Origin of the sequence: Ottowia flava (assembly GCF_008017535.1) — a bacterium.
GTDB classification, from domain to species: domain Bacteria; phylum Pseudomonadota; class Gammaproteobacteria; order Burkholderiales; family Burkholderiaceae_C; genus Ottowia; species Ottowia flava.
The window spans coordinates 108,409-155,845 of record NZ_VRUA01000009.1; the positions used below are offsets into that span (position 1 = coordinate 108,409).

Below are 47,437 nucleotides of genomic sequence, written 5' to 3' on the forward strand. Positions count from 1 at the left end.
GAAGCCGCTCAGTTGCTGAACAGCAAGGTCGACCCGGCGCAGGCCGCGCAGTACCGCGAATGGGCGCTGGGCGTGGCCGAGAAAGTGGCGATGGCGTCGACCGAAGGCGGTTTTCTGGGCTTTGGCGGCACGCGGCTGAGCGATGCGGAAAAGTCGCTGATCGAGCAGATCCGCCAGGCCCTGGGCGCCTGACACGGCGGCCCGCGCCACGCCATCCGGCGCGGTGCCGCCAAAATCCCATCAGTAGGTGCCCGGGTAGGCGCCGCCGTCCAGCAGGATGTTCTGGCCGGTGAGGTAGCTGGCCTGCTGGCTGCACAGGAAGGCGCACACGGCGCCGAATTCGGCCGCGGTGCCGAAGCGCTTGGCCGGGATCTGGCCGGCCTGCAGGGCGCGGATTTCGTCGATCGACTTGCCCGTCTTCTTGGCCGCGCCGACCATGGTGCCGGCGAGGCGGTCGGTGTCGAACTTGCCGGGCAGCAGGTTGTTGATGGTCACGCCCTTGGCCGCGATCTCCGGGTTGCGCGCCACGCCGGCGACGAAGCCGGTCAGCCCCGAACGCGCGCCGTTGGACAGGCCCAGGATGTCAATGGGCGCCTTCACCGCGCTGGACGTGATGTTGACGATGCGCCCAAAGCCGCGCGCGATCATGCCGTCGATGGTGGTCTTGATCAGATCGATCGGCGTCAGCATGTTGGCGTCCACCGCCTTGATCCAGTCGTCGCGGCTCCAGTCGCGGAACGCGCCGGGCGGCGGCCCACCGGCGTTGGTCACCACGATGTCGAAGTCGGCGTGGTGTGCGAACACCACAGCGCGGCCTTCGGCCGTGGTGATGTCCACGGCCACCATCTGCACCTGCACCTTGGGGTGCGCGGCCTGAATCTCGGCCGTGGTCTTGGCCAGCGCCTCGGCGCCGCGCGCGACCAGCACCACGTTCACGCCTTCGGCCGCCAGCGCTTCGGCGCAGCCGCGCCCCAAACCCTTGCTGGCGCCGCCGACCAACGCCCATTTGCCTGCAATACCCAAGTCCATGCTTGTCGTCCTTTCGTGATGGGAAGTCCGCGGCCGCTGGTGCCGCATGAAGCGATCATGCATCAAATTGATCGCCAGCGCATGGCACATCTGCGCAGACAGCTTCTCTTTTTGTAGCAATGTTAGCGAACTGCCCGCCCGGCGCGGGTGAACAGGTAGATGCCCGCCACCACCAGCGCGGTGCCTGCGACCAGCCAGGGCGTGAAGGGTTCGTCCAGCACCACGATGCCCATGCCGATGGTCGCCAGAGGCCCCACGATGCCGACCTGCGCGGCCATGGCGGGCCCGATGCGCTCGACGGCCATCATCACCATCAGCACCGGCGCCGCGGTGCACAGCGTGCCATTGATCAGCGACAGCCACAACACCTCGGGCGCCACCTGCGCGGCCGACAACGGGCGCAGCAGCAGAAACTGTGCGATGCAGAACAGGCAGGCCACGCCGGTGGCCCAGCCGCCCAGGCGCAGCGCGCCGATGCGCTGCACCAATTCACCGCTGAAGAACAGGTAGACCGAATAGCTGGCCGTCGACAGAAACACCAGCAAGGCACCCCAGGCCGTGGCGCTGCTGGGCACCAGCCGCAGCTCCAGCCCGAACACCAGCAGCGCGCCCGCGTAACTCACGGCCATGGCGAGCAGCTGGGCGCGTGCTACGCGGCGCCCCTTGACCGCCCAGTTCAGCAGCAGCACCAGCGTCGGGCCCAGGTACAGGATCAAGCGCTCCAGACTGGCGCTGATGTACTGCAGGCCGGCGAAATCGAGCATGCTGGACAGGTAGTAGCCAGAAAAGCCGAGCCCCACCACACCGAGCCAGTCCTGCCCCGTCAATGGCGGCTTGCCCCGTCCGGCCCACCAGGCCATGCCAAGGAAGAAGGGCAGTGCAAACACCATGCGGTACATGATCAGCGTGACCGCATCCACGCCGTAGCGGTAGGCCAGCTTGACGATGATCGCCTTGCCGCTGAACGCGATGGCGCCTGCGGCTGCCAGGGCGACGCCGATTGCTACTCTATTGCTAGCTGTTTGCGCAATATCCACCTGCGCTACCGTCGTATTTGACGTCAAACCTGTTGCCAACCTTCCAGCTTTCCGGAGCGAAGTCAGTACCCCGCCACCTGACCGTCGCGGCGCGGGTCGCTGGCGCCGACGTAGCCCGCGGTGTAGGGGACGCCCAGACGCCAGATGAACTGGCCAGCACCGAAGTCCTGGTACACATCGTTGGTGGCGGCGATCTGGTGGCCGCGCGCACGCAGGCCCTCGGCCACGGCGGCGGGCGCGGTGGGCTCCAGGTTAATGCTGAGCCCGGGGTTCACACGCCAGCGCGGCGCGTCGCAGGCGGCCTGGGGATTCTGGTCGAAGTCGACCATGCGCACCAGCGTCTGCACGTGGCCCTGCGGCTGCATGTGCGCACCCATGACGCCAAAGCTCATCACCGGCTGACCGGCGCGGGTCACGAATGCGGGAATGATCGTGTGAAACGCCCGCTTGCCTGGCGCCACCTCGTTCGGACTGCCGGGTTGCAGGCTGAAGCCGTGACCGCGGTTCTGCAGGCTGATGCCGAACTCCGGCTCGACGCAGCCCGAGCCAAAGCCGAGGTAGTTGCTCTGGATGAAGCTGACCATCATGCCGCTATCGTCCGCGGTCGTCAGATAGATCGTGCCGCCAGACGGCTGCAGGCCAGGGCCGAAATCCTGCGCACGGTGCATGTCGATCAGTCTCGCACGGCTTTGGAGGTACGAGGCATCCAGCATTTGCGTAGCCGTCACCGCCATCGACGAAGGCTCGGCGACATGGCGGTACACGTCGGCAAAGGCGAGCTTCATCGCCTCGATCTGCACGTGGTACGCGGCGGCGGTATCGAGCCCCAACGCCCGCACGTCGAAATGCGCCAGCATGCCCAGCGCCATCAACGCGGCGATGCCCTGGGTGCTCGGGCCGATCTCGTGCAGCGTGTAGCCACGGTAGTCCATGGCCAGCGGCTCGACCCACTCCGGCTGGTAGGCCGCTAGGTCGGAGTGGCGCAAGGCCCCACCCTGGGCTGCGATAAAGCGCTCAATGGCTTGCGCGACCTCGCCCTCGTAAAAAGCCTTGCCGTCGGTCTCCCCGATCAGCCGCAAAGCACGCGCCGCCTGCGGGATCCGAAACAGCTCGCCAACCTTGGGTACGCGCCCGCCGGGCATGAAGGCCTGGCTGAAGCCCGGCTGACTCCCCAATTCGGCCGCGGCGGCAGCCCATTTCTGCTGGACGATCACCGGTACGCCATAGCCCCGCTCTGCGATTTCGGCAGCAGGCGCCAGCGCCTGGCTCAGTGCCAGGCGACCAAAGCGCTGGCTCAGCGCCGCCCAGCCACCGATCGCGCCCGGCACGGTCACGCTGTCGATGCCGCGCAACGGCGGGGCAGCCGCTGCCGAACCGTACTTCTTGACGAAATAGCGGCGATCCCAAGCCATTGGTGCGGGTCCCGCGGCGTTCAGCCCGTGCAGACGCTGTCCGTCCCAAAGGATGCAGAAAGCGTCGCTGCCCAGCCCGTTGCCTGTGGGTTCGCACAGCGCCATGGCCGCGGCGGTCGCGATGGCCGCATCGACCGCATTGCCCCCTTGCTGAAGAATGCGCAGACCCGCCTGCGCCGCCAGTGGCTGCGACGTCGCCACCAGGTTGCGCGCAAACACAGGCAGACGCGCACTCGGGTACGGATGGGTGTAGCTGAACATGGGTTTCCCAGAATCGAAAGTCAAAGCTCGCCGTGGTCGCCATTGGCGCGCTCAGCGTGTCCGGCGATGCGATGGTGCAGGCGCCGCAGCGACCACCACACCGCCAACACCACCAGGGGCACCGCCACCGCGATGCTCGCCTCCACGCTGAAGGGCCAGCCGAGCTTCTGCGCGCCCTTGAGCACATAGCCCAGCAGGCCGAGCACGTAATAGGAGATCGCCGCCACCGACAGCCCTTCGACGGTGGACTGCAGCTTGAGCTGCAGGTCCTGCCGCCGCGTCATGCCGGCCAGCAAGGCACGGCTGGATTGCTGCTGCTCCACCTCCACGCGGGTGCGAAGCAAGCCACTGATCCGTTCAATGCGTTGAGACAAAGCCGCCTGCCTGCGGTCCGCCGACGCGCAGGTATGCATGGCAGGCATCAGTCGCCGCTGCATGAAGTCGTGCAGCGATTGCATGCCGGGAAGGCGCTGTTCCGAGATGTCGGCCAGGCGCTGCTCGACCAGCGCAAAATACGCCGCACTGGCCGAAAAGCGGGTGTGCGTGGCGGCATAGCGGCTTTCAAGCTGCGCGGCCAGCCGGGTCAGCCGATCAAGCAAGGCCGTTTCATCGGCTGGCGACGCATCGCGCACCAATTGAGCCAGTTCCGCCAGTTCCTTCTCGCCTTGCGACAACCAACTGCCTGACGCGCGCGCGTCCGGCAACCCCATCAGCGCAGCCGCCCGGTAGGTCTCGATGTCCAGCAGGCGCTGCACGAGCCGGCCCAGCCGGCGGGGAGTCACCGGCCCAGGCCCGACCTCACCCAGCAAGACGAGCATGCGGATGCAACCGTCGGCCTGAACACGCATATCGGTATGCAGATCAGAGCTGTGGCTGATCACCGAGGAGCCAGTCACGCTGCCGGGATCAAACAACGCTCGCAAGGCGCCCGATAGGCCGTCACGTGGGCGCGGTACCGCCCAGACGCACAGGCGCGTCACGCAATCCCCTGGCAAGCCGTCCAGCCACTCGCGGGACAAGCCGAGCGCCGGCACCGGCGGTTGGCCGGCCAACAACGCGTCGACTTCGGCCGATGCCATTGGTTGGAAGAAAGTCCAGCACACGAATTCGGTGTGCTGTTCCCAACGCAGCGTGACGCCGTCCAGGTGCACGCGATGAAAATTCGCGTCCGCCGCCATGGGCGGCAGCCCTCGCCCGATCAACAAGGCCTCCAGGTGCTCACGGCTCAGCTCTCGCGCCCTGGCATCTGACCACAGGACGCAGTGCCAGACGCTCAGCGGAGCGTTCAGCGCTTCCGGAGGGCGCGCGTGCAACTCGTCGTGCAGGACTTGCTTCTGAAGGTGCGCGATGGACATGCGGTGCAGCGGGTAGCGGGCGGGCCGAAAGACGCGATTGTCTCTGAGGGCCAGCACACTGCATCAGTGAAAACGGCACCCGAAGGTGCCGTTTTGGTGAAAGCGCCGGAACGCTATTCTTCGACGAAAGCCTCTTCGCGGCTCTTCTTGACCGCCGGCAGCAGCACGATGATGAGCAGCAGCACCGCCAGGCCCAGCAACGTGGCAGACAGCGGGCGCGTGACCAGCACGCTCCAGTCGCCACGCGACAGCAACAAGGCACGCCGCAGGTTCTCTTCCATCATCGGCCCCAGGATGAAGCCCAGCAGCAGCGGGGCCGGCTCCATGCCGAGCTTGATGAAGATGTAACCGATGATGCCGAACCAGCCCACCATCCACACATCCCAGGTGTTGTTGTTGGTCGAGTACACACCGATCGCGCAGAACAGCACGATCGCCGGGAACAACCAGCGGTAGGGCACCGTCAGCAACTTGATCCACAGGCCGATCAGCGGCAGGTTCAGAATGATCAGCATGGCGTTGCCGATCCACATCGAGGCGATCAGGCCCCAGAACAGTTCGGGGTTGCTGGTCATCACCTGCGGGCCAGGCTGGATGTTGTGGATCGTCATCGCACCCACCATCAGCGCCATCACGGCGTTGGGCGGAATGCCCAGCGTGAGCAGTGGGATGAACGAGGTCTGCGAACCGGCGTTATTGGCAGATTCCGGCGAAGCAACGCCACGGATGTTGCCCTTGCCGAAGGGCACCTCACCGGGCTTCAGCTTGGTCTTCTTCTCGATGGTGTACGCCGCAAATGCCGACAGCATCGCACCACCACCCGGCAGGATGCCCAGGGCAGAGCCCAGTGCTGTCCCACGCAGAATGGCGGGCGCCATGTGCTTCCAGTCTTCCTTGGTCGGGTAGATGTGCTCCACCTTGCCGGTGAACACGTCGCGCTGCTCGGAAGGGTTGGACAGGTTGGCGATGATTTCGCCGTAGCCGAACACACCCATAGCAATCACGATGAAGCCAATGCCGTCGGTCAATTCGGGAATATCAAACGAGTAGCGCGCCACTCCTGAGTTGACGTCCGTCCCGATCAAGCCCAGCAGCAGACCCAGCACGATCATGCCGATCGCCTTGATCAGCGAGCCGGAAGCCAGCACAACGGCACCGATCAGGCCCAGAATCATCAGCGAGAAGTACTCGGCCGGGCCGAACTTGAAGGCGACTTCCGTCAGCGGCGCAGCAAAGCCCGCCAGAATCAGGGTGCCGACGCAGCCGGCGATGAACGAGCCGATGCCCGCCGCCGCCAGTGCTGGCCCCGCGCGCCCTTTTCGAGCCATCTGGTAGCCATCGATCACCGTCACCACGGACGACGATTCACCTGGCAGGTTGACCAGAATGGCCGTGGTGGAGCCCCCGTATTGCGCGCCGTAGTAGATGCCAGCCAGCATGATCAGCGCCGCCACCGGAGGCAGCGCGTAGGTGGCGGGCAGCAACATGGCGATGGTCGCCACCGGGCCGACGCCGGGCAACACGCCGATCAGCGTGCCCAACAGGCAGCCAATGAACGCGTACAACAGGTTCTGCATCGTGAAGGCGACGGAGAACCCGAGCGAGAGGTTGTTGATCAAATCCATGGTGTTGGTCCCCTCGCGCTCAACCGGAGATGAAGCTCGGCCAAACCTGGAACTGCAGGTTCAAGCCCCATACGAACGCAAACCAGCTACCCACAGCGAGGATCGTGGCGAGTATCAGCACTTCGACAAACTTGAACTCGCTGCCGCCCAGGGCCGCAAGGAAGACCAGACCGTAGATCGCGGCAATCAACCCCATCGCTGGAATGCCAAGGCTGGGAATGCCGCCCAGCAAAATGCCGAACACGAAGTTGGCCAGGATGATCATGACCAAAGGTTTCCAGGCCCACCGTCCGATCGGCTCGCCGTCGGCCGTCTCTACCACCAGGGCTCGAAACATCACAATGCCCCCGATCACCGCCAGGACAATGCCTAGCAGCAAGGGAAAGTAGCCAGGTCCCATGCGGGCCCCGTCACCGATCGTGTAATTCGTTGCCCCCCAGGCAAAGGCAACGCCGATGCCCATGTACAAGAGGCCAGCGAAAAAGTCTTTCTGACTTTTTATGCGCACGCGTTATCTCCTCAGATGCCGATTTCAGCGGCCATTGTGACGAGCAGATGAACGCGCCCCGATGTGGATTTCACCTACCTCGGATCGGGATTACCCCTATGGCAAGACGCGCTCACTGGCCGAGCGCGGTGCGCACCTGTCGCGCAGGCGACGCGTGCGCTGCTGTCTGATCAAACAAGCGGTGGCGTCGCAGCGATCACTTCTTCCAGCGTGGTGAGGCCTTCCGCGGCGCGCATGGCGCCGGCAAGGCGCAGGGGGCGCATGCCATCGATCACGGCTTGCTTGCGCAGCGGGGCCATGCCGACGTCCGCATGCACCAAGGCGCGAAATGCCTCGGTCACCGAGAGCAGTTCATAGATGCCCATCCGGCCGCGGTAACCAGTCATGCGGCAATCGACGCATCCAACGGGCTTGTAGGGCCGGTAATTGCCGCTGTTGATCTTCCAGGGCTTGACCGCTTCGGCCAGCAACTCGGTCGTGCCACGTTCGTCCGGTTGCTTGCAGGCCGGGCAAAGCGTCCGAACCAGCCGCTGCGCCAGCACCCCGAGGATGGTGGCGTTGAGCAAATAGGCTGGGACACCCAGCTCCATCAATCTCGTCAGCGCAGATGGTGCATCGTTGGTGTGCAACGTGCTGAATACCAGATGACCCGTCAGCGCTGCCTGGACCGCCATCTCGGCCGTTTCAAGGTCACGAATCTCGCCGATCATGATGATGTCAGGGTCTTGCCGCATCAGGGCACGCACGCCTTCGGCGAAACTGAAATCCAGTTGCGGCTGTACCTGGGTCTGGTTCAGCGCCGGGTCGATCTTCTCGATCGGATCCTCAATGGTGCTGACGTTGACCGACTCCGTCGCCACGCGGCGCAAAGTGGAGTACAGCGTCGTCGTCTTGCCTGACCCGGTCGGACCGGTCACCAGAATGATGCCGTGTGGGCGACCGACCAACGCCTCCCACCGCTCGGCATCGTGCGGCGTGAAACCCAGGGCCGACAAATCCTTGACCGCCGTATCGGGGTCAAAGATGCGCATGACGAGCTTCTCGCCAAACGCCGTGGGCAGCGTGGACAACCGCATCTCGAATTCGTCGCCGCTCGGCCCGCGTGTCTTGATGCGACCGTCCTGCGGTCGCCGACGCTCAACCACGTCCATCCGCCCCAGCAGCTTCACGCGGGCGGTGATGGCGTTCATCACGCCCGGTGGCACTTGGTACACGGGGTGCAGCACGCCATCGATGCGAAAACGGATCACGCCCTGGTCACGGCGCGGCTCCAAATGGATGTCGCTGGCGCGCTGATCGAAGGCGTACTGCCAGAGCCAGTCGACGACCTGGATCACGCCCTGATCGTTCGCGTCGAGTTGCTTGCCGGATTTGCCGAGTTCGACCAGTTGCTCGAAGCTGGTGGCACCGGTAGAGCCGCCGCTCTTGAGCGCTGCGCGAACCGACTTCGCGAGCGCAAAGAACTCAGCGGTATAGCGCTTGATCTCGGCAGGATTGGCGACTACGCGCCGCACCTTGCGCCGGACCTGCCGCTCGACTTCCCCAACCCAGTCATCGACAAACGGCTCGCTGGTCGCAATCACCACTTCCCCGGGGCTGACCATGACGGGAAGCACCTTGTGCCGCTCGGCGTAACTGGCGCTCATCACCTCGCCGACCTTGCCCGCATCCACCTTCAGCGGGTCGACGCGCAGATAGTCCAGTCCTGCCCGGCGCGCCAGAAACTGCGTCAGCGCCTCCACATCGAGCGCTTGCCCATCGGCAACGCGCTGAATGCTCACCGCCGCCAGGCGCACCAGCGCGGGCTGTGCGCTTTCGGCCTGCGAGCACCGAGCGATGGTGCGCTCGGCCTCATCGGGCGAGATGACGCCGTCCTCGCGCAACCATTCGACCAAGTGTCGCCACTGGACGGGGCCATGGTACGTCGGCACTGGGGCCAATGGTGCGGGCCGGGTACTGCGCGTCATTTTTCGAGAGCCTTGAAAACCTTGAGCCACTTGAGCGCCGGCAAGCCCCAGCGCGCTTCGATCACGTCGGCCTGCGCCTCCAGGGCAGCGCGCTTGGGGCGCGTCGGTGTGCGTTGCGCCAGCACGACCGCGTTGCCTTCGCGCGTGGGCTTGAACGCCCACACAGCACTTGCGCCAAACACTTCCGCAATGTGGTTCACGCTGCGGTCGAAGCTGGCGGTGCGGCCAAACAGATTGACCGTCATGCAGCCGTCTTCGGTCAGCAAGCGGCGGCAATCGGCGTAGAAATCGGTGCTGTCCAGCACCGGCGCCGCGGCCTCGTCGTCGTACAGGTCGACGGCAAGGGCATCGACAGCGCCAAGCCACTGCGTATCGCGAATCTCGCGCGCCGCATCACCGATGACGACGCGCAAACGCTCATCTTCCGGCGGCAGACGCATCCAGGCGCGGCACACGTCGGCGACGCGCGGATTGATCTCCACTGCCGTGCAGGTCATGCGCAGCTTCTTGTAGCAAAACTTGGTGATGGCACCCGCGCCCAGACCCAACTGCATGGCGTGCCGCCCCGCCACCGACTCCGCCGGCATGAACAGCAGCCAGGCCATCATCCGCTGCACGTATTCAAGGTCAAGATCGAACGGCGCCTTGATGCGCATCGACCCTTGTACCCACTCGGTGCCCAGGTGCAGATAGCGCACCCCGTCGCTCTCGGAAAGATTGACCTCCATCGAGGCCAGTGCGTCAGATTTCACCGTTTCATTATCCCCGCGCGGTTCGCCTCAGACGCATGCGGCTTGGCTCGCATCGTGACAAAACCCGCTGGTCGCCCCGGTTCGTGGCCCTGCCCGTCACGCGGGCCCCCGCAGCGCCTGCGCCAGCCGTTCAGCACAGGCCTGCGCCTGGGCACCATCACGCGCCTCCACCATGACACGAACCACGGGTTCGGTCCCACTCGGACGGATCAGGACGCGCCCGCTGTCGCCCAGTTCCGCTTCGACGGCCTCTGTGACCGCGGGCAGTTGCGGCGCGGCTTTCCAGTCCTGGCCGGATGACAGCCGCACGTTGACGAGCGTCTGCGGAAAAAGTCGCACCTCACCCATCAGCTCGGCCAACGTGCTGCCGCTCGCCACACAGGCGCGCAGCACCTGCAGTGCGGAGACCAGGCCATCACCCGTGCTGTGCCTATCGAGCGCCAACAGGTGCCCCGAGCCCTCGCCGCCCAAAATCCAGCCGCGCTGTGCCAGCTCTTCCAGGACATAACGGTCGCCCACCTTGGCGCGCACGAACTGGTAGTCCAGCCGCTTGAGCGCCAGTTCCACCGCCATGTTGGTCATCAGCGTGCCCACCACGCCATCGAGTTCCGGGCCGCGCTGGGTGCCTTTGGCGCGCAGGTGAGCCAGCCGATCGGCCGCCAGCAGGTAGAGCAATTCGTCGCCATTGAACAGGCGCCCAGTGCGATCGACCATCTGCAGCCGGTCGGCGTCGCCATCGAGCGCAATCCCATAGTCTGCGCCGTGCGCGAGGACGGCCTTGACCAAATTTTCAGGATGGGTCGCTCCGACACCATCGTTGATGTTCAAGCCATCCGGCGCGCAGCCAATGGCCACGACCTCAGCGCCCAGTTCATGGAACACCTTGGGTGCGATCTGATAGGCCGCGCCATGGGCCGCATCGATCACGAGCTTCAACCCGCGCAGCGACAACCAGTGGCTGAAAGTGCTCTTGCAGAACTCGATGTAGCGGCCCGCCGCATCGTCCAGTCGACGTGCTCGGCCCAGATGGTCGGAGTCGGCCCATTGCGGCTCCTCTGCCAACGCCGCTTCCACGTCCAACTCCCACTGGTCGGGCAGCTTGGTTCCGGCACTGCTGAAGAACTTGATGCCGTTGTCCCCAAAGGGGTTGTGGCTGGCACTGATCACCACACCCAGATGGGCTCGCTGGGCGCGAGTCAGGTAGGCCACGGCCGGTGTCGGCACCGGGCCCAGCAGCACCACGTCCGCACCGGCCGAGTTGAGGCCGGATTCGAGCGCACTTTCCAGCATGTACCCCGAGATGCGCGTGTCCTTGCCGATCAGCACGACCGGCCGGGACTGGCTGCGGCGCAACACACGCCCTACCGCGTGGCCCAGACGCAGCACGAAGTCTGGCGTGATCGGAGGCTGGCCTACCGTACCGCGAATGCCATCGGTTCCAAAGAATTTACGGCCCATGTGCTTATCCCTCTTGCGCAGGCAGCTATTGTTTTGATAGTTTTTGATCGATGTGGCGGATTATCCACTGCGCCGACCGGATGCACACCTACCGCCACATCAGCCAACTCTGATGCGCCTTGGTTTCAATTCGCCAAGACCAGCGCCCTCTGGCCTGCAGCCATGGCACGCCACACGCGCAGCGCCTGAACCGTCTCACGCACATCGTGCACGCGCACCACGCGTGCGCCACGCTCGACGGCCAGCACGGCGGCGGCCACGCTCGCGCCCGTACGGTCCGCGGGCGCTGGCGCCACGCCTTCGTTATCGGCGACCACCGCGCCAAGCGACGATTTGCGCGACCAGCCCACCAGCAGCGGGAAACCGGGCTGCATCAGCTCCGCCTGCCGCACCAGCAGGCTGAAGTTCTGCGCCACCGTCTTGCCAAAGCCAATGCCCGGATCGAACGCGATTCGAGCCTTTTGCACCCCCGCCCCTAGAAGACTCTGCGCCGCCAGCTCTAAAAAAAGGAGCACTTCGGGCACCACATCGCCTTCCATCGGCTGCAGTTGCATGGTCAGCGGATCGCCATGCATGTGCATCAGGCACACGCCACAGGCCGGGTGCGCCGTGACGACTTCGCGTGCGCTCGGACCGCCGTCCGCGCTGTGGCGGCGCAAGGCCCAGATGTCGTTGATGATGTCGGCGCCCAGTTCCAGCACCGCCGCCATGACCTCGGGCTTGGACGTGTCCACCGACACCGGCACGTTGAACTTGACCGCCTCGCGCACCACGGGCAGCACGCGGCGCAGTTCCTCGTCCACGGACACGCCCGCGCTGCCCGGGCGCGTGGATTCGCCGCCGATGTCCAGCATGTCGGCGCCGTCCTTCAGCAACTGTTCGCAATGCCGCAGCGCGCGCTGCGCGTCGTCAAACCGCCCACCGTCCGAGAACGAGTCCGGCGTCAGGTTGACGATGCCCATCACACGCGGCTCGCTCAGGTCCACATCGAATCGGGTGGTCTTCCAGTGCATGGTGAATCGGTCGGATACCAGAAATAAAAAAAGCGGGGCACACGGCCCCGCTCGTTCTGCGCGACGTAGGGCGCAGTTGGCGCTGCGCTCCTTCAGGCCGCGCTGGGCGATGGGTCGGCCGGCTTGGCTTCCGGCGACGGTCCGCCCGTACCACCCGACGAAGGCGTGCGCGGCGTGAAATCCTTGGGCGGACGCGGCGCGCGGCCGGCCATGATGTCGTCCAGCTGCTCGGCGTCGATGGTTTCCCATTCCAGCAGGGCCTTGGCCATGGCGTGCATCTTGTCCTGGTTGTCTTCGATCAGCTTGCGCGCCAGGGCGTACTGCTCGTCGATGATGCGGCGCACCTCGGCGTCGACCTTTTGCATGGTCGCGCCGCTGATGTTCGTGGTCTTGGTCACACTGCGGCCCAGGAACACTTCACCCTCGTTCTCGGCATAGACCATGGGGCCCATGGCTTCGCTCATGCCGTATTTCATGACCATGTCGCGCGCCAAGTTGGTGGCGCGTTCGAAGTCGTTGCTCGCGCCGGTGGTCATCTGATTCATGAACACTTCTTCGGCGATGCGGCCGCCGAACAGCATGCTGATTTGGTTCAGCATGTATTCCTTGTCGTAGCTGTAGCGGTCGTTTTCCGGCAGGCTCATGGTCACGCCCAGCGCACGGCCGCGCGGGATGATGGTGACTTTGTGCACCGGGTCGCACTTGGGCAGCAGCTTGCCGATCAGGGCGTGGCCGGACTCGTGGTAGGCCGTGTTGCGGCGCTCTTCCTCGGGCATGACCATGCTCTTGCGCTCCGGGCCCATGAAGATCTTGTCCTTGGCCTTCTCGAAATCCTGCATCTCGACCACACGCGCGTTGCGGCGTGCGGCCATCAGCGCAGCTTCGTTGCACAGGTTGGCCAAGTCGGCACCGCTCATGCCAGGCGTGCCGCGGGCGATGATGCTCGGGCTGACGTCCTGACCGATCGGGATCTTGCGCATGTGCACGTTCAGGATCTGCTCGCGGCCGCGGATGTCGGGCAGCGTCACGTAGACCTGACGGTCGAAGCGGCCGGGGCGCAGCAAGGCGGCGTCCAGGATGTCGGGGCGGTTGGTGGCGGCCACCACGATCACGCCAAGGTTGGTCTCAAAACCATCCATCTCGACCAGCATCTGGTTCAGCGTCTGCTCGCGCTCGTCGTTGCCACCGCCGAGGCCCGCGCCACGTTGGCGACCAACGGCGTCGATCTCGTCGATGAAGATGATGCAGGGCGCGTTCTTCTTGGCGTTTTCGAACATGTCGCGCACGCGGGCCGCGCCCACGCCAACGAACATTTCCACGAAGTCGGAGCCCGAAATGCTGAAGAACGGCACCTTGGCTTCGCCGGCGATCGACTTGGCCAGCAGCGTCTTGCCGGTGCCGGGCGGGCCAACCAGCAGCAGGCCGCGCGGGATGCGACCGCCCAGTTTCTGGAATTTCTGTGGGTCCTTCAGGAAGTCGACCACTTCCTTGACTTCTTCCTTGGCCTCGTCGCAGCCGGCCACGTCGGCAAACGTAACCTGGTTGTTGTTCTCATCGAGCATGCGGGCCTTGGACTTGCCGAAGCTGAATGCGCCGCCCTTGCCGCCGCCCTGCATCTGCCGCATGAAGTACACCCACACGCCAATCAAGAGCAGCATCGGACCCCAGCTGACCAGCAGGGTCATCAGCAGCGAGCCTTCCTCACGCGGTTTGACGTCAAACTTCACGCCATGCGCAATCAGATCGCCCACCAGCCCGCGGTCCAGGTAGGTGGCCTGCGTGCGCACGCGACGGTCGTCGTTCATCACGGCGACGATGTCGGTCCCGCCCTGGCCTTCCTGGATGGTGGCTTCCTTGACGCGGTTGTTGCGCACCTCGTCGAGGAATTCGGAATAGACCATGTGCTGCGCGCTCGCCAAGCGGCCGCCGTCGAACTGTTTGAACACAGTGAACAGCACCATCGCGATCACCATCCACACGGCAATCTTCGAGAACCATTGATTCTTCAAGGCGTACGCTCCAGTCAGCAAAATGCCGGCAATGCCGGGCACATGCGGGTGATTTTAGGCTTTTCAACCTCTTGCGGCCGCCTGACGGCAGCAGCGTCAGCATGGCAAGAACGGGTTTTTCGAGGGTTTTGGCGCTTTGGCGGCTTTGGGATGCCCCGTGTGGCCCCGCGCCGTTACTTCTGGTATCAAGCCCCGTTTGCCGTCCCGCGGGCGTGCTTCAGACCGATGCCCACCAAAAAGGTTTCCGACGATTTGTCGCGCGACGCTTTCGGCTTGATTGGTTTGACCACCTTGAAGGTCTCCTTGAACAGCTTGACCAGTTGGCTGTAGCCGCTGCCGTGGAACACCTTGACCACCAGCGCGCCGTCGGACTTGAGGTGGTTTTGCGAGAATTCCACCGCCAGTTCCACCAGATGGGCAATGCGCGCAGCGTCGCTCGACTCCACCCCCGACAGGTTGGGCGCCATGTCCGACACCACCACGTCGAGCGGCTGGCCGCCCACCGCGTCGGACAGCTGCGCCAGCACCGCGTCTTCACGAAAGTCGCCCTGCAGGAATTGCACGCCCTCGATCGGCTCCATCGGCAGGATGTCGAGCGCCACGATGGTGCCGTTCAGCGCGCCCACGGCCGCGCCCTCGGGCGACAGGCGACGGCGCACGTACTGGCTCCAGGCGCCGGGCGTGCTGCCCAGGTCCACCACGCGGTGGCCGGGTTGGATCAGTTTCAGCGTTTCGTCGATTTCCTTGAGCTTGTACGCCGCCCGCGCGCGGTAGCCTTCCTTTTGCGCCAGCTTGACGTACGGGTCGTTCAGGTGGTCGCTCAGCCAAGCCTTGTTGACCTTCTTGCTCTTGGTTTTTACCTTCATGCCCCGATTGTCGCCGCGCGCCGCCTTGCCCGCAGGGGATAATCGCGCCCATGCCGCAGATCGAACTCACCCCCATTGAACGCAAGGCCCACCGCGCCGAGGCGCACCACCTCGACCCCGTGGTCATGATCGGCGGCGACGGCCTGACGGACGCCGTGCGCAAGGAGACCGACCTTGCCCTCAACGCCCACGGCCTGATCAAGATCCGCGTGCTGGGCGACGACCGCGCCGCGCGCGACGCCATCTACCAGCAACTGGCCGACGAGCTGAACGCTGCGCCCGTCCAGCACATCGGCAAGCTGCTGGTGCTGTGGCGCCCCAAGCCCAAGAAGGAACGCGGCGCGCCCGACGAAGACCGCATGGCCGGCCCCAAGGACGTGAAGGTGCTGAAGTACAGCAAGCGCGGCGGCCAGCGGCCCGAAGTGCGCGTGGTGCGCGTGCTGGGCAACCAGCGCCTAACCACAGGCGGCAAGGTCAAACGCTCGGACCCCAAGCAGAAGTCGGTCAAGAAAGGCCGCAACGACTGATTCCCCGGCGTGGCGGCACGTCACGCCTTACTCCTGAATTTATAGCTGCCAGCGCATGTCTGATCTGCGTCAACGGCACATTTTGTGCATGAAATGGGGCACCAAGTACGGCCCCGACTACGTCAACCGCCTCTACGGCATGGTGCGCCGGCACCTCAGCGGCGACTTCAATTTCGTCTGCCTGACCGACGACGGCACCGGCGTCCGGCCCGAAGTACAGTGCCTGCCGATTCCGCCGCTCAACCTGAACCTGAAGCCCGGCCAGCGCGACGGCGCCTGGAAGAAGCTGACCACGTTTGAAGGCGATCTGCACGGCCTGCGCGGCACCGCGCTGTTCATGGACCTGGACGTGGTGGTGGTCGGCCCGCTGGACGACTTTTTCACCCAGCCGGGCAACTTCGTCATCATCCGCGACTACCCGCGCTTCTGGCGCTTTGGTGAACGCATCACCGGCAATTCGTCGGTCTACCGGTTCGAACTCGGCGCACACGCCGACGTGCTGGCGTACTTTCGCACCCACATGACGGAAGTGCAGCAAAAGTACCGCAACGAGCAGGACTTCCTCTCGCACTACCTGCACGGCCAGGGCAAGCTGAACTACTGGCCCACCGGCTGGTGCCCCAGCTTCAAGTACCACTGCATCCCCGCCTGGCCCAGCAACTACTGGAAGCCGCCTTTCGTGCCCGCCAACGCACGCATCGTCATCTTCCACGGCGAAGTCAACCCCCCCGACGCCCTGGCCGGCAAGCGCAACAAGCGCTTTGCGCATATTCAGCCGGCGCTGTGGGTGGCGGACGCCTGGAAGGGCTAGACAACTGTTGCGCTCGCCACACAGCTGGCGGGCGAATGCTTGAGCAAATCAAGACAGCCGCCGCCAAGCGACCGGCGGCCTCAGGGGCGTGGCCGACCTCTGCCTAAAATCGTACTAAGTACCGTTTATGACGGTTTCGTTACGTACTTTTTAGCCAGCAGGGAGATCTCAGCTTGAAAACCCGTCTTCTTGTCATGACACCGGTGCGCCGTGCCGCCTTGTTGACGCTTCTGGGCAGCTCCTTCGCCGCGGTGCCGGCGCTGGCCCAGACCTTCACTACAGCCGGCCCGCACGCCGCCTCAATCGACACCACGCAGTACAACGTGATGACCTTCGTGGTCAACGGCGGTGGCGGTGGCGGTGGCGGGAAGGACTCTGCCGTCGGGGGCGCAGGTGCCGCGGGCTCCAGCGTCAGCGGGCTGGTCCAGGTCGGCCCCCCGTATGCCACGGCCGACATCGTCGTCGGCGCCGGCGGCGGCTTTGGCGCCAATGACCCGCGCAGTCCGACCACCACGCCGACGAACGCCAGCATAGGCGCGGGTCAAGGCGGCCCTGGCGGCCTCAACGTCCAAAGTGGCGGCGGCGGTGCGGGCGGCGGCGCATCGGCCCTCAACATCGCGGGAAGCTCGGTTTGGGTGCGTGCGGGCGGCGGCGGCGGTGGCGGCGGCGGTTCCACCGGCGCTTTCATCACGCGAATCGGCTACACCGGCATCGGCATGGCGGGCAACGAAGCCTACAGTGGTCCGGTGGCTCCGCCGCCCAGCACCGCGGCGAACCCCGCCACCACTCTCGTGCCAGTGCCCGCGCTCGCTTCCGCAGCCGCCGCCTGTGCCGCGCCGGGCAACGGCGCGCCAGGCAATACCGACGCCGTCAACGGCGGCGGTGCTGGCGGTGCTGGCGGAACCTTCTCTGGCGCTGACCGCGGCGCTGCGATGGCTGCCCGGGACTCCTACTGGAATGCCGCTGGCGGCCTGACCGGGCCGTCCTGCGACCTGGGGCCTGTTGAGGGCGCGACCCTCAACCCTAACGGTGGCGGCGCCGGTGGCAAAGGCGCAAACGCAACGGCCGCGGCGGCTGGTACCGCGGGCCGCGTGACAGTTACCTTTTCCTTTGACGCGGCACGTGTGCCGACGGTGACCGGCGTCGATGGAACGGGGGCGGTCACGGTCGCGCCGCCTGCGACACTCCCGCCGTCGAATAGCCCCGTTTCCTACACGGTGACTTGCACGCCAACCGGCGGCGGGACGGCGCTGGTGGGCAACGGTGCGGCTCCCGGCCCCATCACGGTGTCGGGCATGGTCGCGGGTCAGGGCTACGACTGCACGGCCGTGGCCCAACTGCAGGACGACGCCACGGGCACGCCAAGCATCAGCACGCTGCCCAGCCCGCCTGTGGCCGTGATGCCGCCGATCACACCAGCCAGCCTGCCCGGCATCACCGCCACGCCGGGCGATACCACCGCGACGGTGACGCTGACGCCGCCGACCACCCTGCCGCTGGGCGCCACGGTGGTCAGCTACGACGTCACCTGCACCGGCCCGGGCGGCTACAGCCAAACGCAGACCGGTATCACCCCCGCGACGCCGACCACGGCCACGTTCAGCGGCATGACCAACGGCCAGACGTACAGCTGCACGACCACGGCCAACCTGTCGGGCACCTTCGGTACCGCCGGTCCGTCGCCCGCTGCCACCGTCGTGCCAAACGGCCCGATCGCGCCCGTCGCCGTGCCGACGCTGAACGAATGGATGCTGCTGCTGACCAGCGCCGCCGTCGCCGGCCTGGCGCTGCGCCGCCGCCGTTCGCGCGGCTGAGCGCGGGGATCACCCCAGGTCTCGGCAACGTCTGCGACCTGACCGCCAACAGGCGCCCTGGGGCGCCTGTTTTTTTGCGTGACCACCGGAGCGCACCCGCAACGGTCGACTACCGGAATTTCAAGGTTTTTCGGCCTCTGGCCCTAGAGCTATCTGCGCGGCCAGCTACGCTATTGGTAGCAATCTGGCACGTGCGACCCGTGCGCCGTGGCGCCGGCGCCCTGCCCCGCTAGCGCGCGGCGCCAGCCCCCACGCCCACCAGCGGACGCTCGAAGATGCGCGTCAGGATCGCCAGCGGGCTGGACTGCGGGTCGACTTCCTTGCCGGGCGGCAGGTACAGCGTCTGCTCCATCATGAACTGCCCGCTCATCACCGCGTGCGTGGCCTGGTCGGAATAGCAGACCCACAGGCAGCCGGGCGGGAACGGCATGGTGACCTGCGTGCCGTTCTTCTGGTAGGCCTCGTCAAACTTCATCAAATCGTGCAGTTGCAGCATGTAGTGGTCGTACTCGCTGCGCAGCGACTTGGTGGCTTTGACGGCGTTCAGCACCTTGGCCTGCCACAGGCTGTAGGGCTTGGCCTTGGGCAGAAACTGCCGCGCCACCGTCTCGAACGAATCGCCCACGCGCCACACCCGCGGCACGCCGGCCGGGTTGACGTTGGCGAACACGCGCAGCAGCCGTTCGCCATAGCTGGGGCGCGACGGGAAGGCATCGACGTGCATGCGCTGGTCGTCGGCGCGCACGGACTGCACCCGCGTTTCGACCTGCTTGGGGCGAAAGCTGGTCGGCGCCACGCGCAGCAGGCCGCGGTATTCGGGGAACAGCACGTCCACCAGCTGCAGCGCTTGCCCACGAAAGCGCCCCACCATGGCCGCCAGCTGCGCCTGGTCGGCCGCGCTGCCACCGGCGCCCTTCAGCACGCCGTCCGCGCCCAGGCTGACGTTGCGCGCCTTCTCGCTCAGCATGTCTTCGCGCAGCAGCGCACGCTCTTCGGGCAGCACCTGAAAGCCCAGGTGCGGGAAGAACAGCACCTTGCCGGCCTCGACCGCTGCCGTCCATTCGGCGTGCGGGCTGAGCTGCGCCATGTCCGACGCATCGGCTTCTACGATTGGTTCACTGTTCATGGCTTGCCTCGCGCGGTGGAGATGCCAGGCGCCACAGCACGGCGGCGGCGCACAGCCATTGCACAGCGTACATCAGCGTGCCGACGCTGTGCCACACGGCCAGGTTCTGGCGCAGCACGATGCGCGGCGCCACACCGTATTCGACGATCATCGCCATCAGCATGCCCAGCACTACCAAAATCGTAGCTGCCCGCGCAGATGCAGACTGCACCGCAGGCGCTTTTGGCTTCAAGGCGACGAGCAACACGATGCCGCAGGCCAGCGACACCCAGGTCTGCGCCGAAAACAGCCGCGCGGCCGTCTGGCCGGCCAGCGCCGCACTGGGCAGCAGGCGAAACAGCATCGGCACCGCCAGAAAGCCGATCGCACTGAGGCTCCCCCACCACAGGGCGGCGGCGAAGAGCGAGCAGCGCGCTTTCATGGGCGGGCTTTCAGACGTAGCTGACGGCGATGATTTCGTAGTGCTTCACGCCACCGGGCGCCTGCACTTCGGCGCTGTCGCCCTCGACCTTGCCGATCAGCGCACGCGCAATCGGGCTGCCGATGTTGATCAGGCCGTGCTTCAGGTCGGCCTCGTCCTCACCGACGATCTGGTAGGTCACCTTTTCGCCAGAGTCTTCCTCTTCCAGCTGCACGGTGGCGCCAAACACCACCTTGCCACCTGCGTCCAGCGAGGTGGGGTCAATGATCTGCGCGGCGGCCAGCTTGCCTTCGACTTCCTTGATGCGCCCTTCGATGAAGCCTTGACGGTCCTTGGCGGCGTCGTACTCGGCGTTCTCGCTCAAATCGCCCTGCGCGCGCGCTTCGGCGATGGCGTTGATGACTTCCGGGCGGTCCTTGGTCTTCAGGCGATGCAGCTCGGCCTTGAGCTTCTCGGCGCCGCGCGTCGTGATGGGAATGGTGGCCATTTGTCTCTAAGTCCAGATAAAAAATGCGAACACCGCCGAGCGTTGCCCCTCGGCGGTGTGTGTCTGACGACATTATGCCTCGGGCGGTCCCAAGGCTCCCGCACCCCGGCACAGGGTTGCTGCGCCAGATCAGGGAAAGCCGCGCCGGCAGGATCAGGCCAGCTGCGCGTGCATCTCCTGCACCGAGATCACGCCCAGCTTGTCCAGGAACTTCATGCCTTCCACCGCGGCTTCGGCGCCGGCGATGGTGGTGAAGGTGGTCAGGCGGCCCAGCAGCGCGCTGGTGCGGATCTGGCGCGAATCGGCGATGGCATTGCGGCGCTCTTCCACGGTGTTGATCACCATGACGATCTCGCCGTTCTTGATGGCATCGACGATGTGCGGGCGCCCTTCGGTCACCTTGTTGATGGTCTGTACCGGCACGCCCGCCGCCTCGATGGCTGCCGCCGTGCCGCGCGTGGCGACCAGGCCGAAGCCCATGGCGTGCAGGTCGCGCGCGATCTGCACCGCCTGCGGCTTATCGCTGTTCTTCACCGTCAGGAAAACCTTGCCGCTGGGCGTGCCGTCGGCCTTCAGCGGGCGCGGCAGGCGTTCGCCCGCACCCATCTGGGCCTTGACGTACGCCTCGCCGAAGGACTTACCGACGCCCATGACCTCGCCCGTGGACTTCATCTCGGGGCCCAGGATGGTGTCCACACCTGGGAATTTGACGAAGGGGAACACGGCCTCTTTCACGCTGAAGTACGGCGGTGTGACCTCGGCACCAATGCCTTGCGAATCCAGCGACTGGCCTGCCATGCAGCGCGCAGCCACCTTGGCAAGCTGAATGCCGGTGGCTTTGCTGACGAAGGGCACCGTGCGGCTGGCGCGCGGGTTGACTTCCAGCACGTAGATCACGTCTTGCTTGGTGCCGTCGTGCTGCGGCTTTTCCTGGATGGCGAACTGCACGTTCATCAGGCCGACCACGTTCAGGGCTTTGGCCATCGCGGCGGTCTGGCGCTTCAACTCATCGACCGTGGCTTGTTTGAGGTAGTACGGCGGCAGCGAGCAACCCGAGTCCCCCGAGTGCACGCCGGCCTGCTCGATGTGCTCCATCACGCCGCCAATGAACACGCGCTGGCCATCGCACAGCGCATCCACGTCGCATTCGATCGCGTCGTTCAGGAAGCGGTCGAGCAGCACCGGCGAGTCGTTGCTGACCTTGACTGCCTCGCGCATGTAGCGTTCGAGGTCGCGCTGCTCATGCACGATCTCCATGGCGCGGCCGCCCAGCACGTAGCTGGGACGCACCACCAAGGGGTAGCCCAGGGCGGCGGCTTTTTCCAGCGCCTCGGCCTCGGTGCGGGCGGTGGCGTTGGGCGGCTGGCGCAAGCCCAGGTCATTCAGCAGCTTCTGGAAGCGCTCGCGGTCTTCGGCCGCGTCGATCATGTCGGGGCTGGTGCCGATGATCGGCACGCCCTCGGCTTCCAGGCCCAGCGCCAGCTTCAGCGGGGTCTGGCCGCCGTACTGCACGATCACGCCGGTGGGCTTTTCCTTGTCGACGATCTCCAGCACGTCTTCCAGCGTCAGCGGCTCGAAGTACAGACGGTCGGACGTGTCGTAGTCGGTCGACACGGTTTCGGGGTTGCAGTTGACCATGATGGTCTCGTACCCGTCTTCGCGCATCGCCAGCGCGGCGTGCACGCAGCAGTAGTCGAATTCGATGCCCTGGCCGATCCGGTTGGGGCCACCGCCCAGCACCATGATCTTCTTCTTGTCGGTGGGCGCGGCCTCGCATTCGACCTCGTAGGTCGAATACATGTAGGCGGTGTTGGTGGCGAACTCGGCGGCGCAGGTGTCCACGCGCTTGTAAACCGGACGGACGTTCAGCGCGCGGCGGCGCTCGCGCACGGCCTTGTCGGTGGTCTTCAGCAGCTTGGCCAAGCGACGGTCCGAGAAGCCTTTGCGTTTGAGCGTGAGCAGCTCCTCTTTCGAGAGCGCTTCCAGCGCCTTCTCACCCAAGGCTTCGGTGTGCTTGTCCAGGTCCAGCTCGATCTTGATGATCTCTTCGATCTGCACCAGGAACCACTTGTCGATCTTGGTGATGGCGTGCACTTCGTCCAGCGACCATCCAGCGGCGAAAGCATCTCCCACGAACCAGATGCGGTCCGGCCCGGGTTCACCCAGCTCTTTTTCGAGCCATTCGCGGTCCTGGGTCTTCTCGTTCATACCGTCCACGCCCACTTCGAGGCCGCGCAGAGCTTTCTGGAACGATTCCTGGAAGGTGCGGCCGATGGCCATGACCTCGCCCACGCTCTTCATCTGCGTGGTCAGGCGGTCGTCGGCGGCGGGGAATTTCTCGAACGCGAAGCGCGGGATCTTGGTGACGACGTAGTCGATGCTCGGCTCGAAGCTGGCGGGCGTGGCGCCACCGGTAATGTCGTTGCGCAGTTCGTCCAGCGTGTAGCCAATGGCCAGCTTGGCCGCCACCTTGGCGATGGGAAAGCCCGTGGCCTTCGATGCCAGCGCAGACGAACGCGACACGCGCGGGTTCATCTCGATCACGATGACGCGGCCGTCCTTCGGGTTGACCGAGAACTGCACGTTGGAGCCGCCCGTGTCCACGCCGATCTCGCGCAGCACGGCGATGCTGGCGTTGCGCATGAGCTGGTATTCCTTGTCCGTCAGCGTCTGCGCCGGCGCCACGGTGATCGAGTCGCCCGTGTGTACGCCCATCGGGTCGAGGTTTTCGATCGAGCACACGATGATGCAGTTGTCGGCCTTGTCGCGCACCACCTCCATCTCGTACTCTTTCCAGCCGAGCAGCGATTCTTCGATCAGCAGCTCGTTGGTGGGCGAGGCTTCGAGGCCGCGCTTGCAGATGGTCTCGAACTCTTCGGGGTTGTAGGCGATACCGCCGCCCGTGCCGCCCAGCGTGAAGCTGGGGCGGATCACGGTGGGAAAGCCCACCTGCTTTTGCACGGCCCAGGCTTCGTCCATCGTGTGGGCGATGCCCGAGCGCGCCGAGCCCAGGCCGATCTTGGTCATGGCCTCCTTGAACTTCAGGCGGTCTTCGGCCTTGTCGATGGCCTCGGGCGTGGCGCCGATCAGCTCGACGTTGTACTTGGCCAGCACGCCGTTCTTCCACAGGTCCAGCGCGCAGTTCAGCGCGGTCTGGCCGCCCATGGTGGGCAGGATGGCGTCGGGGCGCTCCTTGGCAATGATCTTTTCGACCGTCTGCCAGGTGATGGGCTCGATGTAGGTGACGTCGGCGGTGGCCGGGTCGGTCATGATCGTGGCGGGGTTGCTGTTGATCAGGACGACCTTGTAGCCCTCTTCGCGCAGCGCCTTGCAGGCCTGCACGCCGGAATAGTCGAATTCACAGGCCTGGCCAATCACGATGGGGCCGGCGCCGATGATGAGGATGGTTTTCAGATCGGTACGTTTGGGCATGGCTTGGCGGTCAATACAAGAGCTTGACCGGGATATGGCAACGCAGGAAAGCGTTGGTCAGAAAATTGACGGTAAGTGCGCTGGCAATGTCCTTGCCGCGCTGACCAGCAGGCGCGGGCTCGCCGCCAGCCAGACGCGCCAAGCCCGTGGCCTCGCGCAGACTGGCATACCGCGGGTCGCGGGCAAACGCCGCCAACGCGCGCGTTTCCGCTGTCGTAGCAGGCGCACGGCCGCCTTCGATGGGCAGGCCCGCGCCTTCGCGCATGGCCTGACCGATCAGGCGAGCGGCGCCGTCTTCAAGAACTTCGAGATCAGCCGTAAGCGTGCCCCCATGGGCTTGCGCATAGTCGCGGGCCACCTGGCGCTGCGACGCACGCACTTCGGCTGGCGAAAGGGACTGGCGCATGCAGCTCAGCTGCGCGTCACTGACCAGGCGCGCCCTGTCGCCCAACGGCCAACGTGGGTCGCGCTCGGCCGAATGGCCCATCAATGCCGCTACGGGAAGCAACTCGACAAATGCATCGGCAAAGCGATCCTCTGGTGGTCTTTCCGCCGTCAATGGCAGGCGGGCGCAGCCCGCCAGTGCGGCCGCCAGCGCAGCCGCCATCCATGCCATCCAGCGCACCACCAGCGGGATCACGTCAGCGTCCCGGCCTTGTCGAACAGCGTGCCGGGCGAAACCTGGCAGCGCTCCATGGCGCTCAGCATAGGACCGACAAGCAGTGACTGGCCCAACCTCACGCCACGCTGGTGCGTCTGGGCGCGGCTACCACCGCTGGCGAGCTCGTCGATGCGCATTGCCTGACGCAGCTCGGTATGTTGAGTACCCTCGCCCAGTTCGTTAAAGGCACGCAACTGACCAGCCGAGAGCGATCGCATAACGCTGCCAGCATCGACTTTTCGGCCGGAAATGGCCTCGCCCATGCCAGCACGCATCAGCAGGCCCATGGCTTCGGCAGCCCCACTTTCCAGCACCTGGATCGACTCTTCGACCCGGTCAGGATAGCGACGCGCGAACGCGCGCGCGTCTGCGTGCTGGGTGGCCGACACCTTGTCGGCGGTCAACTCGCCACGCGTGCACGCCAGTTGCGTCGGTGTGTATCGGCCTGGGTATTTCTGGAAGGGCCACTGCGTGTCGCGCGCTGCAACCCGATCGACCATCCAGCCAACCGGCACCGCCTGCACGAACAGCGCCGCCAGCCGGTCGACGCGCGCCGTTGACGGGGCGGCCATGCCTGTTCCCATTGGCGCACAGCCTGCCAAGCCCGCGCCTGCCACGATGGCGGCCAAGCCCAGGCGCGTCAGGAAACCGCGCGCACCGCCGACCACCTGATTAGGCATGACGGTCCTCGTCCAGCTTGCGCAGTAGCGCCTGGACACGTTCGGCCGGCACGTTCTTCTGCATCAGCTGCAGCAGACCGTCGCCTTCGACCATGGGGCGCAGGACTTCGACTTCGGCGTCGTAGAACTTGACGTCCCAGGCGGCCAGTTCACCGTTGAATTCTTCGTCAGTCCAGGTCTTGCCCTTGGCCACGAAGGTGATCAGTGGCATGGCTTTGAGCTCCATGAACGATTTCTTGTACGGCTTTTGCGACCAGCGGTCGGCAAACCATTCCTTGTGCGGCGCCACCATGGTCATCATGCGCTTGGCGATGGCCTTTTCCAGCGTGCCTTGCGGAAAGCTGTAAAGCTTCATGCGGTGGTCACTCCCTTTTGTGTAGCTGCCTGCGCAGTACCAGCGCCGGCCTTCGCCATGTTTTCTATGAAACGGTCGAACAGGTAGCCAATGTCGTGCGGGCCGGGGGACGCTTCCGGGTGGCCCTGAAAGCAGAACGCCGGCTTGCCCTTGAATTCCAGGCCTTGCAGCGTGCCATCGAACAGGCTGACGTGCGTGGCGCGCAGCGTGTCAGGCAGCGAATCCAGCGCCACCGCAAACCCGTGGTTCTGGCTGGTGATGCTGACGCGGCCGCTGTCCAGGTCCTTCACGGGGTGGTTGGCGCCGTGGTGGCTGTTGGCCATCTTGAAGGTCTTGGCGCCGGCGGCCAGCGCCATGATCTGGTGGCCCAGGCAGATGCCGAAGACCGGCAGGCCGCTGTCGATCAGCGTGCGCGTTGCGGCGATGGCGTATTCGCACGGGCCCGGGTCGCCGGGGCCGTTGGACAAGAAGACGCCGTCCGGCTGCATCGCCAGCACCTCGGCCGCCGACGTTTGAGCGGGCACCACGGTCAGTGAGCAGCCGCGCTCGGCCAGCATGCGCAGAATGTTGTACTTCACGCCGAAGTCGTAGGCCACGACCTTGAAGCGCGGCGCAGCCTGCACGCTGTAGCCTTCGCCCAGTTGCCATTCGGCCTGGTCCCAGTTGTAGGGCGCGTGGGTGGTGACGACTTTGGCCAGGTCCAGCCCGTTCATCGGCGGCACGGCGCGCGCGGCGGTCAGGGCGGCGTCGATCTGCGCCTGCCCGGCGACTTCGCCCGCGGCCAGCGCCAGGATGGCGCCGTTTTGCGCGCCCTTGTCGCGCAGCAGGCGCGTCAGTTGGCGCGTGTCGATGCCGGCGATGGCGACGGCACCCGCGCGCTGCAGGTAGTCGCTGAGCGAGGCGTCGCTGCGGAAGTTGCTGGCCAGCAGGGGCAAATCGCGCACGATCAGGCCGGCGGCGTGGATCTTGGCCGCTTCAACGTCTTCGGCGTTGGTGCCGTAGTTACCGATGTGGGGATAGGTCAGCGTGACCAGCTGCTGGCAGTAGCTGGGGTCGGTCAGGATTTCCTGGTAACCGGTGATCGAGGTGTTGAACACCACTTCGCCGACCGTCTGGCCGGCGGCACCGATGGATTGACCGATGAAGACCGTGCCATCGGCAAGGGCCAGGATGGCGGCGGGATGTTTCCCGCTCAAGGTGGAAAGCACGGGGTACTCCGTTGTCTGACGGTCGCCCGCTCTTGCCTGGCCACGCGGCGCGCCGCGCGGCTCATCTCAGGTGGAAAAAGGCCTTGACTGCGGTCGGGCGACGCGGTTTCGAGAAAAGCTGCTGATTATAGCGTGCAGGTAGCCACCGCCACCGTCAAGCCAAGGCCTTAAACCCGGTTGGGCGTGGCGTTTTGCGCGGCGCTGGCGTGCAGGCAGATGGCCGCCGCCGCGGCGACGTTAAGCGACTCTTCACCCCCCGGCTGGGCGATGCGCACGCCGTGCGCCGCCCGCTCGGCCAAGGCCGAGCCCACGCCCTGCCCTTCGTGCCCCATGACCCAGGCGCACGGCCAGGGCAAGGCGGCGCGGTGCAGCCAATCGCCCTGATGCGAGCTGGTGACGACCAGCGGCACCTGCAGCGCGGCCAGGTCGCCCGGCGCCAGTCCCTCGACCAGGCGCAGGCCGAAGTGCGCCCCCATGCCGGCCCGCAGCACCTTGGGCGACCACAGGGCTGCCGTGCCTTTCAGCGCCAGCACCTGGCCAAAGCCGAACGCCCCGGCACTGCGCAGGATGGAGCCGACGTTGCCAGCGTCCTGCACGCGGTCCAGCACGACGCTGGGGGCATCTGGCGCCAGCGCGGGTGCTTCAGGCAGGCCCAGCACGAAGGCCAGCGGCGCGGGCGACTCCAGCCCACTGATGCCGGCCATCAACCCATCGGCAATTACTATGTTTTTTGGAGCTGCCTGCGCAATCTCCGCCTGCGCCAAAGGCCAATATGACTCAGAAAATACGGTCATCACCGGGCGCCAGCCGCGCGCCAGCGCAGCACGGCACAGGTGATCGCCCTCGACCCAGACGCGGCCCTGCTTGCGGTAGGCCGCGTTGTCCTGCGCCAAACGGCGCAAGTCCTTGACCAGCGCGTTGTCGCGCGACTGGATGAAGACCGGCCCGGCCTCGCTCACGGCGCGCGTTCCAAAGTGACGCGCGACACCACGCCCAACACTTGCGCCACGGGGGCGAAGCTGCGACGGTGGTGTTCACACGCGCCATGCTCGCGCAAGGCCGCCAGGTGGGCTGCGGTGCCGTAGCCCTTGTGCGCCGCAAACCCGTAGTGCGGCCAATCGGCATCGATCTGCGCGCACCATCGGTCGCGGTGCACCTTGGCCAGGATGGACGCGGCCGAGATTTCCGCCACCCGCGCGTCGCCGCCGACCACGGCTTCGGCCCGCATGGGCAGCACCGGCAAGCGGTTGCCATCCACGCGCACCAGCGTGGGCGCCAGGCGCAGGCCTTCGACCGCGCGGCGCATGGCCAGCAGCGTCGCCTGCAGGATGTTCAGCGCGTCGATCTCGGCCGTGCTGGCTTCGGCGATGGAGCAGCACAGCGCCTTCTCGCAGATCTCGGCAAACAGCTGTTCGCGCCGGCGCGCGGTCAACGCCTTGGAATCGGCCAGGCCGGCGATCGGCTGGCGCGGGTTCAGGATCACCGCGGCGGCGACCACCGGGCCGGCCAGCGGCCCACGGCCGGCTTCGTCCACGCCCGCGCACAGGCCGGGCGCAGACCAGTCCAGCGCGGTTTGTTCAGCGGTCAAGAAGCGTTTGGATCGCATCGGTGGCGAGTTGGGCGGTGGGGCGGCGCAGTTCTGCGTGCAGTTGTTCAAAGCGCGCCGTGGTGGCCGCCATTGTCTCAGGCGCGTCCAGCCAACCCAGCACCGCGGCCGCCAACGCGGCGGGCGTGGCCGCGTCCTGCACCAGCTCGGGCACGACGAAGGGCGCACCCGGCTTATCGGCCCATGCACGCGCCGACACGCCGACCGGGCGGTGCAGCCATTCGTTGGGCGCACACAGGATGTTGGGCAGGCCGACCCAGGGCAACTGGCGCTTGCGCCACATCAGGTGGTAGCTGAGCGCCGGCATGGCGTAGGCAATGACCATGGGCTTGTGAAAAAGCGCGGCCTCGAGGGTCGCGGTGCCGCTGGCGATCAGCGTGAGGTCGCACGCGGCCAGCGCGGCGTGCGACTGCCCTTCCACCACATGCGCGGCGCTGCCCAGGCCGCTGGCCGCGGCCAGCTGGCGCACCTGCGGCAACAGGTAAGGCACCGTTGGCACTATGAATTGTGTAGCTGGTTGCGCAGATTGCACTAGGGCTGCAGCCTGAAAGAACCTTGAACCCAGGTGCTCGACCTCGGCCCGGCGGCTGCCCGGCAGCAAGGCCACGACCGGGCCTTGTGCGTCGATGCCCAGGGCCGCGCGCGCTGCGACCGGGTCCGTCTGCATCGGGATCGCCTGCGCGAGCGGGTGGCCGACGTAGGTGGCGGCGATACCGGCGGCCTGCAGCAGTTCGGGCTCGAACGGGAACAGGCACAGCACGTGATCGGCGGCGCGCTGCAGCTTTTGCAGCTTCTCAGGCCGCCAGGCCCAGAACGATGGGCTGACGAAATGCAGAGTCTTGAGGCCGCCGGCTTTCAGCCGCGCTTCCAGGTCGAAGTTGAAGTCGGGCGCGTCGACACCGATGAACAGATCGGGCCGCTCGGCCAGCAGCCGATCGCCCAACTGGCGGCGCAGGCGCAGCAATTCGGGCAGGCGCGGCAGCACTTCCAGGTAGCCGCGCACCGACAGCTTTTCGACCGGCCACCACGCGTCAAAACCCTGCGCGGCCATGTGCGCGCCGCCGATGCCGGCGCTGCGCAGGCCCGGCCAGCGCTGGCGCAGCGCGGCCAACAAATGCCCGGCGAGCAGGTCGCCCGAGGCTTCGCCCGCGACCAGGGCGAAGCGCGGGGCCCTGCTCTGGAGCGGGGTCGTGGTCGGCAGGGTGTCGATGGCTTGCACGTCAGCGCACGCCCATACGCGCCTCGGCCAGCGCCGCCAGGGCGGCCTTCTGCTCGTCGTACATCGGTTGCGGCAACGCCATGCGCATCACCTGCCTCAGGTCGCGTGGGCTGGCTTGGGCGACGGCGAGACGGAAGATCCTGCAAGGGGTCTTTCTGCCAAGGCCGACAACATGTGGTGCATCTGGACGGACGCCTCTCGATGGAAATGTTGGCCGGTGCGATGGCGCTGAGCGATCAACACGCAGCAGCGGGCACCAGAATGCGCGCGATGTGCATGCAACTCTCTCGACAGCAAGACGCCGTGCTCAGCGCACGATCCCGCGCGTGGCTTGGATCAGAAAGCCCTGCATCAGCGCGATGTCGGCGTCGGCCTCGGGCACTTCGCCACGCAGCGCGTCGATCTGTTGGCGGGCGGCGTCCAGCGTCAGCCCTTTGCGGTACAACAAACGGTACATCTGCTTGACCAGCGCAATGCGCTCGGACGTGAAGCCACGCCGGCGCAGACCCTCGGCGTTGATGCTCTGCGCCTCGGCCGGGTTGCCGCCCGCGGTGACGAAGGGTGGCACGTCCTGCGCCAGACGCGACTGAAACGCCGTCATCGCGTGGGCGCCGACGCGCACGAACTGGTGCACCCCAGTCAGGCCGCCCAGAAAGACCCAGTCTCCCAGGTGCACGTGCCCGGCCAGTTGCACCGAGTTGGCCAGGATGATGTGGTCGCCCAGTTGGCAGTCGTGGGCGACGTGCACGTAGGCCATGATCCAGTTGTCGTTGCCAACGCGGGTGACGCCAGCGTCCTGCACCGTGCCGGTGTTGATGGTGACGAATTCGCGGATCGTGTTGCCGTCACCGATCTCCAGGCGTGTGGGTTCACCCGCGTATTTCTTGTCCTGAGGGGCCGCGCCCAGGCTGGCGAACTGGAAGACGCGGTTGCCCTGCCCCAGCGTGGTGTGTCCCTCGATCACGCAATGCGGGCCGATATGGCAAGCCGCCCCAATGCGCACATGCGGGCCGATGACCGAATAGGCGCCTACCTCGACGTCGTCCGCCAGTTCGGCAGCGGGGTCGATCAGCGCCGTGGGATGAATGCGCGCCAAATCAGCGCTCCTTGCAGGTCACCGTCAGAAAGCTGCGGCCCTCATGGTCCGCGCCAAGCCCTGGCGCTGCCGCAGACAGGTGTCCAGCGCCTTGGCTCATACCACCTTGCGCATGGTGCACATGATCACGGCTTCGGCCGCCATCTCGCCGTCCACCGACGCGGTGCAGTTGTACCGATAGATGCCGCCGCGCACGCGCTCGAGTGCACCGTCCAGAATCAACTGGTCGCCCGGTTCCACTGGGCGCTTGAAGCGCGCGCCATCGACCCCTACGAAGTAGAAGACGGACTCGTCGTCCAGGGACAGGCCGGTTACCTCGAATGACAGCAATGCGCACGCTTGTGCCAGCGCCTCTAGCATCAAAACGCCCGGGAACACCGGGCGTTTGGGGAAGTGGCCAGTAAAGCAGGGTTCGTTGACCGTCACATTCTTGAGCGCCCGGATCGTCTTGGCTTCCAGGTCGATGTTCAACACGCGATCGACCAGCAGAAACGGATAGCGATGCGGCAGCTTGGTCAGGATGTGGTGGATATCCATCATGGCAGTATGCTCTATATTTGATAGCTACTCGCGCTTGCCCAACAAGCGCTGCAGGCTTATTTGTCTTCAGAGTCGGCCAATTGCCGTTCGAGATGCTTGATGCGCTCGCGCAGACGATGCAGCTGCCGGAGCGTCGCGGCATTCTTTTCCCACTCGCCATTCTCGTCGATCGGAAAGAAGCCGGTATAGTGCCCGGGCTTGAGTATCGAACGCGACACCAGCGAGCCTGCCGATACGTGCACGTGGTCGGCAATGCTCAGGTGGCCTGCGATCATGCCGGCACCACCGACCGTGCAATAGGCGCCGATGCGAGCGCTGCCCGCTACGCCCACGCATCCGGCCATCGCGGTGTGCTTGCCGACGTGCGTGTTGTGGCCGATCTGGATCAGGTTGTCGAGCTTGACGCCATCGTCGATCACCGTATCGTCCAGCGCGCCACGATCGATGCAGGTATTGGCGCCGATCTCGACGTCGTCACCGATGCGCACGGCACCCAACTGTTCAATCTTGACCCAGGTGCCTTCGTGGCCCGCAAAGCCAAAGCCGTCGCCACCGATAACGGCGCCGCTTTGCACCAGGCAGCGCGCGCCCAGCACGCAATCTTCGCCAATCGTGACGCGCTCCTTGACGACGGTCTCCGCGCCAATGCGCGCGCCACGGCCGACGAAGCTGAGGGCGCCGATGCTGGCGCTGGGATCGACGAAAGCACCCTCCTCCACCACCGCACTCGGGTGAATGCGCGGCCGCGCCGCGCCCTGATGGAGACGGCGCCACATTTGTGTCAGCCGCGCGAAATAAAGGTGGGGATCGTCGACGACGATGCAGTCGCCGCGCTGGCGAGCGCTCTCGGCCAAGACGGGAGACACGATGACGCAGCCGGCCTGGGTGGTATCCAGCAGATGCGCCAAGCGGGCGTTGGCCAGGAAGCTCAACTCCGTCGATCCGGCACTTTCGAGCGGCGCCAAGCGGGTGATGTGGCGATCCGGATCGCCGAACAACTCGCCGCCGAGGGATTGGACAATGGCTCCGGCTCGCAGGGTCACGTCACGATCAGGCAAAAGGAAAACAACTGAACAGGCCGCGCAGGCCGGTTCACTTGGCGCCGTTCAGCGCCTTGATCACCTTGTCGGTGATATCCAGCTTGGGATTGATGTAGACCGCCTCCTGCAGGATGACGTCGTACTTCTCCGCCTCGGCCACCTGCTTGACCACGCGATTGGCGCGGTCAAGGATCTGCTGCAGCTCTTCCTGCTTGCGGGAATTGAGGTCTTCCTGGAACTCACGGCGCTTGCGCTGGAACTCGCGGTCCTGGTCCATCAACTGGCGCTGGCGGGAAGCGCGCGCGCTCTCGGCCATGGTGGGCGCCTCGCGTTCGAAGCGTTCGGATGCTGTCTTGAGGGCGCTGCCGGCGTCGTCGATTTCCTTCTCGCGGCGCGAGAATTCCTGCTCAAGCTTGGTCTGGGCCGCCTTGGCCGAAGAGGCCTCGCGCAACATGCGGTCGGTGTTCACGAAGCCAATGCGCACGCCGTCTTGCGCCATGGCCACCGGGCTCAGCACCGTGGCGCAGGTGAGCACCAGTGCCATCAGGCCATAAGAAAGATACTGCTTCAAAACGAAGTTCCGATCTGGAATTGGAAACGTTGGATTCTATCGCCGGGCTTCTTGCGCAACGGCACCGCAAAGGCAAAGCGCAGCGGGCCCAAAGGCGAAATCCAGCTGAAGCCGATACCGGTGGAATACCGAAGCGCATCGCCGGTGATCTTTTCGCCATCGCCATACAGCGCGCCGATGTCAAAGAAGCCGAACAAGCGCAGCGTGCGGTCGTTGCCGGCGCCCGGGAATGGCGTGATGAACTCTGTGTTGAGCGTGAACTTGCGCGTACCGCCAATGAATGCGCCGGTCACGTCGCGCGGACCCAGTGTGGACTGCTCATAGCCCCGCACGGAGCCCAGGCCACCAGAGTAGAAGTTCTTGAACACCGGGAACGGCCGGCCACCCAGGCCCTTGCCCCAGCCTGCCTCACCGTTGAAGGCCAGCGTGTACTGTTTGCTGAGCGGGATGTACTGCTGGTATTGGTAATTGGCCTTGACGTAGCGCGCGTCACCCAGCAAGCCGAGTTCACCCAGGACACGCTGGTAGCGCCCGGAAGTTGGCGCCAGCGCGCTGTCACGCGAATCGCGCGACCAGCCCAGGGTGAACGGGAACGAAGTGCTCGTATAGCCGAACTTGTTGGCATACGCCAGGTACGAGGCCGGAATGTTGGTGCCCGGCTTGATGCGCGTGCGCTCGGCGTTGATGCCGAGGTAGACGGTGTCGATCTCGGTGATAGGCACACCGAATTTCAGGCCTGCGCCCATCGTGACCAGGGTGTAGTTGCCACCCTGATCCTGATAGGGCTTCTGCGTCTTGTAATACAGGTCGACCGTGCGCGACACCCCGTTGGCCGTGAAGTACGGGTCGGTGGTACTGACCACCACGGTACGGTTGAACTTGCCGGTGTTGAGCTGCAGATCCAGACGGTTGCCGGAGCCGAACACGTTTTCCTGCGCCAGACCAAAGGTGAACGACAGTTTCTCGGCGGAAGAGTAACCCGCGCCAATCGAGATGTTGCCGGTGGGCTTTTCCTTGACTTCGACGTTGAGGTCCACTTGGTCCGGCGCGCCCGGCACCTCGGCCGACGTGACCGACAGCTCAGTGAAATAGCCCAGGCGGTCCACCCGGTCGCGGGACAGCCGAATGCGGTCAGCGTCGTACCAGGACGACTCGAACTGACGGAACTCGCGTCGGATGACTTCGTCGCGGGTGCGGGTGTTACCCTGCACGTTGATGCGGCGCACGTAGGCACGGCGGCCCGGCTCGGCTTTCAGCGTGAGCGCCACGCGATTGTTGGTGCGATCTACTTCGGGCACGGCCTCGACCTGCGCGAAGGCATAGCCGTAGTTGCCGAAGTGCTCGGTGAAGGCCTTTGTCGTTTCGGCGACCTGATCGGCGTTGTAAGCCTCGCCTGGTTTGATGGTGATGAGCGACTTGAACTCATCGTCCTTTTCCAGGAAGTTGCCTTGCAGCGCTACGCCAGACACCGCGAACCGATCGCCTTCCGTCACGTTGACGGTGACCGAGATGGACTCCTTGTCGGGCGACATGGCAACCTGAGTCGAATCGATCTTGAAATCCAGATAACCGCGCGCCAGATAGAACGAGCGCAACGCCTCCAGATCGGCGTTCAACTTGGTGCGCGAATACTGGTCGGTCTTGGTGTACCAGGCCAACCAACCACCGGTATCAAGCTCGAACAGATCCTTGAGTTGACCGTCGGAGAACGCATGGTTGCCCAGGATTTCAATGTCCTTGATGCGCGCGGCCCGGCCTTCGGTGATGTTGAAGGTCAGGCGAACCTGATTGCGCTCCATCGGCGTGACGGTGGTCACGACTTCGGCGCCATAAAGGCTCTTGTTGATGTACTGGCGCTTGAGTTCCTGCTCGATGCGGTCGACCAGGGCTCGGTCATAAGGTCGGCCTGACGACAACCCGGCATCGCGCAGCACCCCCTGCAGGACTTCGTTGCTGAACTCCTTGTTGCCGGCGAAATCGACTGCAGCGACCGTGGGTCGCTCCTGCACGATCACCACCAGCACATCACCGCTGACATCCAGGCGCACGTCGGTGAACAACCCCAGGCCAAAAAGGGCACGAATGGCGGCTGAACCCTTTTCGTCGTTGTAGGTCTCACCCACTCGCACGGGCAGCGAGGCGAATACGGTGCCCGGTTCGACACGCTGCAGGCCTTCCACACGGATGTCGCGCACGGTGAATGGGTCCACCGCCCAGGCCATTTGCGACGCGAGTGCCAGGGTGACGAGCGAGGTCACGGAGCGCAGGCGGAATCGTTGAGCGATTGACTTCATGGATGCACTGTTTGACGTGACCTGCAGGTCACAAAGGTTCTAGCCTAGGCGCTGGGTGATGTCGTTGAACATCGCAATGGCCATCATGGACAGCAGCAGGAACATGCCCACGTATTGGAGCCGTTCGAGCCACACACCCTCCACTGGCTTGCCCGTGACCGCCTCCCAAAGATAATACATCAGGTGCCCCCCATCGAGGACCGGCACCGGCAGCAGATTCAGCACGCCCAGGCTCACGCTGATGAAGGCCAGAAAGCCTAAGTAGTACGTCAACCCAAGGGCCGCGGACTTGCCTGCGTAGTCGGCGATCGCGATCGGACCGCTGAGGTTCTTCAGCGACAACTCGCCTACCAACATGCGCCCCAGCAGCCGCAGCGACAGCGTGGACACTTCCCAGACACGCACGACCCCCGACCAAAGCCCCTGAACGGGCCCCTGGCGCACCGTGACCATGGCAGGCGCCGAGCCCACCAAAGCCCCGATGCGACCGATGCGCGTGCCTTTGTCGTCGACCGCGTCAGGCTGCACGCGCACCGTGCGGGTTTCGCCTGCGCGCACGATGTGCCAATCTGTCGCCGCAGGAGCGCTCGCCCGACCAGTGGCCCGGATCCATTCGCGCAGTTGCTGACCATCGGCCACGGCCATCGCACCGACCCGAACCACGCGGTCCCCGGCCTGCAAGCCTGCGCGGGCCGCCGCGCCGCCTGCCATGACCTCGCCAATCACGGGCTCCGTCAGCGGCGACACCAGACCGATGGCGCGGAACAACTGCGCGTCCGGGTCCTTGCGCTCCAGCGTCGACAGCGGCAGGCGGACTTCACGGGCTGACCCGTCGCCGCCGCGTGCCACTTGCAGCAGCACATCCTGGCCATCCAATGCACCACGTGTCAGTACCCAGCGCAGGGTTTCGAACGAGGCGATAGGCTCCAACTCGTCACCGTCCAGCGCGGCGGCGCGAACCAATTCGCCACCCTGCAGTCCCGCCGCCTGCGCCAGCGATCCGGCCACTGGCGGCGACAGCACTGCACGCGGTTCGTCCACACCCACCCAGTTGACGAGCGCATACAGCAACACGGCCAACACCAAGTTGGCCACAGGCCCGGCTGCCACGATCAGCGCGCGTGTCGACAGCGGCTGGGTGTTGAATGCCATCGGGCGATCTGCTTCGGCGACCTCGCCTTCGCGCTCATCCAGCATCTTGACGTAGCCGCCAAAAGGAATGGCCCCGACAACGAATTCCGTGTCCTGCCCTGGGCGCTGCTTCTTGGGTTTGAAGCGCGCGATGGTCTTGCCGAAACCCACTGAGAAGCGCAGCACTTTCACGCCGCGCGCCACCGCCATGCGGTAGTGGCCCCACTCATGGATGGCGATCAGCACGCCAAGGGCCACCACAAAAGCCAGCAAAGTCATCAGCATGGGTCTAGGGTCCGTGACGCAAGCGAAAGTTCAGGCAGACAGCCGGTCAACCACCTGCCCCGCGGCGGCACGCGCTCGGCCGTCCAGCGCCAGCAACGCTTCCAGACCATCAGGCCCTTCGGGCAACACGGCGTCGAGCGTGGCGCGGTTGACCTGGTGGATCTGATCGAAACGAATCTGACGCCCGAGAAAAGCCGCCACCGCCACCTCATTGGCGGCATTCAGCACGGCGCACGACCCCGACGCAGCGCGAAGCGATTCCCAAGCCAGCGCCAACCCCGGAAAGCGCGCCTGATGCCCATCGCTGTCGATGGGCTCGAAGCTCAGGCCTTGCAGCGCGTGAAAATCGAGCGGCGCAGCGCCAGAGGTCATGCGTTCCGGCCACGACAGCCCATAGGCGATCGGGACGCGCATGTCGGGCGTGCCGAGTTGCGCGACGACCGAAGTGTCCTTGTACTGCACCATCGAGTGAATGACGCTCTGCGGGTGAATCACCACGTCAAGCTGGTCCGGGCTGATGCCAAACAGGTAGCGCGCCTCGATCACCTCCAGCGCCTTGTTCATCATCGTGGCCGAATCGACCGAAATCTTGCGCCCCATGACCCAGTTGGGGTGCGCGCAGGCTTCTTCCGGCGTCACCGCCGTGAGCGTCTCGACCGCCCGTGTGCGGAACGGGCCGCCGGAGGCCGTCAGGATGATCTTGTCGATGCGCGCGGGCCAGCTCGCCGGGTCGTCTGGCAGCGACTGGAAGATGGCCGAATGCTCGCTGTCGATCGGCAGCAGGGTGGCTCCGCCTTCGCGCACCGCGCGCAGGAACACGTCGCCGCCGACGACCAGCGCTTCCTTGTTGGCAAGCAGCAGGCGCTTGCCCGCGCGCGCGGCAGCCAGGCAGGGTGCCAATCCCGCAGCACCCACGATGGCCGCCATGACAGTATCCACTTCGTCAGCGCATGCTATTTTTTCAATAGCTTTCTGCGCACACTCCACCTGCGTCGACAGCCCTTTTTGCTTGATTTTTTCCGCCAGCTGCGCAGCGTGTTCCGCACTTGCCATGGCGACCACCCGCGGACGGAATCGCTCACATTGCGCCAACAAGGCATCCACCTGGGTGGCCGCCGTCAAGGCCACCACCTCAAACCGGTCGGGGTGGCGTGCCACGACATCCAGTGTGTTGGTGCCGATCGACCCTGTCGATCCCAGCACCGCGAGCCGTTGCCTGCTCATGCGCCGCCCTGCCCCACAGTGATCAACATCATGGCCAGCGGCAGCGTTGGCAGCAGGGCATCGATGCGATCCAGAACGCCACCATGGCCAGGCAACAACTGGCTTGAGTCCTTCATGCCCGCGCTCCGCTTGACCAGCGATTCAATCAGGTCGCCCACCACGCTCATGGCCGCCAGGAACAACGATGCCAACACCAGAAACCACGGGCCGACGGCGTACAACCGGCTGTAGAGACTGAGCGAATCGGTGTGGTAGGTGCGGTCTACCCAGACCCACACGACGCCCACGATGAGCACCCCCAGCATTCCGCCCCAGACGCCTTCCCAACTCTTGCCCGGGCTGATGGCCGGCGCCAGCTTTCGCCCGCCAGACAGCTTGCCGCCCAACGCGCGACCAAAGAAATAGGCGAACACGTCGGCCGCCCACACCAGCATGAACACCGAGAGCAGGAAGTTCACACCCACCGTGCGCGCTTGCGCCATGGCCAGCCAGGCGACGCACAGCGCGAACACACCAATGGCCCAGCGCACCCCGCGCGGCCACTGCGGCCAGCCCGGTACGCTGCGCTGCAGCAGCCATGCACCGCCCGATACCCAGGCTGCCCCCGCGGCCAACCACAACCCCGGCAGCGGACGTTGCACGGCGCCCTGCCACCAGAACGTGGCACACAACAGCGCGCACAGCCCGCCGCTGACTAAGGCGCCCGCACCTCCTACGCCATTCAGGCGGGCCCACTCCCATGCCGCAGCGGCAATGGCCACCAAGGACAACACGATGAACGGCACTGGCGATGTCGCAAACAGCGCCGGCAACAGGATCGCCATCAGCACCAGGGCAGTGATCACACGTTGACGCAGCATTCGAATTGCCTCCTGCGCTCAGCCGGCCGCTTGCGCAACCTGGGCGGACGTTCTGCCGAAGCGCCGCTCGCGCGCGGCATATGCCGCGAACGCCTCATCCAACGCGGCCTCGTCAAAGTCTGGCCAGAGCTTGTCGCTGAAGAACAACTCGCTGTAAGCGCATTGCCACAGCAGGAAGTTGCTGATGCGCTGCTCACCACCGGTGCGAATCAGCAGGTCGGGATCGGGCACGTGCGAGAGCGCCATCGCACGGCTGAGCGCGGCTTCCGTGATCGGCTCACCCCGAGCGGCAGCCTGCGCTGCCGCCTGCGCGATGTCCCAGCGGCCGCCATAGTTGAAGCAGACGTTGAGCACCATGCCGCTGTTGCCTGCTGTGGCTGCCTCACCTGAGGCCAGGCTCTGCTGCATGCGCGGCGACAGAGAAGCGCGCTCGCCGACAAAGCGCATGCATATGCCGGCCCGCTGTAGCTCCGGGACCTCCTTTGCGAGAGCCTTACCCATCAGCTCCATCAGGCCACTGACCTCGTCTTCTGGGCGGCTCCAGTTCTCGGACGAGAACGCGAACACGGTCAGAACACGTACGCCGCGTTCGGCGCAGGCACGAATGCAACGGCGCAGGGATTCAACTCCCTGCCGGTGACCGGCAATGCGGGGCAGCAGACACTTCTTAGCCCAGCGACCATTGCCATCCATGACGATGGCGACGTGGTGAGGTGCTGTCGACGTTGCCGCCGCCGTGAATCGGGCCATCGCCATGGGCGCGCTGAGGTGGTCCATTCGAAGCCAGGGCTTCAGACCTCCATGATGTCCTTTTCCTTCGCATTGACCAAGGCATCGATCTCGGCGATGTGCATGTCCGTGGCCTTCTGAATCTCGGCCTCCGATCGTTTCTGATCGTCTTCCGTGGCCTCCTTGTCCTTCACCATGCGCTTGATCGAGTCGTTGGCGTCACGGCGCAGGTTGCGCACGGCGATCTTGGCATTCTCGCCCTCCGCACGGACGATCTTGGTCATTTCCTTGCGGCGCTCTTCGCTCATCGGCGGCATCGGCACGCGGATCAGGTCACCCATACTGGCCGGGTTCAGGCCCAGATCGCTCTCGCGAATCGCTTTTTCGATCTTGGCACCCATGCCCTTTTCCCAAGGTTGCACGCTGATCGTGCGCGCATCGATGAGCGCAACGTTGGCGACTTGCGACAGGGGCACATTGTTGCCGTAGTACTCGACGTGAATGGTGTCGAGCAGCGCCGGATTGGCACGGCCGGTACGGATTTTGGTGAGATTGTTCTTAAAGGCAGCGATGGACTGATCCATCTTGCCTTTCGTGGTCGATTTGATCTCTGCAATCGTCATGTCAGTATCTCCAATCGCGCATTATTGCCCGCGCAAGTGTTGGAAGGCTCAGTTGCCGAGCCGAGCATAGGAGAGTGTTAACGGAACCGGCCAACTGCATGCCCATCCACTCTCCGCCAGAGAAACGTCAGGCGTGCACCAGGGTACCTTCATCGCCGCCCAGGATCACGCTCTTGAGCGCGCCGGGCTTGAAGATCGAGAACACCTTGATCGGCAGTTTCTGGTCGCGGCACAGCGCAAAGGCGGTGGCGTCCATGATGCCCAGGTTGCGGCTCATGGCTTCGTCGAAGCTCAGTTCGGCGTAGCGCGTGGCCTTCGGGTCTTTCTTAGGGTCGGCCGTATAAACACCGTCCACCTTGGTTGCCTTCAGCACCAGCTCGGCGCCGATCTCAGCACCGCGCAGCGCAGCGGCGGTGTCGGTCGTGAAGAACGGGTTGCCCGTGCCTGCGGCAAACACGACCACCTTGTCTTCTTCAAGGTACTGCAGCGCCTTCGGCCGCACGTAAGGCTCGACCACCTGTTCGATGGCGATGGCGGACATCACGCGCGCCGTCATGCCGTGCTTGTTCATCGCGTCGGCCAGGGCCAGCGCGTTCATCACGGTGGCCAGCATGCCCATGTAGTCGGCGGTGGCGCGGTCCATTCCGGCCGAGCCGCCCGCCACGCCGCGGAAGATGTTGCCGCCGCCGATCACCACCGCCACCTGCACGCCCATGCGCGTCACCTCGGCGATCTCGTCCACGATGCGCTCGATGGTCGCGCGGTTGATGCCGAACGCGTCATCGCCCATCAGGGCTTCGCCGGAGAGCTTGAGCAGGATGCGCTTGTGAACAGGTTTCGCTTTGGTCATGGTCAAGCTCCGTGGCTGGGGTGAATCGGTGGGTGCGGAATCGGCTGAACGTCGGCGGCGCACTCCTCAACAGGTGAACCGCCGATGGGCGTGGATCAGGCCTTGCCTTGGGCGGCGGCGACCTGTGCGGCCACTTCGGCGGCAAAGTCGTCGGCCTTCTTCTCGATGCCCTCGCCCACCACGTAGAGGGTGAAGCCGGTCACGGTCGTGCCCTTTTCCTTCAACATCTGCTCGACCGACTGCTTGTCGTTCTTGACGAACGGCTGGTTGAACAGCGAAACCTCTTTCAGGTATTTCTGCACCGAACCTTCGATCATCTTGGCGGCGATGTCAGCCGGCTTGCCGGATTCGGCAGCCTTGGCGGTGGCGACGCTGCGCTCTTTCTCGATCATCTCGGCCGGCACGTCGGCGCTGGTCAGCGCGACGGGCTTCATGGCAGCCACGTGCATGGCCACGTCTTTGGCGGCGGCTTCGTCGCCCTGGTACTCGACCAGCACGCCGATGCGGGTGCCGTGCACATAGCTGGCGACCTTGCCGGCCTTGCGCACGAAGCGGCGGAAGCTCATATTCTCGCCGATCTTGCCGATCAGGCCGACGCGAACGTCTTCCAGCGTCGGGCCAAAGCCGTCTTGCTCGTAGGCGATGGCGCCCAGCGCAGCAATATCGGCAGGGTTTTTCTCGGCGGCCAGTTTGGCTGCAGCCTGAGCCATGGCCAGGAACATGTCGTTCTTGGTCACGAAGTCGGTCTCGCAGTTGACTTCGATCATCGCGCCTGTGTCGCCTGCCACGTAGGCGGAGATCACGCCCTCTGCCGTCACGCGGCTGGCGGCCTTGCCGGCCTTGGTGCCCAGCTTGACGCGCAGCAGCTCTTCGGCCTTGGCCATGTCGCCATCGGCCTCGGTCAGGGCTTTCTTGCACTCCATCATGGGTGCATCGGTCTTGGCGCGCAGTTCGGCGACCATGCTTGCGGTGATTGCTGCCATTGGGTTTCTCCGTCGGTTCTGTTCAGTGGGTGGCGCCGCGGGCGGCGCCAAAAAAATCGGCTTACGAAAAAAGGGGCTTGCGGCCCCTTTGTAGCGCCACGGCATGACGCTCGGGCGTCATCGCGGCAGGAGGCGAAATGCTCAGGCGGAAGCCTGGCCTTCCTCGACCTCGACGAACTCGTCGTCGCCCTCGGCCTGCACGGCCTTGACAACGTCATTCACGGCATTGGCCTTGCCTTCGAGCACAGCGTCGGCCATGCCGCGGGCGTACAGCGTCACGGCCTTGGCCGAGTCGTCGTTGCCCGGAATCACGTAGTCGATGCCGTCAGGGTTGTGGTTGGAGTCCACAACGCCGATCAGCGGGATGCCCAGCTTCTGCGCTTCGGACACGGCGATCTTGTGGAAGCCCACGTCGATCACGAAAATGGCGTCCGGCAGGGCATTCATGTCCTGAATGCCACCGATGTCGCGCTCGAGCTTCTCCATCTCGCGCGAGAACATGAGCTGCTCTTTCTTGCTCATGCTGTCCAGACCAGCTTCCTGCTGGGCCTTCATGTCCTTCAGACGCTTGATCGACGTCTTGACGGTCTTGAAGTTGGTCAGCATGCCGCCGAGCCAGCGCTGCTCGACGTACGGCATGCCGCAGCGGCGCGCTTCTTCGGCGACGATTTCGCGGGCCTGACGCTTGGTGCCTACAAACAGGATCGTGCCGCGCTTGGCCGCCAGTTGCTTGGCGAACTTCTGCGCTTCCTGGAACATCGGAAGCGACTTTTCCAGGTTGATGATGTGAATCTTGTTGCGATGGCCGAAAATGAACGGGGCCATCTTGGGGTTCCAGAAGCGCGTCTGGTGACCGAAGTGGACACCGGCTTCCAGCATTTCACGCATGGTGACGGACATGGGGATACCTTCTCAAGGTTGGGTCTGAAATCCAGCCCGCTCATTGCCCGCGTGCGCCGCATGGCGGCTTGCAGACAACACCTCGTGGGGCTGGTTTGCGATTTGTCCTGCCGGGGCGATACGCCACTGGTTACAGCAGCATCCCGTACTCGGCAAAACCTGCGGATTCTAGCACGCCCGCTCCTGTCGGATCGCCTCTCACCCGCGGCCTGCGGCATGATCGACGCCCCTGCCCGATGCATCCCGCACCGGGCGGCGACCCGAATTTCTCTATGATCCCGGGGGCCGCCGTTACCCCCATTGGGGGACGAGCCAAGCCATCTCCGTAGTTCCCACCGAGCAGTTTCCCTCCATGAAGATCGCGATCCTTGGCGCCGGCATTGTCGGCGTCACCACGGCCTATGAGCTCGCGTGCGACGGGCACGAGGTCACCGTGATCGAGCGCCACGCCAGCGTGGCCGAAGGCTCCAGTTTTGCCAACGCTGGCGTGGTTGCGCCGGGCTACGTCGCCCCCTGGGCCGCGCCGGGCATGCCGACCAAGGTGCTGCGCCACCTGCTGGCGCGCCACGCGCCGGTGCGCGTCAGCCGCCCGCTCGCCGCAGCCGACGTGGTCTGGATGCGTCAGTGGCTGCGCGCGTGCGACCCCGCCGCCTACGCCGCCAACCGCACGCGCATGCTGCGCCTGGCGTTTTACAGCCGGCGCCGGCTGCACGAAGTGGCCAGCCGCATGGCCTACGAATTCGACCGCGGCCAAGGCTACATGGTGCTGCTGCGCGGCGAAAAAGAACGCCAGATGGCCCAGCCGGGCATGAAGCTGCTGCGCGAATTGGGCGTGGCCTTCCATGAAATCACCGGCGCCGAAGCGCGCCAGATCGAGCCCGCGCTGAACCCCGACACCCCCCTGGCGGCCGCCATCTTCCTGCCCGAGGACGAGGTCGGCAACTGCCGCCAGTTCGCCGTGATCCTGCGCGACGCAGCCGAGCAGCTGGGCGTCCATTTTGCATTCAATACAACCGTAGCCCGCATTGATCCTGCGCAACCAGCTACGCTTTATGTAGCAAATGACGCCACCCCTCACCACTTCGACGCTCTCGTCGTCTGCACCGGCGTGCAGTCGCCCGAGCTATTGGCCCCGCTCGGCATCCGCCTACCCATGCGGCCGGTGTACGGCTATTCGGTCAGCGCGCACGTGCCCGAGCCCGTCCTTGCCCCGCGCAGCGGCGTGATGGACGAGCGCTACAAAGTCGCCATCTGCCGCATGGGCCAGCGCGTGCGCGTCGCCGGCTCGGCCGAGATCGGCGGCCAACCCGGCGTGAACAACCCGCGCGCGCTGGACACGCTGTACAAAGTGCTGTCCGACTGGTTCCCCTCCGCCGGTCGCCTGTCCAAAGGCGTGCAAGTCTGGAAAGGCGCGCGCCCCATGCTGCCCGACGGCCCGCCCCTCATCGGCGCCAGCGGGCGACCGGGCCTGTGGCTCAACCTCGGCCACGGCTCCAGCGGCTGGGCCCTGTCGTGCGGCAGCGCACGCCTGCTGGCAGACCAGATCGGCGGGCGTGCACCGGAAATTGACGCGGAAGGTTTTGGCGTTGAACGCCTGCGCTGACGCGCCCTGATCCGTGCTGACGGGCCTTCGCCCCGCGCTGTCGACACCCGCCGCTCAGCCGCCCGGCAACGCCCTGGCGATCGCATGGTCCCGCGCCGCGCGCGCCAACAGCCGAGTCGAATCCAGCGTTGGCAGCGCCGAGTTGCCGTCGTTCAACACCAGCGGCAGCTCGGTGCAGCCCAGCACCACCGCGTCACAACCGCGCGCGGCCAGCGACGCGATGAGGGCCTGCAGCTTCGCGACGCTGTCGGCCTGACAGCGGCCGTACACCAGCTCGTCCATGATGATGCGGCCCATGGCTTGGCGCTCCGGTTCGCGCGGCCGCAGCCACGCCAAACCTTGCGCTTCCAACGCCTGGGGATAAACCTCGCTGGCCACCAACCAGGCGGTCCCGGTGATGCCCACCCTCCGGTAGCCGCGTGCCGCCGCCTCACGCGCCACCTCATGCGCAATGTGCAGCCAAGGCAAAGGCGTTGCGGCCTGCACGAGGTCGAAGGCCTGATGGATGGTGTTGTCCGGGCAGATCAGGAAGTCCGCCCCCGCTGCCTGCAAACGCCGGGCCGAATCCAGCATCAACTCAGCAATCTCGGCCCTGTCGCCACGCTCCAGACATTCGACATACCGGTGCAGCGACGGTGTGTGCATCGATACCTGCGGATGCCGGTGGGCGCCCAAGCGCTGCGCGCCTTCCGCGCACAAGGTGCGGTAACAAAGGGCCGCGCCTTCGGCGGAGCAGCCGACGATGCCGATGTGCAGTGGCTGGGTCACCTGCTCCATCCTGGTGTTTGCACCGCCCCCCTGTCAACTCTGAGTTGACAGGCCTACACCCAAATCGGCCTCAAAAAAAAAAAAAGCAAACACTTCATAAATTATTCAAGGGCTATTTGGGAAGGAACTTACTTCAACAGTGCCCTGTGGAGCAGCAAAGTCAATAAGCCGCCCCACCCCGTCATAGAAGCTCAAATCAAAAAGCGATATTCCGAGATACCCGCAATATCTCTCAATCATTTCTGGAGTCAGGCGATCTTTGATTCTTCGCTCGCGATAAGAACCAAACTCTTCAAATGGGAGGGGCTCTCCATGCTCGCGAAACTCCCACTTACTCTCCCTATGCGCAGCCACGGACCTCGTTGGAAAATCATAGTACGGTGCCTCTGGCGTCCCCAGATTTACCAAAGCCGTCCCGTTTCTGTAAGAGAACTGCATAGAGCCCAAACTATCAGGTCCATCGACCACCATCACAATCGCAATTGAGCGCACCTTGAGAGTTCGCGTTAGATATCTTGGCAAGGAACCAGTGTCTGTCCCCGGAATTCCATTACTAAGATAGAGCGCCCAATTTGACTTGGTCCCCGAAACCAGCATTCTATTCTCTGCATTCGTCAAGGGCAGCAATTTCCTTAACTTACTCTCAAGCGGGCCATCAACGTTTTCTATTTGCACCTCGCCTTTTCTATCGGTCCGCGACAACAAGTCTAGCCTGTGACTATATATTAGATCAGCCACTTCAATTGGCGAGGCATCAAAAAAAACCATATGCGTAGTCGTTGGCGCATATTTATATCTAAAAAAATCGACATCTCTCATTAATTCACTCGCTTCAAAATTACGATAATACTCGGATCGTTATTCAGAGCTCGAGCCGCATGAGCAGCCCCCCGATTTGATTTATCCGTATCATATTCTATAACGATGCGCCGACCGTCTGGCAAAGTTCCTTGCACATCTGGCTTATTGATGCCCACTCGAACGTTATTCCCATTGATATGCTGTTGATTTATTCTAATTTCACGAACGCCCATACGCTCAAGCATCGCAACATCTGCTCGCATAACAGCATTTTGCGTTGGACTCTTGCCCACCACCCGATCCTCGAGATCCAGGCGTTGCGGCGATACGGGAGACACTTCGACATCTTGCGGCAATCTTGCACCGAGCGCCCTCCCGCTTCCGATAATTACCTCGTCACGCGGCCCCGTTGCCAGGAGATCAATAATTTCCCTCGTCTGGGGCGCCGCCGCACTCGGTAGGGGCCTGGATGGACTGGAGCCAGCACTGGGTTGAAAGTCCGCCACCTCAATGATGCGTCTACCGGGTGAACCTACCCCGAGCCGATCTCGACCGACGATTCCATTGATCATCATCGCCATTCCGACATTCATGCCAGCTCTGGCGTCCGCTCCGAACCCGGCCTCGGACGGAATGGTGCCGGCTTGTCGGGCAAAGTCAGCCGCGATTTTCATTGCAAGGTCTGCACGCCTTGCTTCCAAACTTCCTGGCGCAAGCCCCGAGAGCACGTACCCGTCCATGGAATTTAGAGTGTCTGCGTAGGTATCAAAAGCTCGCAACACCTCAATCTGATCAGCCGGGCTAAGCTCCGGGAATCGTTCAATCGCCAATTGGTTGTATAGACCTGCCCTTGTTAATTTGTTTCCCGGCTGCTCCAAAATCGCTTCGATCCGCGCCAACTCCCCTTGCGCAACCTCGGAGGTCGCAGTATTGCCAGCCACAGCGCTATCGGCCCACGACAGGCTCCCGCCTGTCGGCTGCGTGCGATCGGGGCGCAGATCGTTACCCACCCCCTCGTTTGCTTCTGGATCTGAGGGATCGTTCTCGAATCCAACCTCGTCGAACCCATCGTCGAAGGGTGCAGATTCGGAACCAACACTCAAGTCGAGGTACTCATCGAGGGCAGCTTGCCGGTCAGCCCAGAACGCCATCTCCGCTTCGCTCGGGAGGTCGCCGCCGGCTACGACAGCAGACGCGCCGCCTACTGAACCCGCTGACTCTTCTCCCGCTGCAGGTCTCGCGCCGACAGGCTCCTCACCCTGCGTCGACACCGGGCCAGGGTATTCGTCTTGTGTCTGCTCATCGACTGACTCGCCTTGCGGATCATGAGGTTCGCTCACGGCGTCTTGAGTTGCGGCTCCCGCATGAATCAGACCTCCAAGGAAATCGCTGGCGAAGCCGCTGGCCGGATCATCCGTACCAACAATGCGCATAGCACTGCCTACCGCACGATTGAGCAGCCGCAAGGCGCTTGTTGTCACCGGGTCAATGCCCGTCATG

The 47,437-nt window shown here is 64.8% G+C and carries 44 protein-coding genes (1 of these 44 cut by a window edge); 5 read left to right on the forward strand and 39 right to left on the reverse strand.

Going from position 1 to position 47,437, the window contains the following annotated elements:
- Positions 1 to 192 carry the final stretch of a hypothetical protein gene (locus FVQ98_RS10990; RefSeq protein ID WP_147913486.1) on the forward strand. Its footprint begins 327 nt before the window's first position, so the window shows 192 of its 519 coding nt (coding positions 328–519); its start codon lies beyond the left edge, outside the window; its stop codon occupies positions 190 to 192.
- Between the two features lie 48 nt (positions 193 to 240).
- On the opposite strand, the gene FVQ98_RS10995 is transcribed toward FVQ98_RS10990, so the two are convergent.
- From FVQ98_RS10995 to FVQ98_RS11050, 12 genes are all read right to left on the reverse strand, one after another.
- Positions 241 to 1,029, reverse strand: a complete 789-nt coding sequence (locus FVQ98_RS10995; protein ID WP_147913487.1) for an SDR family oxidoreductase — start codon at positions 1,027 to 1,029, stop codon at positions 241 to 243.
- A 122-nt stretch (positions 1,030 to 1,151) separates the two neighbouring features.
- Entirely contained in the window at positions 1,152 to 2,093 is a 942-nt protein-coding gene (locus FVQ98_RS11000) for a DMT family transporter (RefSeq protein WP_147913488.1), read from the reverse strand.
- A gap of 35 nt (positions 2,094 to 2,128) precedes the next feature.
- Positions 2,129 to 3,739 (reverse strand): gamma-glutamyltransferase family protein, encoded by a 1,611-nt coding sequence (locus FVQ98_RS11005; protein WP_147913489.1) that lies wholly within the window; start codon positions 3,737 to 3,739, stop codon positions 2,129 to 2,131.
- Between the two features lie 20 nt (positions 3,740 to 3,759).
- Complete coding sequence (locus FVQ98_RS11010; RefSeq protein WP_147913490.1) at positions 3,760 to 5,094, reverse strand: DUF3422 domain-containing protein; 1,335 nt, start codon at positions 5,092 to 5,094, stop codon at positions 3,760 to 3,762.
- Between the two features lie 113 nt (positions 5,095 to 5,207).
- Positions 5,208 to 6,719, reverse strand: coding sequence for a tripartite tricarboxylate transporter permease (locus tag FVQ98_RS11015; RefSeq protein ID WP_147913491.1), 1,512 nt, complete (start codon positions 6,717 to 6,719; stop codon positions 5,208 to 5,210).
- A 19-nt stretch (positions 6,720 to 6,738) separates the two neighbouring features.
- Positions 6,739 to 7,227 (reverse strand): tripartite tricarboxylate transporter TctB family protein, encoded by a 489-nt coding sequence (locus FVQ98_RS11020; RefSeq protein ID WP_147913492.1) that lies wholly within the window; start codon positions 7,225 to 7,227, stop codon positions 6,739 to 6,741.
- Positions 7,228 to 7,397: 170 nt separating this feature from the next.
- Positions 7,398 to 9,194: a GspE/PulE family protein gene (locus FVQ98_RS11025; RefSeq protein ID WP_147913493.1), complete on the reverse strand. Its 1,797-nt coding sequence runs from the start codon at positions 9,192 to 9,194 to the stop codon at positions 7,398 to 7,400.
- Positions 9,191 to 9,922, reverse strand: coding sequence for a spermine/spermidine synthase domain-containing protein (locus tag FVQ98_RS11030; RefSeq protein ID WP_147913530.1), 732 nt, complete (start codon positions 9,920 to 9,922; stop codon positions 9,191 to 9,193). The genes FVQ98_RS11025 and FVQ98_RS11030 overlap by 4 nt, the downstream gene beginning before the upstream one ends.
- A gap of 120 nt (positions 9,923 to 10,042) precedes the next feature.
- Positions 10,043 to 11,404: a phosphoglucosamine mutase gene (gene glmM, locus FVQ98_RS11035; RefSeq protein ID WP_147913494.1), complete on the reverse strand. Its 1,362-nt coding sequence runs from the start codon at positions 11,402 to 11,404 to the stop codon at positions 10,043 to 10,045.
- A 125-nt stretch (positions 11,405 to 11,529) separates the two neighbouring features.
- Entirely contained in the window at positions 11,530 to 12,417 is an 888-nt protein-coding gene (gene folP, locus FVQ98_RS11040) for a dihydropteroate synthase (protein WP_147913495.1), read from the reverse strand.
- Between the two features lie 92 nt (positions 12,418 to 12,509).
- Positions 12,510 to 14,426, reverse strand: a complete 1,917-nt coding sequence (gene ftsH, locus FVQ98_RS11045; protein WP_147913496.1) for an ATP-dependent zinc metalloprotease FtsH — start codon at positions 14,424 to 14,426, stop codon at positions 12,510 to 12,512.
- Positions 14,427 to 14,611: 185 nt separating this feature from the next.
- Positions 14,612 to 15,292: an RlmE family RNA methyltransferase gene (locus FVQ98_RS11050; RefSeq protein ID WP_147913497.1), complete on the reverse strand. Its 681-nt coding sequence runs from the start codon at positions 15,290 to 15,292 to the stop codon at positions 14,612 to 14,614.
- Between the two features lie 50 nt (positions 15,293 to 15,342).
- On the opposite strand from FVQ98_RS11050, the gene FVQ98_RS11055 reads away from it, so the two are divergent.
- The 3 genes from FVQ98_RS11055 to FVQ98_RS11065 all read left to right on the forward strand — a co-directional run bounded on the left by FVQ98_RS11055 (position 15,343) and on the right by FVQ98_RS11065 (position 18,444).
- Positions 15,343 to 15,819, forward strand: coding sequence for a YhbY family RNA-binding protein (locus FVQ98_RS11055; RefSeq protein WP_147913498.1), 477 nt, complete (start codon positions 15,343 to 15,345; stop codon positions 15,817 to 15,819).
- An 88-nt stretch (positions 15,820 to 15,907) separates the two neighbouring features.
- Entirely contained in the window at positions 15,908 to 16,630 is a 723-nt protein-coding gene (locus FVQ98_RS11060) for a glycosyltransferase (protein ID WP_147913499.1), read from the forward strand.
- A gap of 173 nt (positions 16,631 to 16,803) precedes the next feature.
- Positions 16,804 to 18,444 (forward strand): IPTL-CTERM sorting domain-containing protein, encoded by a 1,641-nt coding sequence (locus tag FVQ98_RS11065; RefSeq protein ID WP_147913500.1) that lies wholly within the window; start codon positions 16,804 to 16,806, stop codon positions 18,442 to 18,444.
- A gap of 229 nt (positions 18,445 to 18,673) precedes the next feature.
- Here FVQ98_RS11065 and FVQ98_RS11070 read toward each other — a convergent pair whose 3' ends face one another.
- The 24 genes from FVQ98_RS11070 to rpsB form a co-directional block, all read right to left on the reverse strand.
- Entirely contained in the window at positions 18,674 to 19,570 is an 897-nt protein-coding gene (locus tag FVQ98_RS11070) for a Kdo hydroxylase family protein (RefSeq protein ID WP_147913501.1), read from the reverse strand.
- Positions 19,560 to 19,991 carry a DUF4149 domain-containing protein gene (locus FVQ98_RS11075; protein WP_147913502.1) on the reverse strand — a complete coding sequence of 144 codons (432 nt, stop codon included), beginning with the start codon at positions 19,989 to 19,991 and terminating at the stop codon, positions 19,560 to 19,562. Before FVQ98_RS11075 ends, FVQ98_RS11070 begins: the two co-directional genes overlap by 11 nt.
- A 10-nt stretch (positions 19,992 to 20,001) precedes the next feature.
- Positions 20,002 to 20,478, reverse strand: coding sequence for a transcription elongation factor GreA (gene greA, locus FVQ98_RS11080; protein ID WP_147913503.1), 477 nt, complete (start codon positions 20,476 to 20,478; stop codon positions 20,002 to 20,004).
- A 153-nt stretch (positions 20,479 to 20,631) separates the two neighbouring features.
- Positions 20,632 to 23,910 carry a carbamoyl-phosphate synthase large subunit gene (gene carB, locus FVQ98_RS11085; RefSeq protein ID WP_147913504.1) on the reverse strand — a complete coding sequence of 1,093 codons (3,279 nt, stop codon included), beginning with the start codon at positions 23,908 to 23,910 and terminating at the stop codon, positions 20,632 to 20,634.
- A gap of 10 nt (positions 23,911 to 23,920) precedes the next feature.
- A complete protein-coding gene (locus FVQ98_RS11090; RefSeq protein ID WP_147913505.1) occupies positions 23,921 to 24,550 on the reverse strand; it encodes a hypothetical protein in 630 nt (209 codons plus the stop codon).
- Positions 24,547 to 25,251, reverse strand: coding sequence for a hypothetical protein (locus FVQ98_RS11095; RefSeq protein ID WP_187265704.1), 705 nt, complete (start codon positions 25,249 to 25,251; stop codon positions 24,547 to 24,549). The genes FVQ98_RS11090 and FVQ98_RS11095 overlap by 4 nt, the downstream gene beginning before the upstream one ends.
- Positions 25,244 to 25,606, reverse strand: coding sequence for a hypothetical protein (locus FVQ98_RS11100; protein ID WP_147913507.1), 363 nt, complete (start codon positions 25,604 to 25,606; stop codon positions 25,244 to 25,246). Before FVQ98_RS11100 ends, FVQ98_RS11095 begins: the two co-directional genes overlap by 8 nt.
- Positions 25,603 to 26,814, reverse strand: a complete 1,212-nt coding sequence (gene carA / locus FVQ98_RS11105; protein ID WP_147913508.1) for a glutamine-hydrolyzing carbamoyl-phosphate synthase small subunit — start codon at positions 26,812 to 26,814, stop codon at positions 25,603 to 25,605. The genes FVQ98_RS11100 and carA overlap by 4 nt, the downstream gene beginning before the upstream one ends.
- Before the next feature lie 167 nt (positions 26,815 to 26,981).
- Positions 26,982 to 27,773 (reverse strand): TrmH family RNA methyltransferase, encoded by a 792-nt coding sequence (locus FVQ98_RS11110; RefSeq protein WP_147913509.1) that lies wholly within the window; start codon positions 27,771 to 27,773, stop codon positions 26,982 to 26,984.
- Positions 27,770 to 28,420 (reverse strand): ribonuclease HII, encoded by a 651-nt coding sequence (gene rnhB / locus FVQ98_RS11115; protein WP_147913510.1) that lies wholly within the window; start codon positions 28,418 to 28,420, stop codon positions 27,770 to 27,772. The genes FVQ98_RS11110 and rnhB overlap by 4 nt, the downstream gene beginning before the upstream one ends.
- Positions 28,392 to 29,630 (reverse strand): lipid-A-disaccharide synthase, encoded by a 1,239-nt coding sequence (gene lpxB, locus FVQ98_RS11120; RefSeq protein ID WP_255507738.1) that lies wholly within the window; start codon positions 29,628 to 29,630, stop codon positions 28,392 to 28,394. Before lpxB ends, rnhB begins: the two co-directional genes overlap by 29 nt.
- Positions 29,631 to 29,946: 316 nt before the next feature.
- Entirely contained in the window at positions 29,947 to 30,735 is a 789-nt protein-coding gene (gene lpxA / locus FVQ98_RS11125) for an acyl-ACP--UDP-N-acetylglucosamine O-acyltransferase (RefSeq protein WP_147913511.1), read from the reverse strand.
- A gap of 96 nt (positions 30,736 to 30,831) precedes the next feature.
- Positions 30,832 to 31,275, reverse strand: coding sequence for a 3-hydroxyacyl-ACP dehydratase FabZ (fabZ, locus tag FVQ98_RS11130; RefSeq protein WP_147913512.1), 444 nt, complete (start codon positions 31,273 to 31,275; stop codon positions 30,832 to 30,834).
- Between the two features lie 56 nt (positions 31,276 to 31,331).
- A complete protein-coding gene (gene lpxD / locus FVQ98_RS11135; RefSeq protein ID WP_147913513.1) occupies positions 31,332 to 32,318 on the reverse strand; it encodes a UDP-3-O-(3-hydroxymyristoyl)glucosamine N-acyltransferase in 987 nt (328 codons plus the stop codon).
- A gap of 49 nt (positions 32,319 to 32,367) precedes the next feature.
- Positions 32,368 to 32,814 (reverse strand): OmpH/Skp family outer membrane protein, encoded by a 447-nt coding sequence (locus FVQ98_RS11140; RefSeq protein WP_370512949.1) that lies wholly within the window; start codon positions 32,812 to 32,814, stop codon positions 32,368 to 32,370.
- A 68-nt stretch (positions 32,815 to 32,882) separates the two neighbouring features.
- On the reverse strand, positions 32,883 to 35,180 hold the full coding sequence (bamA, locus tag FVQ98_RS11145; protein WP_147913515.1) for an outer membrane protein assembly factor BamA: 2,298 nt from the start codon (positions 35,178 to 35,180) through the stop codon (positions 32,883 to 32,885).
- 39 nt (positions 35,181 to 35,219) lie between these two features.
- Positions 35,220 to 36,596 (reverse strand): RIP metalloprotease RseP, encoded by a 1,377-nt coding sequence (gene rseP, locus FVQ98_RS11150; protein ID WP_147913516.1) that lies wholly within the window; start codon positions 36,594 to 36,596, stop codon positions 35,220 to 35,222.
- Positions 36,597 to 36,626: 30 nt separating this feature from the next.
- A complete protein-coding gene (locus FVQ98_RS11155; protein ID WP_147913517.1) occupies positions 36,627 to 37,820 on the reverse strand; it encodes a 1-deoxy-D-xylulose-5-phosphate reductoisomerase in 1,194 nt (397 codons plus the stop codon).
- Positions 37,817 to 38,680: a phosphatidate cytidylyltransferase gene (locus FVQ98_RS11160; RefSeq protein WP_147913518.1), complete on the reverse strand. Its 864-nt coding sequence runs from the start codon at positions 38,678 to 38,680 to the stop codon at positions 37,817 to 37,819. The genes FVQ98_RS11155 and FVQ98_RS11160 overlap by 4 nt, the downstream gene beginning before the upstream one ends.
- Before the next feature lie 18 nt (positions 38,681 to 38,698).
- Positions 38,699 to 39,457 (reverse strand): polyprenyl diphosphate synthase, encoded by a 759-nt coding sequence (uppS, locus tag FVQ98_RS11165; protein WP_147913519.1) that lies wholly within the window; start codon positions 39,455 to 39,457, stop codon positions 38,699 to 38,701.
- Positions 39,458 to 39,471: 14 nt separating this feature from the next.
- Positions 39,472 to 40,032, reverse strand: coding sequence for a ribosome recycling factor (gene frr, locus FVQ98_RS11170; protein ID WP_147913520.1), 561 nt, complete (start codon positions 40,030 to 40,032; stop codon positions 39,472 to 39,474).
- Positions 40,033 to 40,159: 127 nt separating this feature from the next.
- The gene (gene pyrH / locus FVQ98_RS11175) at positions 40,160 to 40,882 is read right to left on the reverse strand and encodes a UMP kinase (protein WP_147913521.1); all 723 of its coding nucleotides are present in this window, start codon (positions 40,880 to 40,882) and stop codon (positions 40,160 to 40,162) included.
- Between the two features lie 95 nt (positions 40,883 to 40,977).
- A complete protein-coding gene (tsf, locus tag FVQ98_RS11180; RefSeq protein WP_147913522.1) occupies positions 40,978 to 41,865 on the reverse strand; it encodes a translation elongation factor Ts in 888 nt (295 codons plus the stop codon).
- 141 nt (positions 41,866 to 42,006) lie between these two features.
- Positions 42,007 to 42,765 (reverse strand): 30S ribosomal protein S2, encoded by a 759-nt coding sequence (gene rpsB, locus FVQ98_RS11185; protein ID WP_147913523.1) that lies wholly within the window; start codon positions 42,763 to 42,765, stop codon positions 42,007 to 42,009.
- A 352-nt stretch (positions 42,766 to 43,117) separates the two neighbouring features.
- Between rpsB and FVQ98_RS11190 the strand changes: the two genes are divergently transcribed.
- On the forward strand, positions 43,118 to 44,368 hold the full coding sequence (locus tag FVQ98_RS11190) for a D-amino acid dehydrogenase (RefSeq protein WP_147913524.1): 1,251 nt from the start codon (positions 43,118 to 43,120) through the stop codon (positions 44,366 to 44,368).
- Positions 44,369 to 44,422: 54 nt separating this feature from the next.
- Here FVQ98_RS11190 and FVQ98_RS11195 read toward each other — a convergent pair whose 3' ends face one another.
- The 3 genes from FVQ98_RS11195 to FVQ98_RS19675 all read right to left on the reverse strand — a co-directional run.
- Complete coding sequence (locus FVQ98_RS11195; protein ID WP_255507737.1) at positions 44,423 to 45,136, reverse strand: aspartate/glutamate racemase family protein; 714 nt, start codon at positions 45,134 to 45,136, stop codon at positions 44,423 to 44,425.
- Positions 45,137 to 45,241: 105 nt separating this feature from the next.
- On the reverse strand, positions 45,242 to 45,955 hold the full coding sequence (locus FVQ98_RS11200) for a hypothetical protein (protein ID WP_147913526.1): 714 nt from the start codon (positions 45,953 to 45,955) through the stop codon (positions 45,242 to 45,244).
- On the reverse strand, positions 45,955 to 47,437 hold a 1,483-nt coding region (locus tag FVQ98_RS19675), incomplete at its 5' end, for a hypothetical protein (RefSeq protein WP_187265705.1). The genes FVQ98_RS11200 and FVQ98_RS19675, both read right to left, overlap by 1 nt.

Coding starts and splice junctions, on each gene's coding strand:
- FVQ98_RS10995 (WP_147913487.1), bottom strand. CDS start 1,029: ATGGACTTGGGTATTGCAGGCAAATGGGCGTTGGTCGGCGGCGCCAGC.
- FVQ98_RS11005 (WP_147913489.1), bottom strand. CDS start 3,739: ATGTTCAGCTACACCCATCCGTACCCGAGTGCGCGTCTGCCTGTGTTT.
- FVQ98_RS11010 (WP_147913490.1), bottom strand. CDS start 5,094: ATGTCCATCGCGCACCTTCAGAAGCAAGTCCTGCACGACGAGTTGCAC.
- FVQ98_RS11015 (WP_147913491.1), bottom strand. CDS start 6,719: ATGGATTTGATCAACAACCTCTCGCTCGGGTTCTCCGTCGCCTTCACG.
- FVQ98_RS11025 (WP_147913493.1), bottom strand. CDS start 9,194: ATGACGCGCAGTACCCGGCCCGCACCATTGGCCCCAGTGCCGACGTAC.
- FVQ98_RS11030 (WP_147913530.1), bottom strand. CDS start 9,922: ATGGAGGTCAATCTTTCCGAGAGCGACGGGGTGCGCTATCTGCACCTG.
- glmM (WP_147913494.1), bottom strand. CDS start 11,404: ATGGGCCGTAAATTCTTTGGAACCGATGGCATTCGCGGTACGGTAGGC.
- folP (WP_147913495.1), bottom strand. CDS start 12,417: ATGCACTGGAAGACCACCCGATTCGATGTGGACCTGAGCGAGCCGCGT.
- FVQ98_RS11050 (WP_147913497.1), bottom strand. CDS start 15,292: ATGAAGGTAAAAACCAAGAGCAAGAAGGTCAACAAGGCTTGGCTGAGC.
- FVQ98_RS11055 (WP_147913498.1), top strand. CDS start 15,343: ATGCCGCAGATCGAACTCACCCCCATTGAACGCAAGGCCCACCGCGCC.
- FVQ98_RS11060 (WP_147913499.1), top strand. CDS start 15,908: ATGAAATGGGGCACCAAGTACGGCCCCGACTACGTCAACCGCCTCTAC.
- FVQ98_RS11070 (WP_147913501.1), bottom strand. CDS start 19,570: ATGAACAGTGAACCAATCGTAGAAGCCGATGCGTCGGACATGGCGCAG.
- FVQ98_RS11075 (WP_147913502.1), bottom strand. CDS start 19,991: ATGAAAGCGCGCTGCTCGCTCTTCGCCGCCGCCCTGTGGTGGGGGAGC.
- greA (WP_147913503.1), bottom strand. CDS start 20,478: ATGGCCACCATTCCCATCACGACGCGCGGCGCCGAGAAGCTCAAGGCC.
- carB (WP_147913504.1), bottom strand. CDS start 23,910: ATGCCCAAACGTACCGATCTGAAAACCATCCTCATCATCGGCGCCGGC.
- FVQ98_RS11095 (WP_187265704.1), bottom strand. CDS start 25,251: ATGCCTAATCAGGTGGTCGGCGGTGCGCGCGGTTTCCTGACGCGCCTG.
- FVQ98_RS11100 (WP_147913507.1), bottom strand. CDS start 25,606: ATGAAGCTTTACAGCTTTCCGCAAGGCACGCTGGAAAAGGCCATCGCC.
- rnhB (WP_147913510.1), bottom strand. CDS start 28,420: ATGCGATCCAAACGCTTCTTGACCGCTGAACAAACCGCGCTGGACTGG.
- fabZ (WP_147913512.1), bottom strand. CDS start 31,275: ATGATGGATATCCACCACATCCTGACCAAGCTGCCGCATCGCTATCCG.
- FVQ98_RS11140 (WP_370512949.1), bottom strand. CDS start 32,814: ATGGCGCAAGACGGCGTGCGCATTGGCTTCGTGAACACCGACCGCATG.
- bamA (WP_147913515.1), bottom strand. CDS start 35,180: ATGAAGTCAATCGCTCAACGATTCCGCCTGCGCTCCGTGACCTCGCTC.
- rseP (WP_147913516.1), bottom strand. CDS start 36,596: ATGCTGATGACTTTGCTGGCTTTTGTGGTGGCCCTTGGCGTGCTGATC.
- FVQ98_RS11155 (WP_147913517.1), bottom strand. CDS start 37,820: ATGAGCAGGCAACGGCTCGCGGTGCTGGGATCGACAGGGTCGATCGGC.
- FVQ98_RS11160 (WP_147913518.1), bottom strand. CDS start 38,680: ATGCTGCGTCAACGTGTGATCACTGCCCTGGTGCTGATGGCGATCCTG.
- uppS (WP_147913519.1), bottom strand. CDS start 39,457: ATGGACCACCTCAGCGCGCCCATGGCGATGGCCCGATTCACGGCGGCG.
- frr (WP_147913520.1), bottom strand. CDS start 40,032: ATGACGATTGCAGAGATCAAATCGACCACGAAAGGCAAGATGGATCAG.
- pyrH (WP_147913521.1), bottom strand. CDS start 40,882: ATGACCAAAGCGAAACCTGTTCACAAGCGCATCCTGCTCAAGCTCTCC.
- tsf (WP_147913522.1), bottom strand. CDS start 41,865: ATGGCAGCAATCACCGCAAGCATGGTCGCCGAACTGCGCGCCAAGACC.
- rpsB (WP_147913523.1), bottom strand. CDS start 42,765: ATGTCCGTCACCATGCGTGAAATGCTGGAAGCCGGTGTCCACTTCGGT.
- FVQ98_RS11190 (WP_147913524.1), top strand. CDS start 43,118: ATGAAGATCGCGATCCTTGGCGCCGGCATTGTCGGCGTCACCACGGCC.
- FVQ98_RS11200 (WP_147913526.1), bottom strand. CDS start 45,955: ATGAGAGATGTCGATTTTTTTAGATATAAATATGCGCCAACGACTACG.